This window comes from Prevotella scopos JCM 17725 (assembly GCF_018127785.1).
Classification (GTDB): domain Bacteria; phylum Bacteroidota; class Bacteroidia; order Bacteroidales; family Bacteroidaceae; genus Prevotella; species Prevotella scopos.
In genome coordinates this window covers 692,058-749,728 of the sequence record NZ_CP072389.1, presented here as the reverse complement: position 1 = coordinate 749,728, position 57,671 = coordinate 692,058, and the positions used below count along the sequence as shown (strand labels likewise).

The window sequence follows — 57,671 nt, the reverse complement described above, 5'->3', positions numbered from 1 at the left end:
TTCCTACAGGTTCTATCTTAACGACAGTGGCTGTGTTGATAATGCTTTTTACGAATAGTTATAAGAAGATGGAACGTGCCATTATTGGTTTTGTGTCAATGATAGGTCTTTCGTTTGTCTATGAACTTTTCCTCGTTGACATTCATTGGCCAGCAGCTATTGAGGGAGCATTTGTTCCAACAGTCCCACAAGGATCTCTCTTGATTATCATGAGTGTATTGGGAGCGGTCGTGATGCCTCATAATCTTTTTCTTCACTCTGAGATAGTGCAGAGTCGCGAGATTTATTTGGAGGGTGATGAGCGTATTCGCCATATGCTTAAGTATGAGTTTATTGATACACTTTTCTCTATGATTGTGGGCTGGGCTATAAACTCTGCGATGATTCTTTTGGCAGCAAGTACGTTTTTCTCTCATGGTCAACATGTAGAAGAGTTATCTCAGGCGCAAGCAATGTTACAGCCGCTTTTAGGTAATAATGCTGCGAATATTTTTGCCATTGCTTTGCTTTTGGCTGGTATTTCAAGTACGATTACCAGTGGAATGGCTGCAGGTAGTATCTTCTCTGGACTTTTCGGTGAGTCATATAATGCGAAAGATACACATTCTATCGTTGGAATTATCCTCTCGTTAGGTATTGCGCTTCTGATGATTTTCTTTATTGGTGATCCTTTCAAGGGATTGATTATCTCTCAGATGTTCTTATCAGTTCAACTTCCTTTCACTATTTTCTTGCAAGTGGGTCTGACTTCTTCTAAGCGAGTGATGGGAAAATATGCCAATAGTAAACTGAATATGATCTTTCTTTATTCCTTGGCGGGTATTGTCACCTTACTTAATATATGGCTTCTGATTGAGAGTATATCCTGATGATTAAGTTAGCATACATCAACGGAAAATTCAGTTTGGTAATAAAATACATAAGTTCAAATTAGTTGATGCCTAATTTAAATTCGGTTAGGCGTTAGTTAAGATTCAAAAGGGCATTAGTTGGCATACAATTAATGCCCTTTTGTTTTGTAAAGTTCCAAGTTCAATGAATTGTTCACTTCCTGTCACTGCCTTCATTTGTTGTAGGTGTTAAACGTGTTGTATCACAGTAAGATATGTGAAATGTTAAAAGTGATAGCAAACTGAGATAATACTTTTCTTATAGAATATGTATTTGTTTCTGTCTTTTTGAAGAATACTATTGGCTTATACAATGAATCGATGATTAGCTTTTGTTTTGCTTCATCAACACCATATTGCAACAGAACTCACTTATGACATAATGATTCTTCATTACAAACCATTACTCCGTTTGTGTTATAAAGTTTGCTTTTGAAGTTTACAATTACATGATATAAAATAAAGAAGACGGGAATGATAGCCTCTATCATTCCCGTCAATCATATTTCTTGTATTAACCTTAGATTGACTTGTAGCCTTTTGTGCTATTATGTGCAAGCAAGTCTTTCAGATTCAACTCTCTGCCACCATGTGCTTCGTAAGCTTCTCTCATTTCTTCCTCGCCCTCAGCCTCTTCTTCAGAGTGAACAAATGTAACGCACTTGTCTTTAAGTTCTGCGACTACCCAGCCAACCAGTGCGATAATTAGCAGTGCAATCAGTCCTGTCATTGGAGTTATCATAATTGATTTGTTTTTTATTTCTGATGCAAAATTACATTAAGTTTCGGAAAGGACCAAATAATCTGTTAGTTTTTAGTAACTTTGCAGTATTAAACGTGAGATGTAAGAGGTATAGATTTATAGTATTCTTGATTATAATACTTATTTTTATTCCTGTTCAATCTGTTTATAGTACTAATGATAAGGAAGTTCTAAACATAATATATTAATGGAGAAGATCTTTTTATGTTCATATTTTGCTGAGGTTGCTTCAATTTTATCCGAATCTGTTTCAGTTCCGTTGAGAGGCAAGACAGTAGCATTTATCCCTACAGCAAGCATTCATGAAACGTATACACAATATGTGGAAGAAGCCAGAGTGGCATTTGATTCTCTTGGACTTATTGTTAAGGAATTGGAAATTACTCAATGTAGTAAGAATGAAATAGAAGAGGTCTTGACAAGCTGCGACTGTATCTATGTATCGGGTGGCAATACGTTTTTTCTCTTGCAGGAATTGAGGAGAACTGGGATTGACAGGTGTATCATAGAGCAGGTGGAGCAAGGAAAACTATATATTGGGGAATCTGCTGGAGCGATGATACTTGCTCCCAACATTGAATATGCAAAGGGTATGGATGACTGTTATTCGCGGGTGTCAGGAATGGAGGATTTTGTTGGTCTTGGACTTGTTGGATTCTATCCTGTCGTACATTTCGATAGTGTTCCTTTTGAAAAGGCTGCACGGGAAGTTGTCAACAAGAATAGCCATCTTCCCTTGAAGATTATTACAAATCAGCAAGCTATTGTTGTTGTGGGAAACAATGTCGTAATAAAAGAAAGAAAATAATTTTTATTGGCTGAGATAATTGGCTGAGCTGTTTATTTTATGCTGTACTATACTATAAAAGGATGACAAGAAAAGAAAGATATGATTATACATTGAGTTATTTTCGCAAGAATGTTGGACATGTAACAACTGAACTTAATTTTGGTTCGGCATTCCAACTTCTTTGTGCGACACTTCTATCCGCTCAGTGTACGGATAAGCGAATCAATGCTATTACGCCAGAATTGTTCCGTCATTATCCAGATGCAAAGGCGATGGCAGAGGCTACAGCCGATGAGATATTTGAGTATGTGAAGAGTGTTTCTTACCCAAATTCAAAGGCAAAACATTTAGTTGAGATGTCGAAGATGTTGGTTGAGAAATTTGATGGTGAGGTACCTTCAGACCCTAATGCACTCGTTACGCTTCCGGGAGTAGGGCGTAAAACGGCAAATGTTATTCAAGCAGTGTGGTTTGGTAAGCCAACACTTGCTGTCGATACGCATGTCTACCGTGTCAGTCATCGTTTGGGACTGGTTCCTTCAACAGCAAATACTCCTCGTAAAGTTGAGGATTATCTGATGAAGAATATCCCTACAGAGGAGGTCTCAGATGCGCATCATTGGATATTGCTTCATGGTCGTTATATTTGCAAGAGTGCTAAGCCTGATTGCGAACATTGCCCCTTTGATGATATATGTCCAAAGTTGTTGGAGAATAGCAAGCTATAAACAGACTTCAAAAGGTAAAAGATAAAAAGGATATAATATAGGAAGAATATGAATACAAAGAAGATAATGCACTTTCTGAAAGGTATTGCTGCGAACAATAATAAGCAATGGTTTCAGGAGCATAAGGCTGAATACGATGAGGTGAAGGAAGATTTCGAGAACGGAGTTGACCAAATAATATCTTGTTTGGCAAGCTTTGATGAAGAAGTTTCACACTTGACAGCAAAGGATTGTACTTATCGTTTTTACCGTGACGTACGTTTCTCACCTGACAAGAGTCCATATAAGCGACATCTTGGAGCATATATTTGTGCACATGGTAGGAAGGCATTGCGTGGTGGCTATTATATACATTTAGAGCCGGGTAACTGCTTGGTGGCTGTGGGTTGCTATTGGCTGCCTACGAATATTTTGACTTCATGCCGCAATGAAATCATGGCGAATGTTGATGAATGGCTCAAGCATGTAGAGAATGAGGAGTTCATCAATTTGTTTGGACGACCCAATGAGGGTGAGTGGACGGATGATAAAGTAAGTAAGAATGGTTTTGGACTTACTGCCTTAAAAACTGTTCCAAAGGGATTCCCAAAGGATTATGAGCATCTTGAGTATCTTCGAATGAAGGATTACTGCTGCTGGGTTAAAGTCTCTGATGATTTCTTCGAGGGTGATGGCTGGCTTGAACAGTTAAAACAAATCTGCAAGACGGGTAAGCCTATGATGGACTTTATTAATAATGTGGTAGATGATTATGAATAAAAACAAATAAAGAGGAACGCAAAGGCATTCCTCTTTATTTTTATATGTACTATAACGCTTTGGCTAATGAATTCATTAGCCAAAGAGATAATAGGTTATTTCTTTCTTAATTCCTCAAGACTTGCTTTCAAAGCTGCAATCTTTTCCTCAGAGTCACTTTGCTTCTTGCGCTCACGTTCGATAACAGCTTCAGGTGCATTTGATACGAACTTCTCGTTTGAGAGCTTCTTCTTGATACCTGTGAGGAAGCCTTCAAGATGCTTGAGCTCCTTCTCCTGTTTCTCAATCTCAGCTGCAATATCAATCAAGTCACCCACTGGCACAGCGAAACTATCGGTACCTACCATGAAACCAGATGCGTCACCGCTCTTTTCAGCTACCACCTCAATCGCCTTCAAGTTAGCCATCTTAATGATCACACTGTTATAAGCCTCGTATTTGTTCTGACCGATTACATTCAAGTCGAGCTCAACCTTTGGGGCGATGTTCTTCTGATTGCGTACGGTTCTAACACCGCTGACAATCGCCTTAACCTGCTCGATGGCATCGATGAGCTTTAATTCCTCCTTGCTTGGTGCGTCAAGTTTGAGTTCATCACGCATAATGCTCTCGTTCTCCTTGCGCTCATAGATGTGCTGCCACAACTCTTCAGTAATGAAAGGCATGAATGGGTGCAACATCTTCAAGAGTGAATTGAAGAATTTAAGGGTTGATTCGTAGGTGAGCTTGTCGATTGGTTTGCCATATTCTGGCTTAATCATCTCCAAGTACCAGCTTGAGAACTCGTCCCAGAAGAGGCGGTAAACAGTCATTAAAGCCTCTGAAATACGATAGCTCTTGAACTGCTCGTTCATCTCAGCATTTACTTCCTTCAACTTCGCTTCGAACCATTCAACAGCAATCTTGTTTGCCAATGGCTGCTCGGCATCAGTTGTCTCCCAACCTTGAACGAGGCGGAATGCATTCCAAATCTTATTGTTGAAGTTACGTCCCTGCTCACAAAGTGTCTCGTCGAAGAGGATGTCGTTGCCTGCAGGAGCAGATAGCATCATACCCATGCGAACACCGTCAGCACCATACTTCTCAATCAACATGATTGGGTCTGGTGAGTTACCAAGACTCTTACTCATCTTGCGACCAAGTTTATCACGTACGATACCAGTGAAGTAAACATGCTTGAATGGGAACTTTCCACGATACTCATAGCCAGCCATAATCATACGTGCTACCCAGAAGAAGATAATGTCTGGACCTGTAACGAGGTCGCTAGTAGGGTAGTAGTAGTTGATTTCTTCGTTGTCAGGGTTGTTGATACCATCGAAGACAGAGATAGGCCACAACCAACTTGAAAACCAAGTATCCATACAATCGCTCTCTTGCTCAAGGTCGGCAGCTGTAACAGAAGGATTAATCTCCTGTGCCAACTTCAAAGCTTCTTCTGTAGTTTCTGCCACAACTGTAGCATTCTTGCCTTCTGCATCTTTGAAGTAGTAAGCAGGAATACGATGACCCCACCATAACTGACGGCTGATACACCAGTCTTTGATATTCTCTAACCAGTGACGATAAGTGTTTTTATATTTCTTTGGATAGAACTCAATATCGTCGTCCATGACTGGAGCGAGGGCGATATCAGCAAAGTGCTGCATCTTTAAGAACCATTGTGTAGAAAGCTTTGGCTCAATAGGTACGTGCGTACGCTCTGAGTAACCCACTTTATTGTCATAGTCCTCAACCTTCTCCATTAGTCCTGCAGCTTCCAAATCCTTTGAAATCTGCTTGCGTACATCCATACGATCCTGACCTACATATAGGCCAGCTGCCTCAGAGATAGTACCATTATCGTTGAAGATATCAATTGTTTCCAATCCGTGCTTTAGACCAAGTGCATGGTCGTTAACGTCGTGAGCAGGTGTAACCTTTAAACAGCCAGTACCGAACTGGATATCAACGTATGAGTCTTCAATTACTGGAATCACACGGTTTACCAATGGAACAACAACGCGAAGACCCTTTAACCAGGTGTTCTTAACGTCCTCTGGATTAATACACATAGCAGAGTCACCCATGATAGTCTCTGGACGAGTAGTGGCCACAACAGCATAGTAGCCTTTCTCATCCTTATGCATTACATTGCCTTCATCCTTGCGTTCAACCTTTGTTTGGTCGTCATCAGCAACATAATATTTAAGGTGATAAAGCTTAGAATGCTCATCCTTGTAGATTACCTCTTCGTCAGAAAGAGCGGTCTGAGCTTGTGGGTCCCAGTTAACCATGCGAACACCCCGATAAATGTAACCCTTTTTGTAGAGGTCGCAGAACACCTTGATAACACTCTTGCTACGGATGTCATCCATTGTAAAAGCTGTACGATCCCAATCGCAGGAACAACCAAGTCGGCGCAACTGTTTGAGGATAATACCACCATGTTCATGTGTCCAGTCCCATGCATGCTCAAGGAACTGCTCACGTGTAAGGTCGGTCTTCTTTACACCTTGCTCAGCGAGGCGACCTACAACCTTTGCTTCTGTAGCAATACTTGCATGGTCTGTACCTGGAACCCAGCAAGCATTCTTACCCTCCATGCGGGCACGTCTTACCAGAATGTCCTGAATAGTATTGTTCAGCATGTGACCCATGTGAAGCACACCTGTTACGTTTGGTGGTGGAATAACCACGGTGTAAGGCTCACGGCCATCAGGCTTAGAACTGAAAAGCTTGTTGTCCAGCCAATACTGGTACCATTTTGATTCCACTATTTGTGGATCATACTTGCTTGCTAATTCCATTGTCTTGTATATTATTATTTCTTTATTATCATTAAAATTACGATGCAAAAGTACAAAAAATCCGCCTAAAAAGCGTATCTTTGCATCAATAATAGTACTCTGATGGGTACTTTAACGTTTATGTTTAACTTAAACATCAAGACTTTGCATACTAAAGAAGAAAAACTGAAAGCTTTTGCCCGACTTTTAGACATTCAGGAAAGACTCCGAAAGGAATGCCCGTGGGACAGAAAACAAACCAACGAAAGCCTTCGTCCCAACACGATTGAAGAAACTTTTGAATTAGCAGATGCACTTTTGAAGAACGATTCAAAGAATATCTGTAAGGAACTTGGCGACGTCATGGAACACGTTATCTTCTATTCATTGCTTGGTGAGGAAAAGGGTGAATTTGATGTTGCTGATGTCTGCAATGCACAATCTGATAAGCTTATGTTCAGACATGATTTTATCAACTGGGTGGGATGGAGCGTGACAAGAACAGATATGACAATCAATGCTGCAGGACAGGTTGTTTACAAAGATGAAGAACAGCAGACACATAACAATCTCGATTCATCTACTCCAAATACCGCTTCTCAGGTAGAATCAACATGGGAGCAGCGTAAACAACGTGAACGTGATGGTAACACTTCGGTACTTTCTGGTGTTCCTGATTCTCTGCCCAGTCTTATAAAGGCCTATCGTATTCAAGACAAAGCACGCAATGTTGGCTTTGATTGGCAAGAAAAAGAACAGGTGTGGGATAAGGTGTATGAAGAGTTAGGTGAACTAAAGGACGAGTTGAAGAAAGAAGATAAGGAACATTCAACAGAGGAACTTGGCGACTTTTTGTTCTCAGTTATCAATGCAGCTCGTCTCTATCATCTCAATCCTGATAATGCTCTTGAATACACGAATCAAAAGTTTATTAAACGGTTTAACTATATCGAAGAAGCAGCTAAAGCTAAGGGAGTTACGATAAAGAATTTGACTCTTGCAGAAATGGATGAACTCTGGAGTCAGGCGAAGGCTGCTAACAGTTGACATTATCATAGTCATTAAGAAATTTAAATATGAGAAAAAGCTTTTATTTTATCATGTCTTTGTTTATTCTTGCTATGGTCATAGCTTGCAAGGATAATAAAACTAAGTCAGTTATGACTGAAACTGGTGAGGCTGAGGACTCTGTAGCGACAAACGATAGTACTATCTATGGCACTATGGTTGATGGCGGTATGAATTCAATTGTTTTGCTCACAGACAATGGCGATACACTTGAATATCTCGTGAACCCAGACGACACTGCTGATGTTGTGAAGGGTGGAAAGATTAATGGTGATCGTTTCGCCGTCATTGGTTATAAAGAGTATGGTGATAACTTCATGCGCTCTGCTATTAACCTTACTTCATTGTTGGGTAACTGGATAAGTCTCGATCGCAACTTTGAGATTAAAGAAGGTGGAACTGTTACTTCAAGCTTGCAGTCAGAGAAGAATCCTTGGACAGAATGGAAGATATGGAATGGTAAATTGGTTCTGTCAAAAGATACGTTTGATGTCGATAATCTTGGAGCTGACACGCTGTCTTTGGAGAACAAGGCTGGTATTTTTGTATTTACGAGAGGGAAATAAGTGTTAGCAACATTCTCACTATAGAATCCGTAACGACTATTATAAGAAATCTAATCTCTTCACTTTGCTCTTCATTAGGGTGGGGTGAAAAGTGATTGATAGGATAATATGGAACCATTCAAAGTGCATATTCTTGGTTGCGGTAGTGCGTTACCAACTTTACAACATAATGCTTCTTCCCAAATTGTAGAACTTAGGGAGAAGCTTTTTATGATTGATTGCGGAGAGGGTACGCAGATACAACTTCGTAAATCACATGTACACTTCTCAAAGATTATTGCTGTTTTTATCAGTCATCTGCATGGGGATCATTGTTTTGGTTTGCCAGGTATGATTTCAACCTTTGGTATGACGGGACGCACAGCACCACTCCATATCTATGCCCCAGCTGATTTTGAACCAATTCTTAGTCAGACACTGAACTTCTTCTGTCAAGGTCTGGAGTTTAAAGTGGTTTTTCATGCCGTTAACACTAAGCAGAATAAGGTGATTTATGAGGATAAAAGTCTTACGATCGAGACAATCCCTTTGCAGCATCGTATTGACTGTTGTGGCTATCTGTTCCGTGAGAAACCAACACTACCACATATTCGTCGTGACATGATAGACTTTTATCATATTCCTATCAGTCAGATTAATAATATAAAGGCTGGGGCTGATTGGGTAACACAAGATGGTGATGTGATTCCTAATAGTAGGCTAACAACTCCTGCCGCACCTGCTCGTAGCTATGCTTATTGCTCTGATACACGATATATTAAAACTCTATATAATCTTGTAAAAAACGTAAGTACACTCTATCACGAAAGTACATACGCAGCACAAGATGCTGATCGTGCTCGTCTTTATTGGCACAGCACATCTGAGCAAGCTGCACTGGTGGCCCGAGATGCGTCTGTGGGGAAACTTCTTTTAGGGCATTACTCTGCACGTTACGGCAATGAACAACAGTTGTTAGAGGAGGCAAAAGAAATCTTCCCTAACAGCTTTCTGACACAAGAGGGTGCAATATTTGATATATAAGTAGGTTTGTATGAATTGTTTTTGATGCAATCTACCGATTTTAATGTTGTACAAATAAGAGAGGTAGCATATACCCGTACTTATTATATGATAGAGGCTTCTAAGGTTGCGAATAATCAGCTTCTGGACTTGTATTAGAGTGCTGAAATCCTATAGTAAATGATAACAACCGAATTATTTTCACGAAAATAATTATTTTTCTTCATGAAAATAAATATTTTTGTTCACGTAAATAAATATTTCTTGTCGTGAAGATAATTCGATAATGGTTGTTTCTTTTACTGATATAAACGATGATTAATCCTTCTTTTCTTCCTCATTTGAAGATTGGAATGACGCTAAACGTTCAGCTCTTACAAATAACACAACTCCACTCAAGACCAGTGCTAGTCCACCGAAAAGAAGCTCATTCCCATTGAAGTGGAGAATGACATGGAGTGCGAACAGAAGCAGTCCTAAAATAATGTCTGCAATACCTAAGTATTTGATATATCTTTTCATACAAAAGTGTAAATATACTATTTATTGGTGCAAATGTACAAAAAATATTTGGTCAGTTGCATAAAAATTACTACTTTTGCACTGCATTTTGCGAAAGCAGGTGTAATTTAATTCACAATTTTATATTTTAAGTAGTATGAATCAATACGAAACCGTTTTCATTTTGACTCCCGTTTTGTCTGATGAACAGATGAAGGAAACGGTCGCTAAATTCAAGAAATTGCTCACCGACAATGGCGCTGAGATCTTGAACGAGGAGGCCTGGGGTCTGAAGAAGTTGGCTTACAACATCCAGAAGAAGTCATCTGGCTTCTACGCATTGTTGGAGTTCAACGCAGAACCATCAGTTATCGACACTCTCGAGACCGGCTTCCGTCGTGACGAGAAGGTTATTCGTTACATCACCGTTAAGCAGGACAAGTATTCTGCAGCTTATGCTGAAAAGCGTCGTGCTAAATGGGCAGCTAAAAAGGAGGCTTAATCATGGCAGAGCAGAAATCAGAAATCCGTTATTTGACCGCTCCTTCTATCGATACTAAGAAGAAGAAGTATTGCCGTTTCAAGAAGAGCGGTATTAAGTACATCGACTATAAGGATGGCGAGTTCTTGAAGAAGTTCCTCAACGAGCAGGGTAAGATTCTTCCTCGTCGTATCACAGGTACTTCTTTGAAGTATCAGCGCCGTGTGGCACAGGCTGTTAAGCGTGCTCGTCAGATTGCGCTCCTTCCTTATGTAACCGATTTGATGAAGTAAAAAGGAGGTCAATAGATGGAAATTATACTGAAAGAAGATCTTATCGGTCTTGGATACAAGAACGATATCGTTAATGTAAAGAGCGGCTACGGTCGTAACTATCTCATCCCAACAGGTAAGGGTGTTATCGCTTCACCATCTGCTAAGAAGCAGTTGGCTGAAAACTTGAAGCAGCAGGCTTCTAAGCTCGCAGCTCTCAAGGCTGAGGCAGAGAAGAAAGCTGCTCAGTTGGATGGTGTAGAGCTTGTTATTGCAACTAAGGTATCTGCTACAGGCGTAACTTATGGTTCAGTAAATGCAGCTACTGTTGTTGAGGAACTTGCTAAGCGTGGTATTGAAATCGATCGTAAGATCGTTACAATGCGCGATATGAAGAAGGTTGGCACATCTGAGGCTACTGTACACTTCCACAAGGAGGTTGAGGTTAAGGTTCCAGTAACTGTTGTTGCAGAGAACCAGCCAGCACCTGCTGTTGAGGAGGCTCCAGTAGAGCAGCCAGCAGAGGCACCTGTAGCTGAGGAGGAAACTCCAGCAGCTGAGTAATTTTATATTGACATTTTGCACTGTAAAGCAGTAATGTTAGATAATAATCCCTTTCACTTTCGGGTGGAGGGGATTTTTTAGTCATTATGAAACGAATTGTACTTACCGGCGGACCTTGTGCCGGAAAAACAACTGCACTTGTCAAGATTATTGAGCATTTCTCAAGTCTTGGTTATAAGGTGTTTATCATTCCTGAAGTTCCAACGCTCTTCTCTCAGGCGGGTATGGATTATCTTACAGATAATGCTGCGTTCTTCTATGAAGGAGAGAAGGCTACATTGGAGGTTCAGCTTGCTTTGGAAGATAAGTTTACGCGTATGGCGGAGACCATTGATAAACCTACGATTATAGTATGTGATCGTGGTACAATGGATATCTCTGCTTATATGAAGCCAGAGATGTGGAAAGAGATTACGGCTGGTGTCAGTACTTCTTCTGAAGAACTTCGTGCTCGTTATGATGCAGTTCTTCACCTTGTGAGTGCTGCGGATGGAGCAGAACAGTTCTATACCACTGCTAATAATGCTGAACGTACAGAAGGGCTTGAGCTTGCACGTGAAATGGATAAGAAAGTTATTCAAGCTTGGTCGGAACATCCGCACTTGCGTGTAATCAACAATCACGAGAATTTTGATACTAAGATTAAGCGTGTGCTTCAAGAGATTTCTAATGTCTTGGAGATACCTCAGCAGGTGGTTGAAGAACGTAAATATATCGTTCGTTTGACGGGTGAGATTCCTTATGCTATCGAGAGTGATATCAGACAGACTTATCTTACTTCAGATCCTCGTAGCGAGGTGCGCTTACGGCGTCGTACGCTGAATGGTGTTTCGGTAAATGTTCGTACAACGAAGAAAACCTTACCGAACAATGAGCAGATTGTTACCGAACGACAGATTGATAACAACCTCTATGAGTCAATGATGCGTCAGGCAGACCCTTATCGTCAGTCAATTCATAAGATTCGTAAGACTTTCATTTGGCTTGGACAGTTTTTTGAACTTGACACTTATCTTGCTCCTACATCAAACCTTCAGATTTTAGAAACAAAGGGAATTGTTGAGCATGAAGATGTAAACTTCCCTCCTTTTATTGAGGTAATTGAGGATATAACAGGTAAGACTGAATATTACAACTATAACCTAGCTTTAAAGAAGTAAAGCTTTTATTAGTAGGCTGTATTCAAATGCTTTCAGTCTAAACAAATGCCGTAACGTTCGGAAGAGCGTTACGACATTTGTTGTGTATTGTTTTTAATTGTCTATTACTTCTTTGCAGCCTTCTCAGCCTTCTCCCAGTACTTCTTACCTTTTTCTTTTAACTTAGCAGTGAAGTCCATTGCGTCTTTGGCAGCTTGTGCCTCATCAGCTGGAGAAGCGTAAGCATGGTGGAATCCTTTAACCTCATTCCATTGTCCACGTGTGAAATCAGGCACTTCTACAGGAATGTTACCATTGTCCATAGATATTGACCCCAACTCTGCTAGGCAGCACCATTCTGCCAAGTCGTAAACATCAATATCCAAAGGAAGTCCATTCTGCAAACAATAAACTAAACGCGAGTCCATGATGAAATCCATACCGCCATGACCGCCAACTTCTTTTGCTTGCTTTTCATACTTGGCAACGATAGGACTTTCATACTTCTCTACTAAAGCCTTTGCATCAACGTTTGAAAGGTATGAATGTCCAGAAAGATTGTCAGATGATGGTGTAACACCAGACTTCTTCAATTCATCAGATGAAAGTGCGAAGCCTTCAAACGGATATTTGTTCGCAAATCCCTTTGTACCTGTAAGTTGATACATTCGGTTATAAGGCTGTGGCGTCATTACGTTGTGGTGAATCTCAATGACTTTTCCGTTTTCAGTACTGATAAGTGTTGTTGTCTGATCGCCATTACGGAACTCAGTGCAAGGTTTGCCAGTTCGATCCTCAACCAATTTCTTACCATTGACAGATTTCGTGTCCATTGCCACGAGGGTCTTCATCTTGTCACCTCTGTGAATATTCAGTACTTCAGCTATAGGGCCTAAGCCATGAGTGGCATAGACATCACCACGGAATTTCTGGTTATATTCTAGTCTCCAACCGAGTTTGTCTTGTGCATCTTTTTTCCAATATGCATCCCAGTATGGAGATAATTCGTGACGATAAGCGCCTTGAACATAGAGGACTTCCCCAAAGACTCCCTTTTGTGCCATATTCAGTGAGTTCAACTCAAAGAAGTCATAACAGCAGTTTTCAAGCATCATACAATGTAAGCGCTTCTTCTCAGAGAGGTCAATGAGTTGCCATATTTCTGACAGGTTCATGGCTGCCGGTACCTCTACAGCCACATGTTTGCCGTTGTTTAGAGCTTCCTTAGCCACAGGGAAATGATGTTTCCAGTCTGGAGCTATATAAACAAGGTCAATGTCCTTACGTTTGCAAAGTTCCTTATATCCATCTTCACCATAATAGATGTCGGCTGCTGGCATGCTTGCCTTATGCAGATATTCCTGACATCTCTCAGCTCTGTCACGCTCATGGTCGCAAAGCGCCATTACCTGAATACCTGGGATATGTGTCCAGCGTTCTACAGCGTCGTGCCCACGCATTCCAAGTCCAACAAACGCTACGCGCACAGTCTTTAGTTTAGGTGTGGCCATGTTTAATGCACTCTTTTGTCCTGCAGCACGTTGTGGTACTTCTGTTACAGCTTTTCCGTTGGTCACCTTGTATGGCCAGTTGAACTGAGCCAATACTTTCGATGGTAAGAGCAAGCTACTAACCCAAGTTTAACCGGTAAAAATATTTTTCATAAATTTTCGGGATGTTTTATGTGGTATTAATTTCATAAAAGACTGATAATCAGGCATAGGGTATTGTAACGAGGAGTAAAATCTGATTTGTAGGACACCGTCATATCAAAATTATTTTGTTACTTTGCACTCATGCACGCAAATGTACAGACACGATTCAACCCTGCAACAGGCGACATGGCTCCTTATTATCGCATTAAGGAGTCATATCGTGACGTGCAGGGTCATGTACATTCGCTAATTCTGTTGAACATCGGGTTCGAGCCTTCACTTACAGCCGTACAGGTTCGAAAAATTGCATACGCACTTACCGAACGCTTCAAAAACAGAAGTACACCCTCGCTTTTCAAGGAACATCTTGACGGACTTACTCCTATTGAACAGGTAAAGGCTGATGAATGGTGGAGCCGTATGGAGAACGAAGGTGGAATTGATAGGTTTAACAAGGAAGAGCAGAAGTCGCTGAGAAAATATGAGAACTACGTTGACCTTGAGACGGCAAAATATACTGACGCAAGGAATGTCGGTGCTGAGTGGCTCTGCAAGCAGACGATAGACAAACTGCAATTAGAGGGTTTCCTGCGCAAAAACGGCTGGACGGAGAATACAATACACACAGCTTTGTCAGCATTGATTGTTCGCACAGTATATGCTGTTTCTGAACGTTCGTCTTATTATTATTTGCGTGATAACTCGGCTGCTGGTGAACTTTATAGTGGAGTTCCTGGCTGGACACCAGGAATCAATTCTCTGTATAAAGTCACTGACAAATTATATGAACTAAAGGAACAGTTAGAGCGTCATCTGTGCAACGTTACTGACGATCTCTTTAATATAGACAACAAGTTGATGCTCTTCGACTTAACCAACTTCTATTTCGAGGGCAGCAAGCGTAACAGCAACAAGGCCAAGTTCGGCCGATCAAAAGAAAAACGCTCTGACTGTAAGCTACTTGTACTTGCACTATGTATCAATAAAGAAGGTTTTATACGTTATTCTTCTATCTTGGAGGGTAATACAGCAGACCCTAAGTCTCTGCCCAATATGATTGATACGTTAGCAAAGAGGAATCCATCACGGACAAAAGATACGCTCGTTGTCATGGATGCAGGTGTTGCCACGGAAGAGAACTTGGAGCTGATCAAAAGAAAAGGTTACAATTATCTCTGCGTATCCCGTACAAAGATGAAGGACTATACGCTCAGTGATGATAACAAGAGTGTTACGGTAATGGATGCCCGTCGGCAGAAAATAACGCTGAAAGAGGTTAAGACAGAAGATGACAAGGATTATTATCTCGAAATAACATCTCCTTCGAAAGCTATGACAGAGTCGTCTATGAACAGGGTCTGGAGAGAGCGTTTTGAGATGGAACTGAAGAGAATAAACGATGGAATCTCCAAGAAAGGTGGAACAAAAACCTATGAAAAGGTTGTTGAACGTACAGGACGTGCCATACAGAAGTACCCATCTATAGCGAAGTTCTATCAGATAAGCTACATAAAAGATGAGAAGAAACCCAAGCAGATGCTGCGCGTAGACTGGGAGATAAAAGACCTCTCGGCAATGGAGTCCGGTCACGGAGTCTACTTCCTCCGCAGCAATATCAGGACACTTGATGAGCGTGTGACATGGGAATACTACAATCTCATTCGTGAGATAGAATGTACAAACAGGCAACTAAAGAATGACCTCAACCTCCGTCCTATCTATCATCAGAAAGATGAGCGAAGCGACGCACACCTCTTCTTCGGTTTATTAGCCTATTGGGTGGTAAACACCATCCGCTGTCAATTAAAACGAGAAGGAGAATCCTGTTACTGGACCGAGATTGTACGACGTATGAGCACCCAGAAGCTCGTCACAACAAAAGGGAAGAATCCATTAGGTGAGAACATCGAGATGCGCCAATGTAGTAGTCCTTCGAAGCAAGCAAAACAGATATACGATAAGTTGAACTTAAAACACTCACCATACAAAAAGAATAAAATTTGTAGGACACAGAGCCCATAAGAAAAACGAGGAAAGTACGATGACTGCCAGGAATAGGCGAAAGTGGGGGTTAAACTTGGGCTAAGAATAAATGCAGTAGCTATTGATCTTCTGATACTCATTGTTTTTAGTTATTTGTTTATTGGTAAATTTATATCTATCTTTGTTATATATGATGCAAAGATACTAAAAAATATTCAGACAAAAGAAGTAAGACTTTTTCTTTTTCTTGTCCTGTTATGTGTGGATAGGATAGGCTTACGTATTCAATTTGTTACACTTGGTTGATATATACTTTGGGTAAAGCAATCTATAAAGAACAATGAGTCCCTCGTGGGCATGTTTTCGAAACCTATTGAAATCTTATAAAATAAAAAAGGAACTTCTACATAGAGTAAAAGTTCCTTATATAACTTATTGTTTCTTATTAACCTTCGCGTCTCATCTGTTCAATAAGTTCTTTTTGATGTTCAGTGAGATGTTCTGGAAGCTTCACATTGTAGGTGATAATGAGGTCGCCGAATGTACCATCACCACGATCGTAACCCTTACCACGCAAACGTACCTTTGTTCCACCTTGTGTCAGAGGTTTAACCTTCAACTTAATCTTTTTGCCTCCAGCGAGTTGAATGATAATCTCGCCACCTAACAGAGCTGTGTAAAGGTCAATGCCAACATTGGCTTCCATCTGTCCCAAAGGCTGTTGGTTGCGCGACCTGCCCGTGTTAAATCCTGACGTACGACGGCCGCCGCCACCTCCGAAGAGGTCTTGGAAGAAACTACTGAAGCCACCGCCTCCACCGCCAAAGCTGCTAAAGTCGAATCCACCAAATGGATTGTCGCCACCCGGGTTGCCTTGTGCTCTACCGAAGCCTCCAGCGTTCTCGTAAGCATCGGCATTACGCCACTGCTCACCATACTTATCATATTTCGCTCGCTTCTCAGGGTCACCAATTACCTCAAACGCCTCGCTCAACGCTTGGAATTTAGCCTTAGCCTTCGGATCGTTTGGGTGTAAGTCTGGGTGAAACTGTTTCGCGCGCTTTCTATAGGCTGCACGAACTTCATTCTGTGGAATATTGCGGTCAACGCCAAGTATCTTGTAATAGTCTATAAATGCCATATTATCTTCTCTTGTTTTATATGTTTATTTGCGTGATCCATTGCAAATACTATGCCATTAGTCCATTCTGTCACGATAATCTTCGTAAGTATATTCTCGTAACATTTCTAGTTCGTTATCAGTATGGAGTAGGGCGATGGCTGGATGACTAATACCATTGAACATGTTTGTCTTAACAGTTGTATAATGAAGCATGTCTTCGAAGATAATGTTTTCGCCAACCTGCAGTGCATGGTCAAAAGTCCATGATCCCATCCAGTCACCACTAAGGCAACTGTTTGCTCCTAAGCGGTATGTATGTTCTCCCTTTGCTGTACCATCTTCATCTGCAAGGATTGCATTGCGAACGGCAGGATGGTATGGCATCTCTAGGCAGTCAGGCATGTGGCAGGTGAAACTAACATTGAGGATGGCTGTTTTAATACCATGATCTTCAACTACATCAACTACTTGTGCTACCAATGGTCCTGTTTGCCAGGCAAAAGCACTACCAGGTTCGAGAATGACTTTGAGCCACGGATAACGTTTACGGAACCTCTGAAGTACGCGAATCAGTCGTGGAACGTCATAGTCTTTACGTGTCATGAGATGTCCCCCTCCGAAGTTAATCCACTTCAGCTGAGGAAACCATTTGGCAAACTTTTCTTCTATGTGTGTTAATGTACGTTCGAAAACATCGCTGCCACTTTCACAATGGCAATGAATATGAAAACCCTCTACGTCGTTCGGCAGTGTCTCTGGTAGTTTGTCAGCTGCGATTCCAAAGCGTGTCCCTGGTGCGCATGGATTGTAAATCAATGTTTCTACTTCCGAGTATTCTGGATTCACACGCAGACCATAACTCAACTTCTCGTTATCAATTTTGGCACGAACGTGGAAACGCTCGTATTGTGTCAAAGAATTAAAGACAAGATGAGACGAACAATGAGCTATTTCATCAATTTCATAATCGGTATAGCCTGGTGAGAAGGTGTGTGTAGGCGATCCAAATTCTTCAAAGCCCAAGCGAGCCTCATAGAGTGACGATGCTGTTGTAGCCTTGATATACTCTTGAAAAATAGGGAAGGTGCGCCACAAAGCGTATGCCTTAAAAGCAAGAATAATCTCAACATCAGCCTCTTTTGCTACGTGAGCAATGAGGTTTAGGTTTTCTCTGAGTCTTGCCTCTTCTAGCACATACATTGGGCGGGAAACTTCGGCGTATGTTAATGGATTTATTTTCATAGTGCAAATATAAGGAAAAATTTGCAGTTATGGGAAATAATCTCTACCTTTGCATTACAAATAAAGTAAAGAAATGAAACTGGTCATCATGACTAAGTCCACGTTTTTTGTGGAAGAAGATAAAATTTTGAGTATGCTTTTCGAGGAAGGACTTGATAGTTTGCACATCTCGAAGGCAGATTCTTCCCCACTTTATTTTGAGCGTCTTCTTACGCTTCTACCTTCTGAGTATCATCGTAAAATCACATTACACCAGCATTTTAATATGAAGGATGAGTTTTATTTAGGTGGTATCCATCTGGATAATTCAAGTGTTGCAGTGCCTCGTGGTTATCGTGGTTCTGTCAGTCGGACATGTGATGATGTGATGCAATTGAAAGGTATGAAGAAGAAATCCGACTATGTCTTTCTGAAAAATATTCATCAACCTCATGAACAATCATCGCAGGAGGAACGTGTCCTTTCTGACCTTGAACTCGATGAAGCCTACAGACAAGGACTTTTTGGTCGTCATGTTTATGCTATGGGTGGAGTGACGATGGATGACATTCCCATTTTGCGTGAGCTTGACTTTGGCGGAGTAGTGATTAGAAACGACTTATGGGATAAGTTCTGCATCCATAGTGAACAGAATTTTAGTTTAATTGTCAATTACTTCCGTAAGTTACGTGCTCTCTGTTAGTCATGCAGAGACTTATAAAAGATTTATACGTTATCAATATAAACAACTAAAAGAAATGAGTGAAAATAACTCTTTTTTGGTATTCTCTGGTACAAAGACCAGATACCTTGCTGAAAAAATCTGTGCCAGTCTTGGCTGTCCGCTTGGCAATTTGGTAATGACACGCTTCTCTGATGGGGAGTTTGTGGTTTCCTATGAACAGAGTATTCGTGGTAAGGATGTCTTCCTTGTACAGAGTACTTTTCCAACTTCTGACAACCTGATGGAACTTCTCCTGATGATTGATGCTGCTAAGCGTGCGTCTGCCCGTCACATTATTGCTGTCATGCCTTACTTCGGATGGGCACGTCAGGATCGTAAAGATAAACCACGCGTTAGCATTGGTGCAAAGTTAGTGGCAGACTTATTGAGTGTCGCAGGTATCGATCGTCTGATAACAATGGACTTACATGCTGACCAGATTCAAGGTTTCTTCAATGTGCCTGTTGATCATCTCTATGCTAGTGGTGTTTTGTTGCCTTACGTTCAGGGCCTTCACTTAAAGGATCTCGTTATTGCTAGTCCTGATGTTGGTGGTTCTAAGCGTGCTAATACTTACGCAAAGTATCTGGGGTGTCCTCTGGTACTCTGTAACAAAACACGTGCACGTGCTAATGTTGTTGACACAATTCAGATTATTGGTGATGTGAAAGACAAGAATGTTATCATCGTTGATGATATGGTTGATACAGCTGGAACAATCACTAAGGCTGCTGATGTTATGAAGGAAGCTGGTGCAAAGAGCGTACGTGCTATTGCTTCTCACTGTGTAATGAGTGGTCCTGCAACAGAACGTGTTGAGGCTTCTGCTTTGGAAGAGTTGGTTTTCACAGATTCTATCCCATACACAGCTCGTTGTTCAAAAGTAAAGCAGATTTCTGTAGCTGACATGTTTGCAGAGACAATCAATCGTGTATTAAACAATGAGAGTATCTCAAGTCAGTACCTCATATAATAAGGTGTAACGCAAAGGGCTACTTTCCTTTGTGAGGGATTATCAAAAAATGTTGGAATGCATTGTTTATGTGTTCCAACATTTTTATTTGCCTAAATCTTAATATAATATAGCTTTACTCCTCTTGTAGATAGGTTATAGTACATCTATCAATTCTGTTTTCCTCTTTAATTACTCTAAGCATGACGCTTGATTTATATCAATAAACATTATGTTCGTATAGAATTATCATGAAAAAATTTGGTTGTGTTCGCAAACAGTAGTACCTTTGCATCGTCAAAAGACAAATATAGATTGTTTAGGTTAGTAGTAATAGATTTAGGTTTTTAGTTATATTTTAAGGTAGAACAAAAGAGATTGTTCAGGTTAAAGCTAAATAGGTTTAGTTAAGGTAATAAGAAGATTGATTAAAGGATAACAATGATGCAAGATGATTGGGGAACGCCGTGAGGCGCGAACCAAAAATCAAGCTCAATTTTCACAGAAATGTGGATATTAAAGGGCACAGCAAATATCTGCTGTGCCCTTTAATTTTATTTTTCAGTCTCTCTATTAATGATGTAGGTTAGTTTTGCATTTATAATCAGAGGCATGCATAATTTCGATAGGCTAATGATGTTCCTTCATAAGTTTCCGTGCTGACTGTGGGTCGTTCTCAAAGGAAATCATCCAAACCGTAGAACAGCGCTGTAACACCTTCTATATACGTGCTGCCAACTGTGGCAGCCGACACGAGGAGTTCCGACAGTTGAAAGAATGGAAGAGCATTGAAGTTGGTTATGAGAAATGCGATGTTACCTCTATCAGCATGGACAACCTTATCGATGGAAAGTCATACAGGCTTGTTGTACAGCATAGTCCCTTGAAAGACAAGGAGGGCAAGCAACAGACGAAAATGTTCGGAGTGATATACACATACAGCTGTATCCTCGCCAACAACTGGACATCTACAGAAAAAGACATCATTACATTCTACAATGAGCGTGGAGTAAGCGAAAAGAACTTCGACATACAGAACAATGACTTTGGATGGTCGCATCTGCCCTTTTCCTTTATGGCTGAGAACATGGTTTTCATGATGGTTACCGCCATGCTGAAGAACTTCTATCTCTATCTCGTTCGTCGTATCAGCGAAAAGGTCAAGCCGTTGAAAAAGACAAGTAGGCTGAAAGCCTTTATTCTACATTTTGTCAGCGTACCAGCAAAATGGGTGCGCACTGGAAGGAAGAACGTTCTGAACCTTTATACCAATAAAGCATACTACTCTGAAGTTTTCCTTGAATAAACAGCATTTCTTTATGATTCTCACATTCCCCATTGGCTTGGGTGGGGGATTGTATGCGCCTGCAAGGACAAATTCCAGCCTAAGCTCGCTTTCTATCACAAGTAGAGGCAAAAAGACATCTCAATACACAAAATCATCTCACAAGAAAAAGTGCTGCGGAATTAAGGAATTAATCAAGAAAAAGGTTATCTTTGCAAACAAATCATTTTAATATTAAACTTTAATAAACAATATGAAGAAAATAGTATTAGGCTTCATCGCCAGCTTCATGGTGCTTTCCACACATGCCCAGGATATGAAAATAAAGAAAGGAGCGGTATTACTTAATGGAACACCAGTAGCGCTTCTAAAAGAAGATAAAAGAACGTGCGAATTGTCTACACTTGATGGGCAGCAAGTTCTTACATTTTTCATTACCAATAAGACGAAACAAGGTGTCAGCGCACCAGAAGATTGGCTTAAGTTTATATCGCCTGAGGGCGCAGTCTTTGAATTACCTGATCCGCAAGATAGGATAGTTCTGTCCAATACGAAGTTTTTTGCTTACAAACTGTTAGATAGCAAACCCAATCTCCTCGCGGTGAACGGCATCAAGAAATCTATCATTGCTAACCTCTTCGCACAGGGTTCATGCCCTTTCTCTGCAAAATGGGACAGCATCTATACCGTTGTTAAAAAGATGGAGAAAGACGATGAAGAATTTACGGCACAGCATCCTTTCTTCATCAATGACGATGGCGACATTATCATCAATAAGGTGATGGTGGGTAAGGTTCTTGTCAATGAACCATCATTGGGCAAAAGAAACTATTATATTAAGGACCGCATGGGCAACCAAGTTGCCGAAATAAAACTGAGTTCGTGGACTAACAGCGAGAATTTCAGCAATATAACAACCTGTGATGATAGGAAACTTCCTTTCTTAGAATACAAGACGGCATTTAAACTCTCTGAGAACGAGATGGCACATCGTATGGTGTCTAAACTGCTTGCAAACGGCTATACATTGGGAGATATGACGGAGGACATCAAGCAGCGACTGGCTAACAAGGCTAAGGCAGAGGAACAACAGGCTGTTGAGGAAGAACAACAGTTGGTGAACGATGCCCAAAAAGCTTCCGTGAACATCTATAATGTGCCTGGTAAGGTGGTACTTGCTGATGGCACGACACACGAGGGAAACATCACCATCATCTATGAGTCTATTGAAAAGAAGATGGGTAAAGGCACCAGTGGAATCCTCGATCTTGATGCTCCGGCAATGGGTTCTTCTGTAAAACTAACACGTAATGATGCAAACGGCAATACTGAACAGAGATTCAAGGCGGCTGACAACGTAACCGTCTATGCTGGTGGTAAGACCTATATCGGTACAAAGGGATCAAAAGACAGTGCGTTAAGAAATGCTGGTGGCAGCAGTTCTATCAATATCGGAACACGTCATTCGCAGTTCTTCGAGGTTCTCTTTACCGATGGAAAAGGCAATTATATTCTGCAACATCCATTAGATAAAGACGAACTATATTTGAAGTTGAAGGACAGAAATGGAGCTATCTATCTTGGCGATAAAGCCTTATTAGGTACACGAAGTGAGAAGATAAGAATAAAACTGACGGCTGAATATCTGGATACTCCAAGTATGGATGCCGCTAAGTATGACACTCGTACGAAAGAAGGACTACAACAACTTATTGCAGATTATGCAAAAAAATAGAAGATAATCGTTCTCTAATCCCTTCGAGAGGAGGGATTAGAGCGAGATATTTGTTGTTTTAGATAGTTGGTTTGTGTTGTAATCTCAACTTTTTTATTCTACAAGCATGAAATCAAATAATTTTATGTAAGTTTGCAAAGTATAAAAATCAATACTTGGCAAATAAGCTGTATGCTTCTTCTGCCTTGCTCATATAGTTTATTCATTGTTTAAAAATAAAATGATTAATGATTGACGTCAAAGTAAAAGATAGCGATATACGTAAAGCTGTTGAAGAAGGAATGGACAGTTTTGTTCAGGTCTTTGTTGATGCCATTGGCAATGCAATAGATAATAAGCTGACATTGGAGACTATGCAGCAACTGAATGCTGATCAGATAACACTGTTGGCATGGAGTTATCTTCATCAAGAAGTGATGGATGGCGGTTATGTTCAATTGATATATAATGGTTATGGAGCGTTTATCTTCAAGAATCCTTTTGCAGTTGCTATGCGTAACTGGGGGATTCGTGAGCTATACACACACATCCGCCATGGAAAGAAATATTACGAAAAGTATCACGAGGCGATTGAAGCTGTTGAATCTGATGAAGATTTCATGGCTTTATATGAGCAGATGCCAGAATTTGATGAGTTTGATGATGAATTTGTGGTCAATGAGGAACGATGGACTGCCATGATTGCAGCTTATATTGATGACCATATTGAGAATTTTGCAACAATTGAAGAATGAATAAAGAACAACAAGAAAAAAGAAAAAAATCTCCTGTACAGATAAGAAACAAGAAAGCTTCATTTGAATATTTCTTCGTTGATACTTACACAGCAGGTATTGTCCTTACTGGTACTGAGATAAAGTCTATCCGTGCTGGTAAGGCTTCATTGGTTGATTCTTACTGCTATATAACAAAAGGTGAAATGTGGGTTCAGGGGATGAACATATCGCCTTACTTCTATGGGTCGTATGCCAATCATGAGGCAAAACGCCCCCGAAAACTCCTATTAAACCGAAAAGAAATACGCAACCTTGAGTCTGAATCAAAGACTCCTGGCTTTACTATCATCCCAATACTTATCTTTATCGATGAGAACGGACGAGCAAAGGTTGACATAGCATTGGCAAGAGGTAAGAAAGAATACGACAAACGACAAACACTAAAAGAGAAGGAAGATCGACGAGAGATGGATCGGGCAAAGAAACATTATTAAGTAATAGAATGAAGCTAAGGGATAACATTAAAGATAGAATACTGATTTTAGATGGTGCAATGGGTACCATGATTCAAGGTTACAACCTGACGGAAAAGGATTTCCGTGGGAATCTTGAACTCCTACAGATGCTCAATTATCAGGGTAATAATGATATGTTGAACCTATCACGTCCTGATATCATTGAGGATATTCATTGTCGTTATTTAGAGGTAGGAGCTGATATTATCAGTACAAACACTTTCTCTGCACAGCGCATTTCACAAGCGGATTACCACATGGAAAACTTCTCTCGTGATATAGCCTATGCAGGAGCGAAGCTTGCACGACAGTGTGCTGATAAATATTCGACTGCAGAAAAACCTCGTTATGTCGCAGGTAGTATTGGCCCTACAAACAAAACTTGTTCGATGTCGCCTGATGTAAGCGACCCGGCTAAGCGTGACCTTACGTATGATGCACTCTTTGATGCTTATAGTGAACAGGTGGCAGCGATGATAGAAGGCGGTATTGATGCTGTCTTGATTGAGACTATCTTTGATACGCTTAATGCTAAAGTAGCAATTGATGCGTCATTGTCAGAGATGAAGAAGGCGGGTGTCGATTTACCTATTATGCTGTCAGTGACTATTACCGACTTGTCTGGTAGAACGCTTAGCGGTCAGACACTTGATGCCTTCCTTGCGTCCGTATCGTCTTATCCTATCTTTTCCGTTGGTCTTAACTGTTCGTTTGGAGCAGAACAGATGCGCCCTTATTTGAAGGAGTTAGCCGCTAAAGGACCTTATTATATAAGCATTCATCCAAATGCGGGTTTGCCAAACTCAATGGGAGAATATGATGAAACTCCTGAAATCATGGTGCCAGAGATGGCTTCATTTGTAGATGAAGGGCTTGTAAATATCATTGGTGGATGTTGTGGTACAACGGAAGTGTTCATTGCTGGCTACGTAAAAGTTGTTGAAGGAAAGAAACCTCATATACCTGTTGATGCGCCAAAGGAGATGATTCTTTCTGGGCTTGAGCAGTTCCGATTGACCCCAGAAATATCATTTGTAAACGTTGGTGAGCGTTGTAATGTTGCAGGAAGTCGCAAGTTCCTTCGCTTAGTAAAAGAAAAGAACTATGAGGAGGCATTGACCATTGCTCGTAAACAGGTGGATGATGGTGCGTTGGTATTAGATATCAATATGGACGATGGTCTGTTGGAAGCTAAAGATGAGATGGCCCATTTTGTCAATATGATTTCATCAGAACCAGAGATTGCCCGTGTTCCGTTGATGATTGACTCATCTGATTGGGAAGTAGTTGTGTCTGCTTTGAAGTGTGTACAGGGTAAAGCAATTGTCAACTCTATTTCTTTGAAAGAAGGTGAAGAAACTTTTATTCAGCATGCAAAGGATGTGCTACGATTTGGAGCAGCTGTTGTTGTGATGTGCTTTGATGAAGAGGGACAGGCAACAAGCTATGAGCGTCGTATCGAGATAGCTAATAGAGCTTATAAGATTCTTACCGAGAAAGTGGGTTTCCCACCTCAGGATATTATCTTCGACCCTAATATTCTTGCTATTTGTACGGGAATGAAGGAGCATAACAGCTATGCTGTCGACTTCATACGTGCTACCGAATGGATAAAGAAAAACTTACCTGGTGCTCATGTCAGCGGTGGTGTAAGTAACCTTTCATTTAGTTTCCGAGGTAATAACTATATCCGTGAGGCGATGCATGCCGTATTCCTTTATCATGCCATTCAGGTGGGTATGGACTTTGGTATTGTCAATCCAGCTACCAAAGTGACATACGCCGATATCCCAGAAGACCATCTGAAGATAATTGAAGACGTTGTTCTGGATAGGGTAGAGGGAGCCGACGAATTACTGATTGAACTGGCTAACAAGATTCTTGAGGAAAAAGAAGCACAAAAGAATGGTGGTGCTACGCAGGAAGTAGCGCAGGAAGCATGGCGTAATGAAGCGTTGGAAGATAGATTAAAATATGCACTACGCAAGGGTATTTCAACCTATTTGAATGAGGATATTCATGAAGCATTGGAGAAGTATCCACACGCTGTGAACATTATTGAAGGTCCTTTGATGCAGGGTATGAACGAAGTAGGCGACTTGTTCGGTGCTGGTAAGATGTTCTTACCACAGGTTGTCAAGACTGCCCGCACCATGAAAGATGCTGTAGCTATCCTTCAACCATATATTGAAAAGGAGAAGGTTGATGGTAAGGCTATTGCCGGAAAGGTACTATTGGCTACTGTAAAGGGCGATGTTCACGATATAGGAAAGAATATTGTGGGTGTTGTGATGGCTTGTAACAACTATGAAGTAATTGATTTGGGCGTTATGGTGCCAGCAGATCAGATTATCAAAAAAGCGAAGGAAGAGAAAGTTGACCTGATTGGTCTGTCTGGTTTGATTACACCGAGTCTTCAAGAGATGGTTAATAGTGTTGTAGCTTTCAAGGAAGCTGGATTGCAGATTCCAGTGATGATTGGTGGTGCAACAACCTCTCAACTTCACGTTGCATTGAAGATAGCTCCGTTATACGATGCTCCTGTTGTATGGGTAAAGGATGCTTCAGTCAACCCATCTATTGCTGCGGCATTGCTTAACGAAAAAGAGCGTGGTCATTTCTGTGAAGAGCTTGATGCAACATACGAGAAGTTGCGAGCAGGCTATAAGGAACAACAACAGAAGGTGTTGTCTTTAAGCAAGGCAAGAGAGAATAAACTCAACCTTTTTGATTAACAACGAGTTTCTATAAACAGACGTGGCAGACACTCTTTTGTAAAAAGTCTTTCATATATCTGACAGTTCAGTAAGAAAGGACTTGATTTATTTTGTTAGGTCTTTGAATTATAGTACTTTTGCATTAACTAAGCAATACTGTACATAATGGATACTCGTTATCTTGCAGTAGGTTGCTTTATGTTGGCAAAAAGATTAAATTGATGATATGCAGTTGAAGAAAAGAAGATGGCATTGTCTTCCTGGACAAGAGCCAACCGATATGGATTTAAAGATAATAGAGTTTGAGAAGAAGGGCAAACTCGTTCCTACACGTGATATGATTAAGACACCTGAGCAGATTGAAGGTATCCGAAAGAGTGGTATAGTCAATACGGGATGTTTGGATGCTGTAGCAGAAGCTATCCATGCAGGCATGAATACACAGGAGATTGATGATATCTGTATGCAGTATTGTAAGGATCATAATGCTATTCCAGCCTGCTTGAATTACGAAGGCTATCCAAAGAGCGTATGTACCAGTATCAATGAGGTTGTATGTCATGGTGTGCCAAAGAAAGAAGATGTACTTCAAGAAGGCGATATTATCAATGTTGATATGACGACGATTGTGGATGGCTATTATGCAGATGCAAGTCGTATGTTTATTATAGGAAAGACAACTCCTGAGAAGGAACGTTTAGTACGTGTTGCAAAGGAGTGTCTTGAAATTGGTGCTGAAGCTGCTAAGCCTTACTCTTTTGTAGGTGATATTGGGCATGCCATTCAGAAGCATGCAGAGAAGAATGGCTATGGCGTCGTTCGTGACCTCTGTGGTCATGGCGTAGGTCTTGAATTCCACGAACAACCTGACATTGTTCACTATGGTAACAGAGGAACTGGTATGTTATTGGTTCCTGGTATGGTGTTCACTATCGAACCAATGATTAATATGGGTACATGGAAAGTCTTTATTGATGCAGATGATCCTTATGGATGGGAAGTCATCACAGGTGATGAGCAACCTTCTGCACAATGGGAACATACCTTCGTTATGACAGAACACGGATTGGAGGTTCTGACACACTAATGTCATAAATTCTCATAGGAGATAATCTAACTGAAAATGGAAAAAGAAGATATTTATATATTAGGTATAGAAAGCAGTTGTGATGATACAAGTGCTGCCGTATTGAGGAATGGTGTAATCCTCAGTAACGTTACAGCCTCACAAGAGGTACATAAAGCATATGGAGGAGTTGTTCCTGAGCTTGCTTCAAGAGCACACCAGCAGAACGTTGTTCCTGTTGTTGATCAGGCTTTGAAGCGTGCTGGAATTACGAAGGAACAGCTTTCAGCCATTGCCTTTACACGCGGTCCCGGGTTGATGGGGAGTCTTTTGGTCGGTGTGAACTTTGCTAAAGGTTTTGCCCGTTCATTAAATATTCCAATGATTGAGGTAAATCATTTGCAAGGACATGTCATGGCTCATTTTATCAAAGAAAATGATGATGATAACCACATGCCTCCATTCCCTTTCATCTGTCTCTTGGTATCTGGTGGTAATTCTCAGATTGTTAAGGTAAATGCCTATAATGATATGGAGGTACTTGGTCAGACTATTGATGATGCCGCAGGTGAAGCAATTGATAAGTGTTCGAAGGTTATGGGGCTTGGTTATCCAGGTGGTCCTATCATTGACAAACTGGCTCGACAGGGTAATCCATTAGCTTATAAGTTTGCAGAACCTAATGTTCCTGGTTTCGATTACTCTTTCTCAGGTCTCAAGACATCCTTCTTGTACAATATGCGAAAGTGGGTACAGGAAGATCCAGACTTTATCGAGCATCATAAAGAAGACATTGCAGCAAGTCTTGAGCATGCCATCGTTGATATACTTATGAAGAAGTTGCGTTTGGCCGTAAAAGAGACAGGTATAAAGCATGTGGCTGTTGCGGGTGGTGTGTCAGCTAATAATGGGCTTCGTAATGCATTCAAAGACCATGCTGAGCGTTATGGTTGGACGATTTACATTCCTAAGTTTAGTTATACAACTGACAATGCTGCTATGATTGCTAGCGTAGGAAACTTCAAATATAAAGATAAAGATTTCACAGAGATGGATATTCCTGTGTTCAGTAAGGTTACATTTGAATAACAATAGAATATTAGTTTCTCACAAAAAAATAAGATTATGGATTTTGAAAGTAAGATAATCTCACGTCAAATTGGTGACATCCTTTATGCATCAGGATATACAATTGGTACAGCAGAGAGCTGTACAGGTGGTCGTATCAGTGAAGCTATCATAGCTATCCCTGGTTCATCTGATTATTATAAAGGTGGTGTCGTAGCTTATACAGATGAAGTTAAGGAAAAACTTCTTGGCGTTTCTCACGAAGTGCTTGAAGAAAAGACAGCTGTGTCAGAAGAGGTCGCACGTGAAATGGTGTTGGGTACTATCAATGCCATTGGAGTTGATTTTGCAATTGCATCCACAGGCGTTGCTGGTCCAGGTGGAGGAACGAGTGAGAATCCTGTTGGTACAATTTGGTTAGCTTATGGTAATCGTTCTGAAATTAGAACTTTTAAACTAACAGAAGATTTTGGACGTGATATCAATCTTGCTATCGCAACTAACAAGGCTATTCGTTTGATGCTCGATTTTCTTAATGACATCGTTGATAAGAGTGAGCAGACGCACAAAAAAGATTAATTTTAGCAATTATCCTGGGAAAAGTTTTGCTTATTTGAAACTTTTTTGTAATTTTGCACCCTGTTTGGAATAGGTATCAATTAACGAATCACAAAACAAAGATAGAAATGTCTAAGATTTGTCAAATCACAGGAAAGAAGGCACAGATAGGTTGTAACGTGTCTCACTCAAAGCATCGTACAAAGAGAAGCTTTGACGTCAACCTCTTCAGCAAGAAGTTCTACTATGTAGAGGAGGCTTGCTGGATTCAGCTGAAGATTAGCGCTGCTGGTCTTCGTCTTATTAACAAGGTAGGTCTTGATGCAGCACTTAAGCAGGCTGTTTCAAAGGGCTATGTTGACTGGAAGGACATTAAGGTAATAGGAGACTAAATATCATGGCAAAGAAAGCTAAAGGAAACAGAGTCCAAGTTATCTTGGAATGTACCGAGATGAAGAATAGTGGTGTGGCTGGTACAAGCCGTTACGTAACAACAAAGAATCGTAAGAATACTCCAGAGCGTCTTGAACTTATGAAGTATAACCCTGTTCTTAAGAAGGTTACCCTTCACAAGGAGATTAAGTAAGCACGCTCGTAAAGAGTATCGTTAATAGTTAAAACAGATAAACTATGGCAAAGAAAGCGGTCGCTACCCTCCACGAAGGTTCTACGGATGGTCGCGCATATTCAAAGGTTATCAAGATGGTTAAGAGCCCAAAGACTGGTGCTTACATCTTCGATGAGCAGATGGTCCCAAATGAGGCTGTCAAGGATTTCTTTAAGAATTAATTCTATAAAGATATAATCAATAAAAAGGCTATAGGTATTCCTATAGCCTTTTTTATGCCTTTCACGTATGTCTTAAAGTTTACAAGTTGAATGTGTGGAGTTGAGTGGTTGAGCAGTTTTCTTAGGCTGGATATTGAACTCTAAACTCAGGAGTGAAAAGTATTTCGAAGTGAGAGTGGGTTCTTTACGCAATCTACAAGTAAAGTTGGCTCTATAACGATTCATGTGGGTAATTCGTTATAGAGCCTAAATATAGTCAAGAAGTATAGCCTCGAACTAAAGACAACGCCAAATTGAACTTAGCTTTAATACGTTTAACTCACATTAAATCTCTACCCTTCTATATACTGCAATGGAGTTAACCCTTCGCACATGTGGTGCATACCATCCGCACCATTAGTGTTAAGCACCCGCACCACATGTGCTAAGCACTCGCACCACACGTGTTGAATATTAACACACAACCCACACGATTCGTTATAGAGGCGTAAAGTTTAATTTTTGTTTGCTGTCATTTTTAACATTCCATGCATCTTACTGAAATATAGTAATTAAGTACCACTTATAAATGATAGTAAATTTAGTTTATGAGTTATCTCATCTTTTTTCTTACTGAGCCGATAAGGAATTCATTCTCTTCCATACACTTCCTCAACTAATATAGTACAGAAAAATCCCACACTATCCCAATCAAAGAAGAAAGTGGGATGGTGTGGGAGATATTGTCAAATATGATAACAGGGGATAAATACTAACAAGTGTTTATCTTCTACATGTGTTATAGTGCCTCTTTTTTTATTTTCTCAACGTAAGCATCAATAGCAGCAACAGCCGTTATGTTCACAATGTCGCGAACAGAACATTCAAAATCAGTAAAGTGAATAGGTTTGTTCAGACCCATTTGGATAGGACCAATCACCTCTGAATCAGGGCTTAAAGCCTGTAAGAGTTTGTAGCCACTATTCGCAGAAGACAAGTCTGGGAAGATGAGCGTGTTGACGTCTAATCCCTTCAGACGAGTGAATGGGAATTTCTCATCACGTAATTCTTTATTTAGTGCGAAATTAACCTGCATTTCACCATCAATGGCCAACTTAGGATATTCCTTCTGTAGCTGCTCGACAGCGGTATGTACCTTCAATGGAGAACCTTCCTTATCTGAACCAAAGTTAGAGTAGGAGAGCATAGCAATAACAGGTTTATCATTGAAGAATCTAACGGAACTGGCAGATAGTTTTGCCATATCAGTTAATACCTCTGCGTCAGGATGACGATTGATGAGCGTATCTGCTATGTAATATACACCTTTCTTCGTGTTTAGGATGTGCATAGTACCAAAGTATTTATACTCTGGGCGAATACCAATCACATCCTTTGCTACCTTAATTGTATTGCTATATTTGGTATAAAGTCCTGTGATAAACGCATCTGCATCACCATTTTCAACCATAGACATACCAAAATAGTTACGTTCGTACATCTTATCGTATGCCTCTTCAAAGGTATAACCCTCGCGTGAACGCTTCTCCGCTAAGTGTTTAGCATAGGTGGCACGACGTCCCTGCTCTTTATCAGCACGCATGTCAACAATCTCAATATCTGAGATATCAAGCTTTAAACGGTTGGCAACGCGATTCAAACGATCTGGGTTTCCCAAAAGTATTGGAATACAGATTCCTTCTTGTTTTGCCTGTACAGCAGCCTTCATCATTGTCTGATGTCCACCTTCAGCAAATACAATTCTCTGTGGATGTTTAGCCGCAGTTGCGTGGAGTGAATTTGCCAGCTTTGTTTCCTGTCCTAACATTTGGAGTAGTCTCTGCTTGTACTCTTTGAAGTCTTTGATTGGTGTGCGAGCAACTCCACTATCCATTGCTGCCTTAGCTACAGCAGCACTAACTTCTGTTATTAGTCGAGGGTCAACAGGCTTTGGAATAAAGTACTTAGGACCGAATGTGAGGTCGTTTACATGATAAACCTCATTCACCACGTCAGGCACTGTTTGTTTTGCTAGATCAGCAATAGCAAAAACAGCAGCCATCTTCATCTCCTCATTGATTGCTTTCGCATGAACATCCAAAGCCCCACGGAAGATATATGGGAAACCGATAACATTGTTAATCTGATTTGGGTAATCAGAGCGACCTGTTGACATGATTACGTCAGGACGTGCTTCGATAGCATCATCGTATGATATCTCTGGAACAGGGTTAGCCAATGCAAAGACAATAGGATTCTCGTTCATTGAACGGATCATGTTCTGTGTCAGGATATTACCCTTTGATAATCCGACAAATACGTCTGCACCTTTAATTGCTTCCTCTAAGGTGTGAACGTCACGTCGATCAGTTGCAAAGAGGGCTTTCTGTGGAGTTAAATTCTTTGAATCAGAGGTAATCACGCCCTTTGAGTCAAGCATAATAATATTCTCTTTCTTCAATCCCAACGCTACATATAACTTTGTACATGAAATAGCTGCTGCGCCAGCACCATTTACCACTAACTTAACGTCAGCAATATTCTTACCCGCCACTTCCAAAGCATTCTTCAAACCGGCAGCAGAAATGATAGCTGTTCCGTGTTGATCATCATGCATAACAGGAATGTCGAGCGTGCGCTTTAAGCGTTCTTCAATAGCGAAGCACTCAGGCGCTTTTATATCTTCAAGGTTGATACCACCGAAGGTAGATGCAATCTTTTCTACAGCCTCACAGAACTTGTCTGGGTCTTGTTCGTCAAGTTCTATGTCGAATACGTCAATACCACCATAAATCTTGAACAATAAACCCTTACCTTCCATAACTGGTTTACCACTCATAGCTCCGATATTACCGAGACCTAATACAGCAGTACCATTACTGATAACGGCAACCAAATTGCCTTTGTCTGTATATTTATATACGTCGTCAGGATTCTGTTGGATTTCCAAACATGGGTATGCCACACCAGGTGAATAAGCCAGACTGAGGTCTGACTGTGTGCTATAAGGCTTTGTTGGCTTTACTTCGATTTTGCCAGGACGGCCGTTGCTATGATATTCCAGAGCGGCTTCTTTTGTTACCTTGACCATAATTATCTTTTTCCTTTATATTACAAAAATGTATTTTCAACTGACAAAGTTAATAAAATCCACTCTAAAACAGATGGCATTATGAAAGTTTTTTGTAATTTTGCGCAAAAATAAAGTTTAATGCAAAGTACAGCAACAGAAACCACTTATCGGCAAGAACTTAAAGAGAAAATTCTCATTACTGCCGTTGAACTTTTCCATAAGAATGGAATAAAGAGTGTGAAGATGGATGACATTGCTAATGAACTCAAGATTTCAAAACGTACACTCTATGAGATCTATAGCAATAAGGAAGAACTTCTTTTTGAAGTTGTTCGACAGGATGGTTTGAGAGAAAAACGTAGGATGGATGAAATCATCGAAACGGGAATGAATGTGATCAATATAATTGCAGAAATCTGTCGTTTCCGTATTGAAGAGTTTAGTCATATTAACCCTCTTTTTTTTGAAGAAATTCATAAGTATCCAGAGTTGCTTTCTTATGTGCGTAGGTTACATGATGAACGGGAGACTGATGCAAATGCTTTTATTCAGCGTGGTATAGGTGAAGGTTTGTTCCTTCCTAATGTAAACTATCAAATTGTACGTAAACTTACTGGCGCATTACAAGAATCAATCATGAGTCAGTACCTTTATAAAGAATATGATGTAAAGGAACTAGCACATGTTGGTATGTTATTCTTTATTCGCGCTTTTTGTACATTGAAAGGTGTTGAATTATTGGATGAAGAATTGAGTACGCTTACATTATCATAAAGTTAATAGTCTGTATATTGTGTGAAAATGCAATATCTTAGATATACATTTAGGTAAAAGATAAATAATAGATGAAAGATAATACATATAAGACACTGCTGCTGACATTGTTGGTTGCATTGTTCCTTTTCTTGCTTCATTTTCTTCCAACCTTTAAAATAGGTGACACGAAACTTCGTGAGATAGATATTTTAAGTGATTTAGCACGAAAGAAGAAAGTGCTTGAGGAGGTGATCCCGTCACCTAAAAAGCCTTCAACGGTAGTAGCCTATGATAAAGAAGGAAATGTGATTGACTTTAAGGAAGAATGGCCTAAAGGTACAGAGCGAATCGTTGACTATTCTGCTGGAAAGCCTGGTGGACTTGACCATTTCTATGGTCAACTTAATCTTTTGGCTCAGAAACAGGCAGTTGGTCGTCCAGTGCGTATTGCGTATTTTGGTGATTCATTTATCGAAGGTGACATCCTTTTAGCTGACTTACGTGAAGATCTCCAGAAATATTATGGCGGTTATGGTGTAGGATGGATTGATGCTGGTAACGATCTAGATCAATACAAACATACCGTTGAGAATAAGTTTACGGGTCTTACTGAACACATGGTTAAGAAGCCTGCAAGTTATGATGTCAATCAGGCTGGTATTGCTGAGCGTTATTACACAATGAATGGACAAGCTACTATGTCTTATGCTCCTTTTTCATTGTCTCATGACTACAGTCGCACTGAAAAATGGGCAAGCACCTGGCTTTATCTTCGTTCAAAGGGAGGTGCAAACGTAACCTTTGAGATTGATGGTGGTAAGACAAGTACACAGCGTGTCAATCCATCGGCAGCAATACAAGCTGTAAAGATGGATGGTGTTACTTCTCATGCAACTATTAAGGTGAATGGTTCTAACACAATTCTCTTTGGTACGTCACAAGAAGGACGTGAAGGTATCGTACTCGATAACTTTAGTATGCGTGGCTCTTCTGGAACAACATTGGCAAAACTTCCAGAGCAGATGTTGAAGGAATTTGCTCTTGTTCGTCCGTATGATCTTATTGTATTTCAGTTTGGTGTCAATGCTGTAGATGCAGAGACAACGCCTGAGCGATTGAAGAAGTATATGGCTAACATGAAGCTTGTTGTAGACCTCTTCCACAAGTGTTTCCCTGAAACGAGCATTCTTATTGTTAGTAGTCCTGACCGTGGCTCAAAGACTTCACCTGATGGTACGATGAAGGGCGTTGAGATGTTGGTTGGATATCAAGAACAGCTTGCAGCCGATTGTCATGTAGGTTTCTATAATCTCTTCCGTGCTATGGGTGGTCCTGGAACAATGATGCGTATTGTAGATGAACAGAGCATGGGAACGAAAGATTATGTACATATTAATTATAAAGGTGGTAAATATGTCAGCGAGCGTATCTTCAAGTCTATCGTAGCAGGACAGAAGAATTATTTAAGACGTGAAAACTTGACAGAACAATAAATACCTATTAGTACAACATAGAATAAGATGGAAATAAGTTATTTCTTTAGTCAGTTCATGGCTATATTAAAAAATTTCTTACAGAGTATTGAGTCGTATGTCTCAAGCCTTGATTTTGCAAAGGTTGCTGATATATTTCTTTACAATCCACGCGAACCACTGCTTTTCTCTTCAGGAGCGTTTCTTTTTATCTTCCTAGTCTTTATGATAGGTTATTACTGCCTGCGAAACAAGGTGGATGGAAGACTTTTCTTTGTCACGCTCTTCTCTTATTATTTCTTTTATAAGAGTAGTAGCTTCTATTTCCTATTATTACTTATCGTAACTGTCAGCGACTTCTATATTGCAAGACGTGTTGCTAAGGGAAAGCATCCTAAGTTGTGGTTGGCTTTGACATTGTTGATAGACCTTGGATTATTGGCTTACTTTAAATATACCAACTTCTTTGCTGGAATGGTTACACAGATGATTGGTGGAAACTTCCAACCTTGGGATATTTTCTTACCAGTAGGAATTAGCTTCTACACCTTTAAGACAATTTCATACGTTGTAGACATATACAGAAAGAAGGCTGAGCCAATGGAGTCATTGCTTGACTATGCGTTCTACGTCAGCTTCTTCCCAACACTTCTTGCTGGTCCGATTACGCGTGCAACAGACTTCGGTCCACAGATTCGCAAGCCGTTACATATCAGCCGTGAAATGTTTGCTCAAGGAGTATTCTTTATTATCATTGGTCTCTTTAAGAAAGCGGTTATCTCTGATTATATCTCACAAAACTTTGTAGATCGTATCTTTGACAACCCAACGCTCTTCTCTGGTGGCGAGGTTCTTCTTGGTCTTTATGGCTACTGTATTCAGATTTACTGCGACTTCTCTGGCTATTCTGATATGGCAATTGGTATTGCATTGCTGCTTGGATTTAAGATTCCAATGAACTTCAATGCACCGCTTACAGCCGATTCCATGACTGATTTCTGGCGTCGTTGGCATATCTCGCTCTCTACTTGGATTCGTGATTATGTCTATATCTCACTTGGTGGAAACAAGAAGGGAACACTTCGCATGTATTTCAATCAGATGGTGGCTATGACGGCTTGCGGTCTTTGGCACGGAGCTTCGTTGAACTTCATTGTTTGGGGTGTCTTGCATGGTGCATTGGTTTGTGTACATAAGTTCTGGTCTCAGACTGTTTTGAAGCACGATCGTCGTTATCATCCCTCTGGTCTTCGTCGGTTTATTTCAGTATTCATTACTTTCCACGTTCTCTGTTTCACATGGTTGTTCTTCCGTTGCAAGGACTTTGATGCAGTGTGGGTTATGGTAAAGCAAATGTTTACGAAGTTCAATCCTTCCGTACTTCCTGACGTCTTCATGGGGTATAAGTATGTATTCTTACTGATGATATTTGCGCTTCTTACGCATTGGATTCCAGACTCATGGCAAAACCGTTGTGTTCGTATCTTAGAGAAGGGTGGTGTCTTACTCTCTGCAATTGCAATTACGATTGTTATCTTTATTATTATGCAGGTAAAGAGTTCTGATATACAGCCATTTATTTACTTCCAGTTCTAATTCGCTCTTGATATAAAAGACAGCGCATAGGGTTAAACTAAATGTTAGATTAACTGTATGCGCTGTTTTATTTGCTTCTTATAATCTACATTGATAGCTGTCTTTGCCTTGCAAAAAAAATATTTACAAAAAGCTGAGTAGATTTGCTTTAAATAAACAAAATAAAAGTTTTAATATGGACCTTTGCAACTAACAGACTATCAGTTAATTATAAAAGTTGTCTTATAGCAGATTTACTTCACATCATTTTAACATTTAAAATTCAAAATGGGAAGTAAACATTCTAAACACAGAACATTCAGTGAGGACTTTATTCTCACTTTACTTCGTGAGTATTACTCATCAGAAGTGTCAATTAATTTCATCTGTCGTAAGTACGGCATTAATAGTGCCAGCTTTTATCAATGGCAAAAAAAGTATGATTTAGATGAAAAAAAGCTATCTTTGTCGCATGATATTATTACTAAATTAAAAGCTATGCGTAGTAAGAAAGCTATGGAGAAAGCCCCTCTAACTCGTGAGGAAGAGCTTGAAGAACAAGTATCGAATTTGAAGAAAGCTTTGGAGTATTCTGAACTTCGCAATCAAGGTTTGATGAAAGTCATAGAGATAAGCAGTAAGGAATATGGTGAGGATTTGCTAAAAAAAGCTGGCGCCAAGCAGTAGACAGCCTTCGAGTCAGCAACCCTTGTTTATCAATTGGGCTGCTGAGTGGACTGTTTGGCAAGACTCGTGAAGGCTATTACTCTGTGAGTAAAGAGAAGAGGGAGCATCGTAAACTTACTGAGAAAATTGTCGTACGTGCAGTAATGGATGTTCGTGCAGATGCTCCTCGAATAGGTGCACAGAAACTTTTGCACATGCTTATGGATATCTATCCTGGCTTAATGCTTGGGCGCGACAGGTTCTACCAGCTAATGCACAAGCATCACCTTATGCTGAAGCCATCCAGATGTCGCCACACCACGAACTCCAATCACAACTATTTCAAGTATAAGAACACGGCAAAAGGAATGGTTCTTACACGTCCTGCACAACTCTGGGTAGCAGACATCACATATATAGATACTGAGGATGGTGTGGTCTATCTTCACCTCATAACCGATGCATTCACTCATGAGATAATCGGATGGAAGCTTTCTGACAGTCTGCAGGCTGTCAATACGCTTGCTGCCCTAGACATGGCAATAGAACATTCACAGGGTATGAATCTCTCGCTGATGACGCACCACTCTGATCGTGGGGTTCAATACTGCAGCAACGCCTACGTGGCAAGGCTGGAGAGTATACACTCGGGCATAAGCATGACTGAAGACTACAACCCTACAGATAATGCAATCGCCGAAAGAGTGAACGGAATAATAAAGCAAGAGTGGCTCTACCACATGAAACGACCGAAGAACCTCGATGATGCACGATGCACTATTGCTGGTATCATAGACTTCTACAACAATAAGAGACCCCATATGAGCAACGGCATGCTTACGCCAAGACAAATGAGAGAAAAGCACTGCAATGTAGCATAAGGGTTTCTGTGCGTTTCATGGTATTAAATTTTGTAAGTTGAAGGAAAAATACTAACTTTGAACATGTGCTACACACGTTCAGACTTCATTGTCAAGATTTATGACTATGTAAAGCGAATCAGTAAAGTTTCCATGGGGGTGTAAAGCTGTTCAGGAAGCAAGTAAAAAATGTGTAAACCAATTTAGTAACAATAACCAGAAAAGTGTGAAGTAAATTTAGGCATAGTCAAGTGCTTGGTAATAGGTGCTTAATTAGCCTTCAAAAGGGCGTTAACAGCATCGCAAAAGGGCGTCTTTTGGATGCCAATTGAGCCTTAATTCGAACGCTATCAAGCCTTGTTTAAAATTAAGGATACGAATTTTTATTACAAGACGAGGATTATTAACTTTACAAGATGATGAGAAGAAGTAACTAAAGTAGACTTATTGTTTTGAATGAATCTCGTTAGTGTTATTATTATTAATAGGTGTAATTGTTGCTAATTTCGCTTTTTTTTATTAAGTTTGCATAATAACTCCTACTTTTTTCTGAAATAAGAAACCATAATGAAGATAGATATAGAAAGGATTAAGTACTTCTTAACTGTTGGTATGTTCATGAAAACTGAGCATAGTTCAAAGCGTAGAAATATGCTAATCAAACAGCTTCAGAAGTTTTATCTTACTGTCAAATTCTTTTTTGTGCGCGATCATGCTGCTTTCACGGCACAACTTTCGTTTTCTATGATAATGGCAATCGTGCCCATAGCATCTATGATTTTTGCTATTGCAAATGGCTTTGGTTTTGGGCAGTTTCTCGAAAAACAATTTCGTGAAATGTTGTCTGCACAACCCGAAGCGGCTACTTGGCTGTTAAAGCTTACGCAGTCTTACCTTGTTCATGCTAAGACTGGACTCTTTATCGGAATAGGACTGATGATAATGCTTTATAGTGTTTTCTCTCTGATTAGAACGGTAGAGACTGCTTTTGATAATATATGGCAGGTTAAAGATAGTCGCTCTCTTAGTAGGATAGTCATAGATTATACGGCTTTAATGTTTCTCGTACCTATTAGCATTATCATTCTTTCAGGACTTAGCATCTATTTCTATAGCTTTGTAGAGAATCTAAATGGTTTGCGCTTTCTCGGAACTATTGCGAGCTTTTCACTTCGTTATCTTGTGCCATGGTCTATCCTTACCCTTATGTTCATTGTGCTTTATGTTTTCATGCCCAATGCGAAGGTTAAGATTACGAAGACAGTTGCTCCTGCGATGATAGCCAGTATCGCTATGCTTTGCTTACAAGCGGTTTATATACATGGACAGATTTTTCTTACAAGTTATAATGCCATTTATGGTTCGTTTGCAGCACTTCCACTGTTTATGTTGTGGATACTTGCATCGTGGTATATCTGTCTATTCTGTGCAGAACTCTGTTATTTTAATCAAAATTTAGAGTACTATGAGTGTCTGATAGATACAGAAGAAATATGTCATAATGACCTTTTAATACTGTGTGCGACTGTATTGAGCCATATCTGTCAACGTTTTGCAAATGACCAAAAGCCTCAGACTGCATTGCAAATAAAGTCTGAAACGCATATTCCTATTCGTGTGATGACGGATATTCTCTATAGATTAAAAGAGGTCAATCTCATCTCGGAGAACTTTTCACCTACTTCTGATGAAGTAACTTATACGCCTACGCACGATACAAATAACATAACTGTAGGTGAAATGATTGCTCGTTTAGAATCTACTCCAGCATTTGATTTTGCGCTTTTAGGTTTCTCTCCTAAAAAAGCATGGAACAATGACATATATAATAGGGTGAGAAGTATACGCGAGATTTATCTTAAAGAGTTGAAATCAATCAATATTAAAGAACTAATAAGTTATTCAGAGAATTAAAGGATTATATTGGATTTAGTGGTATACTTCGTTGATTGTCTTTTGAGAAGGATAATATTGTAACACTAAACCATCTGATATTCTCTTCCAAACGAATATGATAACATAACAAAAGAGCCAGTTCTGCAATCGAAAACTGGCTCTTTTATCGTACTATAAAATCTTGTTTTATCTATGAAGTGTAATTTTTTGTTACAAATCCTAAATGATGTTTCTCTTTTAGAAGCTAACAAAAGCATCATCTTCTATACTTAATGAGGTTTTTCAGGGCTTTATTATTTCGATTTGTTAAGACAATAAAGTCAAAGTATATTAAAAATAAAAAGTCCCAGACTGTTGGTCTGGGACTGAAAGATTACTTGTCTCACGACAACTAATCTTCTAACCTTAATAATCTAATACCATGAAAAACACGATGCAAAGATATCTAAATCTTGTTATATTTCCAAATATAAAATGTTAAATGGTGTGAACATTTAATTTTTATCTGATAACTTCTCAAATATCTCTACACCGTACTTAATAATGGTCTATTTTATGCTGTTGAGCAAGTCTAGTTTACCATCACTTACCAACTTAATAATCAGTTCACCAAACAATGTATTTTGCCATGCAAACCAGTCGCGTGTGTAGTTGTTAGCATCATCCTTATAGAAGCTTTCATGGATGAAACCTTTGCCAGCATCAGTATTCATCAACATTTCAATACATTGACGTATTTCATCATCATTTTTTGACGTGAAAGCGCGCATCATGATTGACATAGGCCATATCATATCGTTGCCAATATGTGGTCCCCCAATTCCTTCTCCAGCCTTTCCACGATGGAAATAAGGATTATCCTCGCTCCATACATAACGGCGAGTATTCTGATAGATTGGATCGTCTATACTAACATCACCAAGATAAGGCATTGCCAAGAGGCTTGGTACGTTAGCATCATCCATCAGGAAATAGCTTCCAAAGCCATCAACTTCGTAAGCATATATTTTCCCATATTTAGGATGGTCATATACTGCATACTTCTTTAAGGCATCACTAACTTCGTTGGCAAGGTCAGTACATTGTGCTGCAAGCGCTGTATTCTTATTTACCTTGGTCAAAATCTCTGCTGCTTTGCGAAGTGAAGAAACAGTCATAAAGTTCGAAGGTACGAGGAACTGCAAGGTTGTTGTGTCGTCAGAAGGACGGAAAGCTGAAGCTATCAAACCTATTGGCTTAACGGGAGCACCCCATCCTGCATTGTTCATTGTGTCGAGTGCACGGTCCGTGACACGTAAGAACTTGTAGGTTCCTCTACCATCTTTCTTCTGTTGCGTGCGGAATGTTTTGAGTATATTTTCTACTGTTTTAATCCATTCTGGTCCAAAGACATTTGTATCACCTGTTATCTTCCAATATTCATAAGCGAGACGGATAGGATAGCAAAGTGAGTCAATCTCAAACTTACGTTCGTGCAACTCTGGTTTCATATCAGTTTCATCAGTCATCCATCGGCCATTTGGATCTGGATAATGATTAAAAGCATTAGCGTATGGATCGATGTTTATACACTTGAATTGACGATTGATAACTCCAGCAAGCATCTTCTTTAGTTTCTTATCCTTGCTAGCCAACTGTACGTATGGCCACACTTGTGCACCCGAGTCGCGAAGCCACATCGCAGGAATATCACCTGTATAAACGTATGTGTCAGGTGTTCCATCGGCATCTTCACCATAGTGTACAGTGGTATCGAGTGTATTGGGGAAGCAATTCTCAAACATCCATGCCAAACGTTTGTTTGTTAATTTCTTTACAATATCCTTTATTTCTTTCTCAACTGCATCAGAATGGAAAAGACGCTCGGCTTCTTTAGGGCGTTTTGATGTAAAGGTAACAGCATCTGCTGGGCAAGTAAGTTGATTAGCTGGTATATCATTGATATTCTCAGCACTTACAGATTGTGCATTCAACATCATTAGCGCAACAAATGTAGAGGTGATATAGGTGATTTTTCTCATACGTTATATTAGTTTTATTGATACTTATTGATACAGTTAATGATCTCATGAACTTCTTCATCAGTCATGGTAGGGTTGCAAGGAAGAGATAGTTCTTGCTGATGGATTAAATCTGTGATAGGATAATGACGTCTATTCCATTCTTCATATGCTTGTTGCTGATGTGGTGGAATGGGGTAGTGTATCATTGTTTCAACGCCGTTTTCTTTTAGATATTGTTGTAAACGATTGCGAGAAGGACAGAGAATAGGGAAGATATGATAAACATTATCTCTGTCATTATCCTTTATTAATGTTATATGCGGGTTATTAATACCCTCAAAGTAAGCTTTTGCAATGTATTTTCTACGTTGATTTTCCTTGTAAAGATAAGGTAGTTTCACGTTCAACACAGCAGCTTGGATCTCGTCCATACGACTGTTTCTTCCCTTGTAAGTAAACTCATATTTACGTGCAGAACCATAGTTTGCAAGGCAACGGATGGTTTGTGCCAATTGTTCATCATCGGTTGTCACAGCTCCTGCATCTCCTAAGGCACCAAGATTCTTACCAGGGTAAAAGCTATGCGCTGCAGCAGTCCCTAGACTCCCTGTACGTTTGTTACCAAAGTGACAGCCGTGCGCTTGCGCATTATCTTCGAGCAGTAAGAGGTTATGGTGTTTACAAATGTCGCCAATGAAAGGTATATAGGCACATCTTCCATAAAGGTGTACAAGCATAATGGCACGTGTACGAGAGGTGATAGCTTGTTCAATCTGTTTCTCATCAATCTCTAAAGTGTTGATATCCGGTTCTACAAGGATAGGGGTAAGATGGTTTTCGGTGATGGATAGGATTGTCGCGATGTAAGTATTAGCAGGCACAATGACCTCGTCTCCTTCTTTGAGAAGTCCTAATTCTATATAGGCACGGAAGATAAGACAGAGTGCATCAAGCCCATTACCACATGTTACACAGTACTTTGTACCAATGTATTGTGCATAATTATTTTCAAATAAAGCTATATGCTCCCCCTGCAGATACCAGCCAGAACGTAGTACCTGATTAACAGCTGTAGTAATCTCTGATTCATGTAATGCTGTTATTTTTTGAAGTGAGAGATAGTTTATCATGTTTATTCTTTTATGAAGTGCACTGCTTATGCTCGGAACTCTTGCATTACTCTATATTAGACTTTGTTTCCCATGTATAACAGTCGTAGCAAACGCCACGTCCTCCAAAGCCTTCTTTTTGAAAAATAAGTGGTTCGTTAAGAACCTTTCCTTGTTCTTCTGTACTCTTGCCAAAGTCAAAGTAGCCCTTATGATTGGCATATACATTATTAAGAATATAGTCAAATAGGAGGTCGAGGGCTCCAATCTTTTTCCCTTCAGGGGAAGCTGAGATGTATTGAGTATGAACTACCTGCGGCATCTCATAAATGATTGTCCCCCCAATAGCAATCTCTTTGTCATTGTATGCCATGAATAGTTTAATTGAGTTAGGAAACCGACTGTGAAGTAAAATTAACTCTTCAAGGGAGTGTACAGGGTGAGTAGCATACTTATTGGTGAGGTTCTTATCGAGAATATCCCAAAAAGTTGCAAAGTCTTTACTCTCACGAACAGTAACTCCAGCATGTATAGCCTTTTTAATTCCTCTGCGACGAATTTCTTTAAACTTCATTCTTGAAATAAAAGGAATTGTGCTTGATACATCACGACCCATCAGCTGGGCATGGCATATATTGATAATAGCATAAAGGTCTTCTTCTGCAGGATAGCAATGGTATATCCATGGAGTAGGTTTATATACAACTCTTTGTATCTCTGAGTTATAAAGATATTTGTTAATCCTTATAAAGACCTCACAAATCTCAGCTGTAGTAGCCTGTTTCTTTGTTATAAGTCCACCGTAAGTCAATCCTTGATGAGAGTAAAGTATGTCGCCTAAACGATTAGCAGGTAAGAGTGCATAGAGCTGTCCTTTTCGATAAATCATCAGCGAAGCATCCTGAAATCTATCGGCATGATAATCCATATAGGAACGGTTGAAGAGGAATGTTCCTTGTCGTGAATCCTCAATAAACTCGTTCCACGCTTGTGCTTGTTCTTGCGTGTATTGCTTTACTTCAAACATTATATTTTAGGATTGAATAATAGAAGATGCTCTAAACTATCTTCTTTTATTCTTTTATGTCAAATTTATAGTTTAACTTTTATCCTTTCTTAGAACACTTATAGTTAAGAAACTCTGTGTATTCACGGATATAATCATTTTCTTCAAAAGGATCTTCTGCCAAAACAAGGCATACGGCACCTGATGAAAAATCATCGAGCGTACGCCAGGTATCAGTCTCAACTAAGAGTCCTTGATAAGGATGATTCAAGAGAAAAGATTGCTTATCACGTCCATTATCGAGGGTAACCGTAAAGGAACCGCTAACAGCAATGATGAATTCTCGGCAATGTTTATGGGCATGACCACCACGGCAAGCACCTGAAGGTACATCGTATGTCCAATAAACACGAGAAATGTTGAAAGGAATATCCTTCATTCCCTCAGCAATAGAGAGGTTACCACGTGGGTCAACCATCTTTTGTAAGGAGATAATCTTTCCTATTGAAGCTTCTGTTTCTTTCATTCTTATCGTCTATTGACTTTTGAAAGTTATTTATTCATATATGGATCTGTACCTAGAACGGTAGCTGCAACACGTTTCGTCTTATCACGAAGTGTATTCATATCAGTTCCAACTTCTCCATAGCATAGTGCAACTCCCATGCGGCGACCAACGTGGGCAATTGGTTTTCCGAAGATTCGTAAACGTGTCCGATCTTCCTTACATGCATCTAATAGATTGTATAATAATGGTTTATTAGTCTCAATTGGAGAGAGAATAACAGCCGAACAACCTGCATGTTCAAGGTGGATTGCCGGGATTGGAAGTCCCATTACCGCACGGAAATGAAGCTCGAATTCGTTGAAGTTTGTTGTGTGAGCCAGTGTTACCATACCTGTATCATGTGGACGAGGAGACAGTTCTGAGAATATTACTTCTCCTTTCTTTGTTAGAAAGAACTCAACTCCCCAAATACCATATCCTGTAAGTGCGCGTGTTACTTCGTAAGCAATATGCTCCGCCTGACGTAATGACTCTTCTGAGATGGCGTATGGTTGCCAGCTCTCACGATAATCGCCCCCCTTTTGGATGTGTCCGATAGGTGGACAGAATAGGGTTGGACCATTTTTCTGTGTTACTGTGAGTAGCGTAAACTCACTATCAAACTCAATAAATTCTTCAATGATAACCTCCTTTACATCGCCTCGTGCACCTTCCATGGCATTCTGAAAGGCTTCTTCAAGCTCTTCATTATTGTGAACATAACTTTGACCATGTCCACTTGAGCTCATCAAAGGTTTTACAACACACGGAAAACCAATCTCGTCGGCTGCTACCTTGAACTCGTCATATGTTTTGGCATAGAAGTATTTGGCAGTTCTTAATCCCAAGTCTTGTGCAGCAAGGTCACGTATAGCACGACGGTTCATTGTGAAGTTTACAGCACGTGCAGATGGCGCAACTTGTATTCCACGCTCTTCGTAATCAAACAGACGCTCTGTTCTAATCGCTTCAATCTCGGGAATGATGAGGTCAGGCTGATATGTTTCTACAACGGTGTCGAGTGCTGTAGCATCAAGCATATCTATCACTACGAATTCATCAGCAACCTGCATGGCTGGTGCATTCTCATAACTATCGCACGCAATGACATATTGTCCAGCACGTTTAGCAGCAATAACGAACTCCTTGCCCAGTTCGCCTGAGCCTAATAACAAGATTCTCTTCATTTGAAAATGTGTTGTCTATGTTTTGATTATGAGCGCATTCACACCCTCGCCATTGTTCAAGAAAGCAGACGAGAGTGTAGGATAATTTCTTTATCTTCCTTTTTTAGTGTACATCATGTCATAGTACTTTTGGTAGTCACCAGAAGTTACCTCTTGAATCCAATCCTGATGTTCCAAGTTCCAGCGTATTGTCTTCACGATACCCTCTGCAAACATTGTTTCAGGATACCAACCCAACTCATTCTTAATCTTCGTTGGGTCAATAGCATAACGTGCATCATGACCAAGACGATCAGGAACATGGGTAATCAGGTCGTTATTTATCCAACTGATGTCGATATCACCATTTGCATCTTTCACCTGTTTTTTGAGGATGTTACGAAGGTTCTTATCCTCTGCCATCATGTCGTGAATAGTCTTGATCGTGAGTTTAACAATGTCGATATTCTTCATCTCGTTATGACCACCAACATTGTAAACTTCACCTTCACGACCTTCACGTACAACCATGTCGATAGCCTTACAGTGATCCTCTACATATAGCCAGTCACGAACATTCAAACCTTCGCCATAGACAGGAAGTTTCTTTCCTTCGAGGATGTTATTGATAATCAGTGGAATCAATTTCTCTGGGAAGTGGTAAGGCCCATAGTTGTTAGAACAACGAGTGATACTGATTGGCATGTGATAAGTGTCATGATAAGCCATGACGAAGTGGTCAGCACTTGTCTTGCTGGCAGAGTAGGGGCTATGTGGGCAGAGTGGAGTCTGCTCGGTGAAGTAACCTTCAGCGCCTAAAGAACCATAAACTTCGTCTGTTGATACTTGGTGATACCGCTTGCCAGCCTTCCATGTAGGATAACCCTGCTCGTCCTTACCTGTCACCCATGCACGACGTGCAGCATCCAGGAGGTTCTGAGTACCAAGGATGTTTACTGATAGGAACAACTGTGGATCTTCTATAGAACGATCAACATGACTTTCAGCTGCAAAGTTTACAAGATAGTCAATGTCATATTTTGCAAAGAGTTGGTCAGCTAATTCACGATCACGGATGTCACCTTTCACAAAGATACAACGCTCATCATCAATATCATCCTTGATTGTACCGAGGTTACCTGCATAAGTCAGTGCATCGAGGATAATAACTTTGATGTCTTCATTCACATACTTCTTATGAAGTAAATACTTAATGTAGTTAGCTCCGATGAATCCGGCAGCACCAGTTACTAAATAAGTTTTCATATCTATATTGTTTAAAATTATTATCAGTTCTAATAATCTTTATTGTAATCATTTTCTTTTATTACAATTTAGATCAGATTTTTATATGACGGCTTGTTTATTCCCTAATGTGATAACTTCGCAATCAGTCAACTTACTTCCGTCAATGGTTAATCTCACTAACGTTCTTTCTTTATGCCAACCGCGTAGCCCCGCAGCACCAGGATTTATGTGAAGTAGGTTTAGTGTCTTGTCGAATTGTATCTTGAGGATATGTGAGTGTCCATCAACAAAGAGGTTCGGGGGTGACGCATAAAGCATACTTTGTACCGAACGATCATATCGTCCAGGATAACCACCGATATGTTTTAGTAATACATCTACATCCTCACATTTAAAACGTAAGATTTCCCGGTATCGGTTACGCATAGTGTAATCATCTATATTCCCACAAACAGCACGGAAGATAGGCTTCAGAGCCTCAAACTTATCCGCAACTTCTAAGGAACCAATATCACCTGCATGCCAAATCTCATCACATTCGCCAAGATAGTATTCATATTTATTATCCCAGTATCCGTGGGTGTCAGAGATTATTCCGATTTGTTTCATTAAAAGCCTTTTCTTTTGATAAAATCTGCTATCAACTCCTTTGTCTGTTCTAAACCTAAAATACTTGCATCAATACATAGGTCATAACTTTCTGCATGTCCCCACACCTTAGTAGTGTAATAGTTGTAATATTTAGCACGCTCATTTTCACCACTTTCAATAATCTTACGTGCTTCCTGCCTCGTACATCCCTGTCGCTCACAAACATTTGTTATGCGTGTGTCCATTGAAGCTGTTATAAAGATATTGATAGTATTGGGATTATCACGTAATACATAATCAGCTGTTCTACCCACAAATACGCAACGTGGGTTCTGCTTAGCTGCTTCACGAATAGCATCACTTTGGAACTGATAAAGACTTTCCTGTGAGAAGTTACTCTTATAGAAGTTATTGTCTCCTATGAGCGGAAGATGTATGTGGAAATTTCCTTTCATAAACCCTTTCTGTTCATCGTTTTGTTCAAAGAATTTTTCAGAGAAGCCACTTTCTTTCGCTGCAAGATTTAGAATCTCACGGTCGTAGAACTGACAATCAAATTCATCAGCAAGCATTCTTGCTATGATACGACCACCGCTTCCTATTTGGCGACCAACGTTTATGATTAGTTTCTTTTTCATATTTAGATTCTTAATTTATGAGTTTGACTTTTGATTATTCACCCCTTGTCTTTTCAATCGACGCATATAGGCCATCATAATGATGGCTGCAACTAATGATGCCAAGAAGTCACTTGAAGGCAATGATGCCCATACACCATCTAATTTGAAAAATTGGGGTAGAATGATAAGAAATGGGATTAAAAAGAGTAGTTGGCGTGAGAGCGACAAGAAGATGCTTATCTTCACTTTTCCAATACACTGGAAGAAGTTAGTTACTACCATTTGGAATCCTACAATTGGGTACATCATCATGTTTATTTGAATAGCCTTAATTGCTTGGCGAATTAATTCTGGATCCTTTGTAAACATACGGGCACAGAAATATGGAGCTAAATGAGCTATTAGCCAACCCACTACCATTATTCCTATTGCAGCAAAGATAGTAAGTTTCAATACTCGCATAAGTCTATCGGTCTGCTGTGAACCATAGTTATATCCTGCAATAGGTTGCATACCTTGGTCTAAACCGATGATAAACATTACAAAAATCATAGCCACACTATAAGCTATGCCGAATGCTCCAACAGCCATATCACCACCGTATTTGACAAGTTGATTGTTCATAAAAATGACCACTATGCAAGCACATACATTCATCAAGAATGGAGAAATACCAATAGAAATAATATTTTCTACTAAATGCTTTTTTAGTCGGTAGATTCCACGTTTAAGATGTAGTATCTCATTTTTATTGGTAAACTGCTTCATCTGCCAGCATAATGCTAAAGCTTGTGACAGCACAGTTGCGAAAGCAGCGCCACGAATACCCCAGCCCCAAAGTCTAATAAAGATAAAGTCTAAAATAATATTCATCAGGACCGTAAAAATCGTTGCCATCATTGCATGACGTGGTTTTGAAGCCGCACGAAGTACAGCATTCATACCAAAATACATGTGTGAGATGACATTACCGGCCAAGATTACTTCCATGAAACTACGAGCGTATGGGATTGTGGCGTCACTAGCGCCAAAGAATCGTAAGATTGGGTCGAGGAAGATAAGGCAAATGATTCCGAAAGAACTTCCTATGATTAAATTCAGTGTTACTGTATTTCCAAGAATATTCTCAGCTGTTTCATAGTCGCGCTGACCTAGTTTCACACTGATAGTTGTTGAGGCTCCAATTCCTACTGCTGCGCCAAAGGCTGCACCAAGGTTGATAAAAGGGAAAGTAATTGCCAAGCCTGATATAGCCATTGGTCCAACAATCTGACCAATGAATATCCGATCTACAATATTATAGAGTGAGGCTGCTATCATAGCAATAATTGCAGGAAAGGCATATTGTACCAGTAATTTACCAATAGGTTTTGTGCCTAACTCTAAAGTTGCATTCTTATTGTCCATCAAAATTCTATTACTTGTCTATGAATGAATATAATTCATCCTTATACTATGCTTGCAAATGTACGAAAAAAAAATGAGAAAACCTATTTGTTATGCAATGATTTGTAGGTTAATAAAACGTGTAATAGCATTTGTCTTAATGGTTATACTAAGTTAGTCTTAATTTATCTTCATAAGGAGAAATATTTATTTTCATGAAAAAAAATATTTCTGTTCACGTAAATAAATATTTTTTTTCATGAAAATAATTTGGAAGAGAGCGTATTTGCGGAGAATAAACAAGTCTATAACTTATAAAATATATTGTTATATTTAGCTTTAATTATGACAATTAAATTGCTAATATACAGCATTTTAATTTATCAACTTATTACTCTTTAAACAAGCAACTTGTCTACTCGTAAACTTGTCTTCTCGTCAACTGGTATTCTACACAAGTTCAACCTTCTCCATGTCTTGCTCTTTATCGCAGTAATGGCATTTAAGAATACCATGTTCTTTATCAACAACGTGGAAGATAGTATTCATTGGTTCATTATTAGTGATACACTTTGGGTTATTGCATCTAACAATGCTCCGAAGCTCGTCCGGTGTCACAACCTTCTTCTTCTCTACCACTTCATAGTCATTAATGATGTTCAACACCACGTTCGGTGCCACGACCGACAAACGGGAGATTTCATCATCGGTAAAGAACTTGTCGCTCACCTTGATGATTCCCTTTGTGCCTACCATCTTCGATGAGAAGTTGAAACCAATAGTGACAGGTGTGGAGAGCTTCTGGAGCTGTAATAGGTTCACAACTTGAAAAGTCTTCTCTGCTGGAATATGATCTATAACGGTGCCGCTCTCTATGGCAGCTACCAAACGTTCTTTTTTTGACATAATGATATGAACCTCACTCCGTCTCCTTAATATGAAGGAATGCCTGACAGGGTGTTTGTGGGCAGTTTTCTTTGTTCACTCATAGGCATTATGAGTCTATTTTTATTTGTTTTGTGTCACTTCTATATAATCAAAGATATCACCTGCTGTTACAACAATGGACAACTTGCGTTCTTTGCCAGTTGTATTGGGGAGGAGAGTAATATAAAAAGTATTCTCTTTTGCTAATACATCGTACCAATCATATTGAATATGATGAAAATCTTGCTCTTTACTTAAACCATAGATGGTTGTGTCTGCAGATGTAACGCTATTAATCCATGGTCCCCTATAGTTGGTACATTTTAATTGATAAGTTCCTCCTTCTGCTGTAGCAGTAATATTTCTTGGGTCTCCTTGTCGGTTCGAAGTCCATTTCATAGGATCCCAACGACCATCTTCAGAGTTTAGTTCACAGCTGAATATGGTGGTCAAAAGCATTAGTAGCAAAGCGGCAAACGTACTCTTTTTAAATTTACTCATACTCGTAAAAATGATAAAGTTATTATTCCAAAATTGTCTTATCGTTTTTTACTTCCTCCATAGATATACCAAGGCAATGGCAGAAGATGGCTTCACGAGCGAAAAGACCATTACGAGCCTGTTCGATATAATAAGCATGTGGGCTGTCATCAACATCGTAAGCAATCTCGTTTACACGTGGAAGCGGATGAAGAATCTTCATGTTTGGACGAGCCAATGAGAGCATGTCACGACGAAGAATATAAACATTCTTCACACGCTCATATTCCATTAAGTCAGAGAAACGTTCTTTCTGAACGCGTGTCATATAGATAATATCTGCGTTAGCAATTACTTCTGGTGTGAAATCTTCATATTCTTCAAAGTGAATATTATGTTCACGACAATACACCTTATACTCCTCTGGCATAGCAAGTTCCTTTGGTGCAATAAAGTGAAACGTTGGGTTGAAATGACGCATGGCCATAAGAAGAGAATGAACTGTTCTACCATATTTAAGATCACCAACGAGATAGATGTTTAAGTTCTCTAATGTTCCTTGTGTCTGATTAATCGTATAAAGGTCGAGCAAGCATTGTGAAGGATGTTGGTGCGCACCATCACCAGCATTAATAATAGGGACTGGTGCCACTTCTGAAGCATATTGTGCTGCACCTTCTATGTAATGTCGCATAACAATAGCATCTGCATAGTTAGATACCATGAGGATGGTGTCTTTCAGAGTTTCACCTTTACTAACACTTGAAACCTTTGCATCGGTAAAGCCGATAACACGTGCACCGAGTCGGTTAGCTGCTGTTTCAAAACTAAGTCGGGTACGTGTAGAAGGCTCATAGAAGAGTGTTGCGATAACCTTACCTTTAAGTAGCTCTCGGTTTGGATGTTTCTCAAACTCCTGAGCCATCTCTATGAGATAGAGTAGTTGCTCACGATCTAACCCTTGGATATTCACAAAGTTATGCTTTCCCATATTTGTTTTGTGATGTTTTAGTTCTTTTCTGTTGGTAAAGGTACATTATTATTTTCTAATCAACGAACTATAGAATGGGAAATATCCACCTATAATAAAAAAATATCTATTTATTTTGCTTATCCATTGATTTACATTATCTTTGCATAATATTTTCACAATTATGAGAAGACACTTTGTACATTTCCTCTGGGGGACACTTCTTGCCGTATTGGGCTTGGTCTTCGTATTCTTCATCTCTGTATGGAACGGATGGGTAGGGTACATGCCTGATATGGATGAATTGTCTAACCCTATAGATAAGTTTGCTTCGCAAGTCTATTCTTCAGATCAGCAACTTATCGGTACTTGGAACGCAGATAACAATAATCGTGTGGCAATCGACTATAATGGACTATCGCCACATCTTGTACATGCGCTTGTTGCTACAGAAGATGAACGCTTCTATGAACATTCTGGTATTGACTTTATAGCTCTTGGACGTGCTGTTGTGAAGCGTGGCGTGATGGGAAAGGCAAGTGCTGGAGGTGGTTCAACAATCACACAGCAGCTTGCTAAACAGCTTTTTTCAGAGAAGGCACATAGCACAGTAGAACGCCTTTTGCAGAAGCCTATTGAGTGGATTATAGCCGTGAAGTTGGAACGTCACTTTACGAAAGAAGAGATTCTAGCAATGTATTTCAACTACTTTGATTTCCTACATAATGCTGTAGGAATCAAACGCGCTGCTAATGTTTATTTCGATAAAGAACCACGTAGGTTATCTGTGACAGAATCTGCTATGTTAGTGGGACTTTGTAAGAACCCTTCAATGTTCAATCCACTACGCTACCCAGAGCGTTGTTTACAGCGCCGTAATGTAGTATTGATGCAGATGGTGAAATCGGGGTATGTAACGAATGCTGAGTACAAAGAACTTTCACAGCGTCCTCTGGGACTTCATTTCACCAAACCAAAACCAGTGAGTGGTGCTGGCGACTATTTCCAGGCTTTCCTCCGTCAGTATATGATGGCTAAGAAGCCTGAGCGTGAGGATTACCAAACATGGCAGAATCGTCAGTTTGTACTTGATTCTATCGCTTGGGAGCAGGACCCTCTTTATGGTTGGTGTAATAAAAATACAAAACGAAATGGCGAACCTTATAACGTGAATACTGATGGGCTGCGTATTTATACAACCCTTGATACGCGTATGCAACAGTATGCAGAAGAGTCTGTTCGCAAGCATGTGGGTGGATACTTGCAGTCACAGTTCAACCTTGCGATGCGTTTTAAGAAGAATGCACCATTCTCATCGAATATTTCTCGTCGTACGATAAAAGAGATTTTGAATCGTTCATGTCGTCAGACTGTACGCTATCGTCGTCTGAAAGAGCAAGGGGCTACACCTGAAGAGATCAAACGTAGTTTCCGTACACCTCATGAGATGACACTTTTCACTTACCATGGTGATATAGATACGGTGATGACGCCTATCGATTCGATACGTTATTATAAGTCGTTCCTTCGTTCTGCCTTTGTGAGTATGGATCCACAAACAGGAGCTGTTAAGGCTTACGTAGGTGATATAGATTATCAGCACTTTAAGTATGATGTTGTGATGGGGGGACGTCGTCAGGTTGGTTCAACAATCAAACCATTCCTCTATGCACTTGCTATGCAGAATGGTATGACTCCTTGTACGCTCGCTCCAAACGTACAGCGTACCTATGGCGGATGGACACCTCGTAATGGCTCTCGTGCCCGTTATGGTCAAGAAGTCCCTTTACGATGGGGTTTACAACAGTCTAATAACTGGATATCAGCTTATCTGATTAATCTTCTCGGTCCTTCTCAGTTTGTAAATATTCTGCATGACTTCGGATTGAACAATCCAGATATTGATAAGAACACAAGTCCTGTGTTATGTCTTGGACCTTGTGAAGCTTCCGTTGGAGAGATGGTAAGTGCTTACACTACTTTTGCTAATGGAGGTATTCGTTGTGCTCCGCTCTTTGTAACAAAGATTGAAGATAGTCATGGTAACGTCATAGCTAAGTTCCAACCATTGATGACAGAGGTTATCTCAGAGGTTAGCTCTTATCAAATGATTGATATGTTGCGGGCAGTTATTCAAGGTGGTACCGGTAGTCGTTTGCGTTATGCTTACCACCTAACGGCTGATATTGGTGGAAAGACGGGTACAACAAATAATAACTCGGATGGATGGTTTATGGGTATTACCCCAGAGCTTGTCAGTGGCTGTTGGGTAGGGGGTGAGGATCGTGATATCCATTTCGATCATACTTCAATCGGACAAGGTGCTACAACAGCACTTCCAGTATGGGCTTACTTTATGCAACGTGTCTATGCTGACAAGCGATTAGGTTACAACCAAGGTAAGAAGTTTGCTATTCCTGCTAAGTTTAACCCTTGTCAGACAGCTGACACTATCAATGTAAATGGCATACAAGAAGAGTACTTTTAAACAGGTGATGGGTATTGAATGTTGGATGATGATGTGCACTTTATTCGGTGTTAGGCGTTGAACGTCGGATGATGATGTGTAGCTTTGTAGGATGTTAGGTGTTGAATGTTGAGTGATAATGTTCTCCAGTGTATTCTACTTCCTCTTAGTAATCTCATCGAAGATTTACATTGTCACTGATATTTTGAAGGAATCTAAAGGTGTTCTAAAAGTGCTAGCAGCCTGCACGCTACGGCTTCTGTAGCTCATTTTGCTGTCGGCATCTCAATGTAATATCATTTACCTCGGTACACTTCTGTGACTCTGTGAGTACTTTCTTAAACCCTATAAATTCTCGGTATAAAATTCATTACTTCATAATCGGAAAGGCTAGAAGAGTATCTATGTCAATTAGCCGACTCGTTTTAATGAACAATTGATAAATTTAAGTTACTATTATTTTTGTCACTTGTAGTAGGTGCGTAACTCGTTGTGTTACAACATAAAATATTAGATATTAAAACTGACAGACACTTAGAAGGCTCTATAACGCATTGTATGGGGTGGGTATTGATATTCCATACGTGTGGTGCTGGTGCTTAGCACAAATGGTGCGGATGGTATGCACCACATGTGCGGATGGTTAATATTATTGCTGTATATGGAAGGGTAGGGATTTAATGTGAGTTTAGCGTATTAAAACTAAAGTCAATTTGGAGTTGGCGGCTATACTTTTTGACAATATTTTTAGGCTCTATGACGAATTACCCATATGATTCTTTGTAGAGCCACTTAGAATAAAGCTCTCTTTTGTATTATGTGAAACTTTCTGTCTGCTTTTGGAGGCTTGGTTATTCCAAAGTTTTGGAGGGGGTATCATTAACTTATTGTGTAATTCATCTCCCTATTTCCTACTACAGAATGAAACTATATTTTTGTCATGTGGTATCCCATACGTTTCAACTGCATGGCAGCACCCATATAGTAAAGTTGGTGGAGTACAGCAACATAAGCTTGGAAGGCATTACGGCTACCCGGTTCAATTGGTAAATGACGAAGCAGATTATTTGTGCGAGCCGCACATTTTGCTACGATATCTGATATTTCTTTTCTTTCATTGGGACTAAGGAGAAGTACTTTTTCGCAGATATAGTCATCCATGTGATCGAAGTCAATTCGTTCACGCAAGTAGGTATAGAGGTTTTCCACCTTATTATATAGCTCCCAATCCTCATCCCAGTATTTAGCTAAGGCCATACCAATATACATCATCCAGCCAAGTGAGACAGTAGGGTAGGTAGCAAACTCTCGCATGCCATCGGGAAGATAGGCTTCAGCAATAGTCACCCATTTTTCTTCCAAATCGGGTGTGTCAGGTAACATCTTGTCTATTAGGTCTTTCTCCTGTAGATATGTAGCTAAATCTTCTTTGAATTTTTCCTCGAATGGATACCTTAATTGTTCGTCTTGCATAATGATAAGTTTTAATTATTGAATACTTATTTCTTCTTTTAGCATAAGACTATTCTACCAACTTTTTCTTTACTTCAGCAAGTGCAGCAACCCAATTGGTATCAAGAGAGAACTGTGTAAGGTAGTCATCGCTATTGAAATATACCAAGACAAGACTCTTGTCGGGGTCATTGTAGAGCGGATGGTTGATACTTGCATCACGGAATATCTTGAAAATTTGTTCTTTTCTTTTTTGTTTGTCTGAACGTGTGTATTCTTTTGTGAAGAGGTTGACATACTCATGCATGTAATAAGCCATGGAGTCAAGTTGAGCATTGAGATGTACAATTTCTTTATTAGATAGATGCTTTGTCGTATCAACGATAGCCATCAGTGTACGCATATTTAGATAGGTGATTGCATCTACTTTAAATGAAGCTGCTTTGCGAACATTTATATCTTCATTCCTATCCGTTGCAATCTTGTATGCATTTGTATAGAGTTGTTTAGAGACTCGCTCCTGCTGTGCATTTGCTGTAAATACAGATACAAGAAGAAATGAAATTGTTATAATCTTATATTTCATACGTTCTATTTTAATTCCATGTGTTGTTTTAATTTCTTTTGTTATTATAGATTTTTTGGATTTAATTATTGATGTTCTATGTAAGTCAATGAAACTGTTTCAACGCTTATTTATCTCACTCTGTCAGCATTCTTTCGTGCAAAGTCTTTCCAAGAGCCATAATGTTTAGTGTCAGTTGCTGGACGGCTCATCTGTAGAAAATGACAATAAGCAGCAGCAACAGCATCAGTAGCATCCATAAAGTGAGGCATTTGATCATCACGTAGGTGTAGAAGCTTTTGTAGCATACCAGCCACTTGTCCCTTTGATGCAGAACCATTGCCTGTGATTGCCATTTTTATTTTTAACGGTGCATACTCTTGGATTGGTACATCATGGTTGATTGCTGCCGCTATAGCAACACCTTGTGCACGTCCTAGTTTCAGCATGGATTGAACA

53 protein-coding genes and 1 pseudogene (2 of these 54 cut by a window edge) are annotated in these 57,671 nt (G+C 39.9%); 32 read left to right on the top strand and 22 right to left on the bottom strand.

All coding sequences use genetic code 11. The annotated features are described in order from the left end of the window. Nucleotides 1-869, top strand: partial view of an Nramp family divalent metal transporter gene (locus tag J4856_RS02840; RefSeq protein WP_025836476.1) — the 3' portion only. Its footprint begins 394 nt before the window's first position; only the last 869 of its 1,263 coding nucleotides appear in the window; its start codon lies off the left edge, out of view; it ends in the stop codon at nucleotides 867-869. A 541-nt stretch (nucleotides 870-1,410) separates the two neighbouring features. Here J4856_RS02840 and J4856_RS02835 read toward each other — a convergent pair. After that, a complete protein-coding gene (locus J4856_RS02835; protein ID WP_025836474.1) occupies nucleotides 1,411-1,632 on the bottom strand; it encodes a hypothetical protein in 222 nt (73 codons plus the stop codon). 208 nt (nucleotides 1,633-1,840) lie between these two features. Between J4856_RS02835 and J4856_RS02830 the strand changes: the two genes are divergently transcribed. The 3 genes from J4856_RS02830 to J4856_RS02820 all read left to right on the top strand — a co-directional run bounded on the left by J4856_RS02830 (nucleotide 1,841) and on the right by J4856_RS02820 (nucleotide 3,930). Continuing rightward, nucleotides 1,841-2,461: a Type 1 glutamine amidotransferase-like domain-containing protein gene (locus tag J4856_RS02830; RefSeq protein WP_025836472.1), complete on the top strand. Its 621-nt coding sequence runs from the start codon at nucleotides 1,841-1,843 to the stop codon at nucleotides 2,459-2,461. A 62-nt stretch (nucleotides 2,462-2,523) separates the two neighbouring features. Next, on the top strand, nucleotides 2,524-3,171 hold the full coding sequence (nth, locus tag J4856_RS02825; protein WP_025836470.1) for an endonuclease III: 648 nt from the start codon (nucleotides 2,524-2,526) through the stop codon (nucleotides 3,169-3,171). Nucleotides 3,172-3,219: 48 nt separating this feature from the next. After that, nucleotides 3,220-3,930, top strand: coding sequence for a DUF2461 domain-containing protein (locus J4856_RS02820; protein ID WP_025836468.1), 711 nt, complete (start codon nucleotides 3,220-3,222; stop codon nucleotides 3,928-3,930). 95 nt (nucleotides 3,931-4,025) lie between these two features. On the opposite strand, the gene J4856_RS02815 is transcribed toward J4856_RS02820, so the two are convergent. After that, entirely contained in the window at nucleotides 4,026-6,719 is a 2,694-nt protein-coding gene (locus J4856_RS02815) for a valine--tRNA ligase (protein WP_025836467.1), read from the bottom strand. Between the two features lie 144 nt (nucleotides 6,720-6,863). Between J4856_RS02815 and mazG the strand changes: the two genes are divergently transcribed. The 3 genes from mazG (at nucleotide 6,864) to J4856_RS02800 (ending at nucleotide 9,355) form a co-directional block, all read left to right on the top strand. After that, nucleotides 6,864-7,745: a nucleoside triphosphate pyrophosphohydrolase gene (mazG, locus tag J4856_RS02810; RefSeq protein WP_025836466.1), complete on the top strand. Its 882-nt coding sequence runs from the start codon at nucleotides 6,864-6,866 to the stop codon at nucleotides 7,743-7,745. 29 nt (nucleotides 7,746-7,774) lie between these two features. Next, nucleotides 7,775-8,332, top strand: a complete 558-nt coding sequence (locus J4856_RS02805) for a lipocalin-like domain-containing protein (protein ID WP_025836463.1) — start codon at nucleotides 7,775-7,777, stop codon at nucleotides 8,330-8,332. Nucleotides 8,333-8,440: 108 nt separating this feature from the next. Further along, the gene (locus J4856_RS02800) at nucleotides 8,441-9,355 is read left to right on the top strand and encodes a ribonuclease Z (RefSeq protein WP_025836461.1); all 915 of its coding nucleotides are present in this window, start codon (nucleotides 8,441-8,443) and stop codon (nucleotides 9,353-9,355) included. A gap of 297 nt (nucleotides 9,356-9,652) precedes the next feature. Here J4856_RS02800 and J4856_RS02795 read toward each other — a convergent pair whose 3' ends face one another. Beyond that, nucleotides 9,653-9,856, bottom strand: a complete 204-nt coding sequence (locus J4856_RS02795; RefSeq protein WP_025836459.1) for a hypothetical protein — start codon at nucleotides 9,854-9,856, stop codon at nucleotides 9,653-9,655. A gap of 136 nt (nucleotides 9,857-9,992) precedes the next feature. Here J4856_RS02795 and rpsF point away from each other — a divergent pair, with 136 nt between their 5' ends. The 4 genes from rpsF to J4856_RS02775 all read left to right on the top strand — a co-directional run bounded on the left by rpsF (nucleotide 9,993) and on the right by J4856_RS02775 (nucleotide 12,312). Next, a complete protein-coding gene (gene rpsF, locus J4856_RS02790) occupies nucleotides 9,993-10,337 on the top strand; it encodes a 30S ribosomal protein S6 (protein ID WP_025836450.1) in 345 nt (114 codons plus the stop codon). A gap of 2 nt (nucleotides 10,338-10,339) precedes the next feature. Continuing rightward, on the top strand, nucleotides 10,340-10,609 hold the full coding sequence (gene rpsR / locus J4856_RS02785) for a 30S ribosomal protein S18 (protein WP_004353605.1): 270 nt from the start codon (nucleotides 10,340-10,342) through the stop codon (nucleotides 10,607-10,609). A 15-nt stretch (nucleotides 10,610-10,624) separates the two neighbouring features. Then, nucleotides 10,625-11,152 (top strand): 50S ribosomal protein L9, encoded by a 528-nt coding sequence (gene rplI / locus J4856_RS02780; RefSeq protein WP_025836447.1) that lies wholly within the window; start codon nucleotides 10,625-10,627, stop codon nucleotides 11,150-11,152. A gap of 86 nt (nucleotides 11,153-11,238) precedes the next feature. Continuing rightward, nucleotides 11,239-12,312, top strand: coding sequence for an AAA family ATPase (locus tag J4856_RS02775; RefSeq protein ID WP_025836446.1), 1,074 nt, complete (start codon nucleotides 11,239-11,241; stop codon nucleotides 12,310-12,312). A gap of 104 nt (nucleotides 12,313-12,416) precedes the next feature. Here the strand turns inward: J4856_RS02775 and J4856_RS02770 are convergent, their stop codons facing one another. Continuing rightward, nucleotides 12,417-13,895, bottom strand: coding sequence for a Gfo/Idh/MocA family protein (locus J4856_RS02770; RefSeq protein ID WP_234967154.1), 1,479 nt, complete (start codon nucleotides 13,893-13,895; stop codon nucleotides 12,417-12,419). A gap of 192 nt (nucleotides 13,896-14,087) precedes the next feature. On the opposite strand from J4856_RS02770, the gene J4856_RS02765 reads away from it, so the two are divergent. Then, nucleotides 14,088-15,968, top strand: coding sequence for an IS1634 family transposase (locus tag J4856_RS02765; protein WP_065367707.1), 1,881 nt, complete (start codon nucleotides 14,088-14,090; stop codon nucleotides 15,966-15,968). Nucleotides 15,969-16,374: 406 nt separating this feature from the next. On the opposite strand, the gene J4856_RS02760 is transcribed toward J4856_RS02765, so the two are convergent. Next, entirely contained in the window at nucleotides 16,375-17,070 is a 696-nt protein-coding gene (locus J4856_RS02760; protein ID WP_025839694.1) for a DnaJ domain-containing protein, read from the bottom strand. A gap of 57 nt (nucleotides 17,071-17,127) precedes the next feature. Continuing rightward, complete coding sequence (gene nspC, locus J4856_RS02755) at nucleotides 17,128-18,294, bottom strand: carboxynorspermidine decarboxylase (protein WP_025839693.1); 1,167 nt, start codon at nucleotides 18,292-18,294, stop codon at nucleotides 17,128-17,130. Between the two features lie 73 nt (nucleotides 18,295-18,367). Here nspC and J4856_RS02750 point away from each other — a divergent pair, with 73 nt between their 5' ends. The 13 genes and pseudogenes from J4856_RS02750 to J4856_RS02690 all read left to right on the top strand — a co-directional run bounded on the left by J4856_RS02750 (nucleotide 18,368) and on the right by J4856_RS02690 (nucleotide 30,398). After that, nucleotides 18,368-18,976 (top strand): hypothetical protein, encoded by a 609-nt coding sequence (locus tag J4856_RS02750; protein WP_025839692.1) that lies wholly within the window; start codon nucleotides 18,368-18,370, stop codon nucleotides 18,974-18,976. Between the two features lie 55 nt (nucleotides 18,977-19,031). Next, nucleotides 19,032-19,970 (top strand): ribose-phosphate pyrophosphokinase, encoded by a 939-nt coding sequence (locus J4856_RS02745; protein ID WP_025839691.1) that lies wholly within the window; start codon nucleotides 19,032-19,034, stop codon nucleotides 19,968-19,970. Nucleotides 19,971-20,601: 631 nt separating this feature from the next. Continuing rightward, a pseudogene (locus J4856_RS02740) lies at nucleotides 20,602-21,255 on the top strand (transposase family protein); the annotation flags it as partial. Nucleotides 21,256-21,487: 232 nt separating this feature from the next. Beyond that, entirely contained in the window at nucleotides 21,488-22,969 is a 1,482-nt protein-coding gene (locus J4856_RS02735) for a hypothetical protein (protein ID WP_065368064.1), read from the top strand. Nucleotides 22,970-23,196: 227 nt separating this feature from the next. Continuing rightward, complete coding sequence (locus J4856_RS02730; RefSeq protein WP_025839689.1) at nucleotides 23,197-23,703, top strand: DMP19 family protein; 507 nt, start codon at nucleotides 23,197-23,199, stop codon at nucleotides 23,701-23,703. Beyond that, nucleotides 23,700-24,179: an SsrA-binding protein SmpB gene (smpB, locus tag J4856_RS02725; protein ID WP_025839688.1), complete on the top strand. Its 480-nt coding sequence runs from the start codon at nucleotides 23,700-23,702 to the stop codon at nucleotides 24,177-24,179. Before J4856_RS02730 ends, smpB begins: the two co-directional genes overlap by 4 nt. An 8-nt stretch (nucleotides 24,180-24,187) precedes the next feature. Beyond that, entirely contained in the window at nucleotides 24,188-26,935 is a 2,748-nt protein-coding gene (metH, locus tag J4856_RS02720) for a methionine synthase (protein ID WP_065368063.1), read from the top strand. A gap of 208 nt (nucleotides 26,936-27,143) precedes the next feature. Continuing rightward, the gene (gene map, locus J4856_RS02715; protein ID WP_025839687.1) at nucleotides 27,144-28,004 is read left to right on the top strand and encodes a type I methionyl aminopeptidase; all 861 of its coding nucleotides are present in this window, start codon (nucleotides 27,144-27,146) and stop codon (nucleotides 28,002-28,004) included. A 36-nt stretch (nucleotides 28,005-28,040) separates the two neighbouring features. After that, on the top strand, nucleotides 28,041-29,072 hold the full coding sequence (gene tsaD, locus J4856_RS02710; protein WP_025839686.1) for a tRNA (adenosine(37)-N6)-threonylcarbamoyltransferase complex transferase subunit TsaD: 1,032 nt from the start codon (nucleotides 28,041-28,043) through the stop codon (nucleotides 29,070-29,072). A gap of 36 nt (nucleotides 29,073-29,108) precedes the next feature. Continuing rightward, entirely contained in the window at nucleotides 29,109-29,630 is a 522-nt protein-coding gene (locus tag J4856_RS02705; protein ID WP_025839685.1) for a CinA family protein, read from the top strand. A 107-nt stretch (nucleotides 29,631-29,737) separates the two neighbouring features. Then, entirely contained in the window at nucleotides 29,738-30,001 is a 264-nt protein-coding gene (gene rpmB / locus J4856_RS02700) for a 50S ribosomal protein L28 (RefSeq protein WP_004359782.1), read from the top strand. 5 nt (nucleotides 30,002-30,006) lie between these two features. After that, a complete protein-coding gene (gene rpmG / locus J4856_RS02695; RefSeq protein WP_004359784.1) occupies nucleotides 30,007-30,195 on the top strand; it encodes a 50S ribosomal protein L33 in 189 nt (62 codons plus the stop codon). A gap of 44 nt (nucleotides 30,196-30,239) precedes the next feature. Beyond that, nucleotides 30,240-30,398 carry a DUF4295 domain-containing protein gene (locus J4856_RS02690; RefSeq protein WP_008822410.1) on the top strand — a complete coding sequence of 53 codons (159 nt, stop codon included), beginning with the start codon at nucleotides 30,240-30,242 and terminating at the stop codon, nucleotides 30,396-30,398. Between the two features lie 778 nt (nucleotides 30,399-31,176). On the opposite strand, the gene J4856_RS02685 is transcribed toward J4856_RS02690, so the two are convergent. Then, a complete protein-coding gene (locus J4856_RS02685; protein WP_025839684.1) occupies nucleotides 31,177-33,468 on the bottom strand; it encodes an NADP-dependent malic enzyme in 2,292 nt (763 codons plus the stop codon). A 120-nt stretch (nucleotides 33,469-33,588) separates the two neighbouring features. Here J4856_RS02685 and J4856_RS02680 point away from each other — a divergent pair, with 120 nt between their 5' ends. The 6 genes from J4856_RS02680 (at nucleotide 33,589) to J4856_RS02655 (ending at nucleotide 40,693) form a co-directional block, all read left to right on the top strand. After that, complete coding sequence (locus tag J4856_RS02680; protein WP_025839683.1) at nucleotides 33,589-34,224, top strand: TetR/AcrR family transcriptional regulator; 636 nt, start codon at nucleotides 33,589-33,591, stop codon at nucleotides 34,222-34,224. A gap of 71 nt (nucleotides 34,225-34,295) precedes the next feature. Continuing rightward, on the top strand, nucleotides 34,296-35,699 hold the full coding sequence (locus J4856_RS02675) for an SGNH/GDSL hydrolase family protein (protein ID WP_025839682.1): 1,404 nt from the start codon (nucleotides 34,296-34,298) through the stop codon (nucleotides 35,697-35,699). A 27-nt stretch (nucleotides 35,700-35,726) separates the two neighbouring features. Then, entirely contained in the window at nucleotides 35,727-37,274 is a 1,548-nt protein-coding gene (locus tag J4856_RS02670) for an MBOAT family O-acyltransferase (RefSeq protein WP_025839681.1), read from the top strand. 267 nt (nucleotides 37,275-37,541) lie between these two features. After that, on the top strand, nucleotides 37,542-37,940 hold the full coding sequence (locus tag J4856_RS02665) for a transposase (RefSeq protein ID WP_065367980.1): 399 nt from the start codon (nucleotides 37,542-37,544) through the stop codon (nucleotides 37,938-37,940). Between the two features lie 83 nt (nucleotides 37,941-38,023). After that, nucleotides 38,024-38,800, top strand: a complete 777-nt coding sequence (locus tag J4856_RS02660; protein ID WP_244885761.1) for an IS3 family transposase — start codon at nucleotides 38,024-38,026, stop codon at nucleotides 38,798-38,800. A gap of 546 nt (nucleotides 38,801-39,346) precedes the next feature. Continuing rightward, nucleotides 39,347-40,693, top strand: a complete 1,347-nt coding sequence (locus tag J4856_RS02655) for a YihY/virulence factor BrkB family protein (RefSeq protein ID WP_025837150.1) — start codon at nucleotides 39,347-39,349, stop codon at nucleotides 40,691-40,693. A gap of 530 nt (nucleotides 40,694-41,223) precedes the next feature. Here the strand turns inward: J4856_RS02655 and J4856_RS02650 are convergent. From J4856_RS02650 to pyrB, 12 genes are all read right to left on the bottom strand, one after another. Then, a complete protein-coding gene (locus J4856_RS02650) occupies nucleotides 41,224-42,696 on the bottom strand; it encodes a glycoside hydrolase family 125 protein (RefSeq protein WP_025837152.1) in 1,473 nt (490 codons plus the stop codon). Between the two features lie 14 nt (nucleotides 42,697-42,710). Then, entirely contained in the window at nucleotides 42,711-43,808 is a 1,098-nt protein-coding gene (locus J4856_RS02645) for a DegT/DnrJ/EryC1/StrS family aminotransferase (RefSeq protein WP_025837154.1), read from the bottom strand. Between the two features lie 46 nt (nucleotides 43,809-43,854). After that, on the bottom strand, nucleotides 43,855-44,814 hold the full coding sequence (locus tag J4856_RS02640) for a GNAT family N-acetyltransferase (RefSeq protein ID WP_025837156.1): 960 nt from the start codon (nucleotides 44,812-44,814) through the stop codon (nucleotides 43,855-43,857). A 79-nt stretch (nucleotides 44,815-44,893) separates the two neighbouring features. After that, complete coding sequence (locus J4856_RS02635) at nucleotides 44,894-45,319, bottom strand: sugar 3,4-ketoisomerase (RefSeq protein ID WP_025837159.1); 426 nt, start codon at nucleotides 45,317-45,319, stop codon at nucleotides 44,894-44,896. 26 nt (nucleotides 45,320-45,345) lie between these two features. Next, on the bottom strand, nucleotides 45,346-46,527 hold the full coding sequence (gene purT, locus J4856_RS02630; RefSeq protein ID WP_025837161.1) for a formate-dependent phosphoribosylglycinamide formyltransferase: 1,182 nt from the start codon (nucleotides 46,525-46,527) through the stop codon (nucleotides 45,346-45,348). A 90-nt stretch (nucleotides 46,528-46,617) separates the two neighbouring features. After that, on the bottom strand, nucleotides 46,618-47,772 hold the full coding sequence (rfbB, locus tag J4856_RS02625; RefSeq protein ID WP_025837162.1) for a dTDP-glucose 4,6-dehydratase: 1,155 nt from the start codon (nucleotides 47,770-47,772) through the stop codon (nucleotides 46,618-46,620). Between the two features lie 81 nt (nucleotides 47,773-47,853). Then, nucleotides 47,854-48,363 carry a metallophosphoesterase family protein gene (locus J4856_RS02620; RefSeq protein ID WP_025837165.1) on the bottom strand — a complete coding sequence of 170 codons (510 nt, stop codon included), beginning with the start codon at nucleotides 48,361-48,363 and terminating at the stop codon, nucleotides 47,854-47,856. Beyond that, a complete protein-coding gene (locus J4856_RS02615; protein WP_025837167.1) occupies nucleotides 48,363-48,983 on the bottom strand; it encodes a cytidylate kinase-like family protein in 621 nt (206 codons plus the stop codon). The genes J4856_RS02620 and J4856_RS02615 overlap by 1 nt, the downstream gene beginning before the upstream one ends. Before the next feature lie 15 nt (nucleotides 48,984-48,998). Next, on the bottom strand, nucleotides 48,999-50,372 hold the full coding sequence (locus tag J4856_RS02610) for an MATE family efflux transporter (RefSeq protein WP_025837169.1): 1,374 nt from the start codon (nucleotides 50,370-50,372) through the stop codon (nucleotides 48,999-49,001). Nucleotides 50,373-50,801: 429 nt separating this feature from the next. After that, nucleotides 50,802-51,257: an aspartate carbamoyltransferase regulatory subunit gene (gene pyrI / locus J4856_RS02605; RefSeq protein ID WP_025837172.1), complete on the bottom strand. Its 456-nt coding sequence runs from the start codon at nucleotides 51,255-51,257 to the stop codon at nucleotides 50,802-50,804. 102 nt (nucleotides 51,258-51,359) lie between these two features. After that, a complete protein-coding gene (locus J4856_RS02600) occupies nucleotides 51,360-51,779 on the bottom strand; it encodes a BACON domain-containing protein (RefSeq protein ID WP_025837173.1) in 420 nt (139 codons plus the stop codon). A gap of 22 nt (nucleotides 51,780-51,801) precedes the next feature. Then, complete coding sequence (gene pyrB / locus J4856_RS02595) at nucleotides 51,802-52,749, bottom strand: aspartate carbamoyltransferase (RefSeq protein WP_065368062.1); 948 nt, start codon at nucleotides 52,747-52,749, stop codon at nucleotides 51,802-51,804. Nucleotides 52,750-52,912: 163 nt separating this feature from the next. On the opposite strand from pyrB, the gene J4856_RS02590 reads away from it, so the two are divergent. Beyond that, nucleotides 52,913-55,216, top strand: a complete 2,304-nt coding sequence (locus tag J4856_RS02590) for a transglycosylase domain-containing protein (RefSeq protein WP_065368061.1) — start codon at nucleotides 52,913-52,915, stop codon at nucleotides 55,214-55,216. A gap of 906 nt (nucleotides 55,217-56,122) precedes the next feature. Here the strand turns inward: J4856_RS02590 and J4856_RS02585 are convergent. The 3 genes from J4856_RS02585 to ruvC all read right to left on the bottom strand — a co-directional run. Beyond that, nucleotides 56,123-56,668, bottom strand: a complete 546-nt coding sequence (locus tag J4856_RS02585) for a hypothetical protein (RefSeq protein WP_025837176.1) — start codon at nucleotides 56,666-56,668, stop codon at nucleotides 56,123-56,125. Nucleotides 56,669-56,717: 49 nt separating this feature from the next. Next, complete coding sequence (locus tag J4856_RS02580) at nucleotides 56,718-57,233, bottom strand: hypothetical protein (protein ID WP_025837178.1); 516 nt, start codon at nucleotides 57,231-57,233, stop codon at nucleotides 56,718-56,720. A gap of 110 nt (nucleotides 57,234-57,343) precedes the next feature. Continuing rightward, nucleotides 57,344-57,671 carry the 3' portion of a crossover junction endodeoxyribonuclease RuvC gene (gene ruvC / locus J4856_RS02575; RefSeq protein ID WP_025837179.1) on the bottom strand. It continues 248 nt past the right edge of the window, so only the last 328 of its 576 coding nucleotides appear in the window; the start codon falls outside the window, past its right edge — the gene reads right to left on this strand; it ends in the stop codon at nucleotides 57,344-57,346.

Excerpts from the sequence above, each read along its gene's own strand:
- J4856_RS02835 (WP_025836474.1), bottom strand. The coding sequence starts at position 1,632 with ATGATAACTCCAATGACAGGACTGATTGCACTGCTAATTATCGCACTG.
- J4856_RS02830 (WP_025836472.1), top strand. The coding sequence starts at position 1,841 with ATGGAGAAGATCTTTTTATGTTCATATTTTGCTGAGGTTGCTTCAATT.
- nth (WP_025836470.1), top strand. The coding sequence starts at position 2,524 with ATGACAAGAAAAGAAAGATATGATTATACATTGAGTTATTTTCGCAAG.
- J4856_RS02820 (WP_025836468.1), top strand. The coding sequence starts at position 3,220 with ATGAATACAAAGAAGATAATGCACTTTCTGAAAGGTATTGCTGCGAAC.
- J4856_RS02815 (WP_025836467.1), bottom strand. The coding sequence starts at position 6,719 with ATGGAATTAGCAAGCAAGTATGATCCACAAATAGTGGAATCAAAATGG.
- J4856_RS02805 (WP_025836463.1), top strand. The coding sequence starts at position 7,775 with ATGAGAAAAAGCTTTTATTTTATCATGTCTTTGTTTATTCTTGCTATG.
- J4856_RS02800 (WP_025836461.1), top strand. The coding sequence starts at position 8,441 with ATGGAACCATTCAAAGTGCATATTCTTGGTTGCGGTAGTGCGTTACCA.
- J4856_RS02795 (WP_025836459.1), bottom strand. The coding sequence starts at position 9,856 with ATGAAAAGATATATCAAATACTTAGGTATTGCAGACATTATTTTAGGA.
- rpsF (WP_025836450.1), top strand. The coding sequence starts at position 9,993 with ATGAATCAATACGAAACCGTTTTCATTTTGACTCCCGTTTTGTCTGAT.
- rpsR (WP_004353605.1), top strand. The coding sequence starts at position 10,340 with ATGGCAGAGCAGAAATCAGAAATCCGTTATTTGACCGCTCCTTCTATC.
- rplI (WP_025836447.1), top strand. The coding sequence starts at position 10,625 with ATGGAAATTATACTGAAAGAAGATCTTATCGGTCTTGGATACAAGAAC.
- J4856_RS02775 (WP_025836446.1), top strand. The coding sequence starts at position 11,239 with ATGAAACGAATTGTACTTACCGGCGGACCTTGTGCCGGAAAAACAACT.
- J4856_RS02765 (WP_065367707.1), top strand. The coding sequence starts at position 14,088 with ATGCACGCAAATGTACAGACACGATTCAACCCTGCAACAGGCGACATG.
- J4856_RS02760 (WP_025839694.1), bottom strand. The coding sequence starts at position 17,070 with ATGGCATTTATAGACTATTACAAGATACTTGGCGTTGACCGCAATATT.
- nspC (WP_025839693.1), bottom strand. The coding sequence starts at position 18,294 with ATGAAAATAAATCCATTAACATACGCCGAAGTTTCCCGCCCAATGTAT.
- J4856_RS02750 (WP_025839692.1), top strand. The coding sequence starts at position 18,368 with ATGAAACTGGTCATCATGACTAAGTCCACGTTTTTTGTGGAAGAAGAT.
- J4856_RS02745 (WP_025839691.1), top strand. The coding sequence starts at position 19,032 with ATGAGTGAAAATAACTCTTTTTTGGTATTCTCTGGTACAAAGACCAGA.
- J4856_RS02735 (WP_065368064.1), top strand. The coding sequence starts at position 21,488 with ATGAAGAAAATAGTATTAGGCTTCATCGCCAGCTTCATGGTGCTTTCC.
- J4856_RS02730 (WP_025839689.1), top strand. The coding sequence starts at position 23,197 with ATGATTGACGTCAAAGTAAAAGATAGCGATATACGTAAAGCTGTTGAA.
- smpB (WP_025839688.1), top strand. The coding sequence starts at position 23,700 with ATGAATAAAGAACAACAAGAAAAAAGAAAAAAATCTCCTGTACAGATA.
- metH (WP_065368063.1), top strand. The coding sequence starts at position 24,188 with ATGAAGCTAAGGGATAACATTAAAGATAGAATACTGATTTTAGATGGT.
- map (WP_025839687.1), top strand. The coding sequence starts at position 27,144 with ATGCAGTTGAAGAAAAGAAGATGGCATTGTCTTCCTGGACAAGAGCCA.
- tsaD (WP_025839686.1), top strand. The coding sequence starts at position 28,041 with ATGGAAAAAGAAGATATTTATATATTAGGTATAGAAAGCAGTTGTGAT.
- J4856_RS02705 (WP_025839685.1), top strand. The coding sequence starts at position 29,109 with ATGGATTTTGAAAGTAAGATAATCTCACGTCAAATTGGTGACATCCTT.
- rpmB (WP_004359782.1), top strand. The coding sequence starts at position 29,738 with ATGTCTAAGATTTGTCAAATCACAGGAAAGAAGGCACAGATAGGTTGT.
- rpmG (WP_004359784.1), top strand. The coding sequence starts at position 30,007 with ATGGCAAAGAAAGCTAAAGGAAACAGAGTCCAAGTTATCTTGGAATGT.
- J4856_RS02690 (WP_008822410.1), top strand. The coding sequence starts at position 30,240 with ATGGCAAAGAAAGCGGTCGCTACCCTCCACGAAGGTTCTACGGATGGT.
- J4856_RS02685 (WP_025839684.1), bottom strand. The coding sequence starts at position 33,468 with ATGGTCAAGGTAACAAAAGAAGCCGCTCTGGAATATCATAGCAACGGC.
- J4856_RS02680 (WP_025839683.1), top strand. The coding sequence starts at position 33,589 with ATGCAAAGTACAGCAACAGAAACCACTTATCGGCAAGAACTTAAAGAG.
- J4856_RS02675 (WP_025839682.1), top strand. The coding sequence starts at position 34,296 with ATGAAAGATAATACATATAAGACACTGCTGCTGACATTGTTGGTTGCA.
- J4856_RS02670 (WP_025839681.1), top strand. The coding sequence starts at position 35,727 with ATGGAAATAAGTTATTTCTTTAGTCAGTTCATGGCTATATTAAAAAAT.
- J4856_RS02665 (WP_065367980.1), top strand. The coding sequence starts at position 37,542 with ATGGGAAGTAAACATTCTAAACACAGAACATTCAGTGAGGACTTTATT.
- J4856_RS02655 (WP_025837150.1), top strand. The coding sequence starts at position 39,347 with ATGAAGATAGATATAGAAAGGATTAAGTACTTCTTAACTGTTGGTATG.
- J4856_RS02650 (WP_025837152.1), bottom strand. The coding sequence starts at position 42,696 with ATGAGAAAAATCACCTATATCACCTCTACATTTGTTGCGCTAATGATG.
- J4856_RS02645 (WP_025837154.1), bottom strand. The coding sequence starts at position 43,808 with ATGATAAACTATCTCTCACTTCAAAAAATAACAGCATTACATGAATCA.
- J4856_RS02640 (WP_025837156.1), bottom strand. The coding sequence starts at position 44,814 with ATGTTTGAAGTAAAGCAATACACGCAAGAACAAGCACAAGCGTGGAAC.
- J4856_RS02635 (WP_025837159.1), bottom strand. The coding sequence starts at position 45,319 with ATGAAAGAAACAGAAGCTTCAATAGGAAAGATTATCTCCTTACAAAAG.
- purT (WP_025837161.1), bottom strand. The coding sequence starts at position 46,527 with ATGAAGAGAATCTTGTTATTAGGCTCAGGCGAACTGGGCAAGGAGTTC.
- rfbB (WP_025837162.1), bottom strand. The coding sequence starts at position 47,772 with ATGAAAACTTATTTAGTAACTGGTGCTGCCGGATTCATCGGAGCTAAC.
- J4856_RS02620 (WP_025837165.1), bottom strand. The coding sequence starts at position 48,363 with ATGAAACAAATCGGAATAATCTCTGACACCCACGGATACTGGGATAAT.
- J4856_RS02615 (WP_025837167.1), bottom strand. The coding sequence starts at position 48,983 with ATGAAAAAGAAACTAATCATAAACGTTGGTCGCCAAATAGGAAGCGGT.
- J4856_RS02610 (WP_025837169.1), bottom strand. The coding sequence starts at position 50,372 with ATGGACAATAAGAATGCAACTTTAGAGTTAGGCACAAAACCTATTGGT.
- pyrI (WP_025837172.1), bottom strand. The coding sequence starts at position 51,257 with ATGTCAAAAAAAGAACGTTTGGTAGCTGCCATAGAGAGCGGCACCGTT.
- J4856_RS02600 (WP_025837173.1), bottom strand. The coding sequence starts at position 51,779 with ATGAGTAAATTTAAAAAGAGTACGTTTGCCGCTTTGCTACTAATGCTT.
- pyrB (WP_065368062.1), bottom strand. The coding sequence starts at position 52,749 with ATGGGAAAGCATAACTTTGTGAATATCCAAGGGTTAGATCGTGAGCAA.
- J4856_RS02590 (WP_065368061.1), top strand. The coding sequence starts at position 52,913 with ATGAGAAGACACTTTGTACATTTCCTCTGGGGGACACTTCTTGCCGTA.
- J4856_RS02585 (WP_025837176.1), bottom strand. The coding sequence starts at position 56,668 with ATGCAAGACGAACAATTAAGGTATCCATTCGAGGAAAAATTCAAAGAA.
- J4856_RS02580 (WP_025837178.1), bottom strand. The coding sequence starts at position 57,233 with ATGAAATATAAGATTATAACAATTTCATTTCTTCTTGTATCTGTATTT.